We start from the raw sequence: 56,478 nt of genomic DNA, 5'->3' as shown, positions 1-56,478 counted from the left end.
GTCGATCCGGGCGCGACCCGCACGGCCATGCGGGCGCAGGCGGTCCCCGGCGAAGATCCGCAGACGCTGCCGCATCCCTCCGAGGTCGCCAAGGCCATCCTGCCGCTGCTAGGCCCCGGCGTGACAGAGACGGGCAAGCTGTACATCGTACGGGAAAACAAGCTCGCCGATTACCGCCTGCCGGAATAGGCCAAAGCGCGTTTCGATCCTCAGATTGCTCGTCGCGCTTCAGGTTTCGTTTTCGCGCGTGTCGCCGACGCAAAACCGTTGCACGCTTTTGCGCGACTTGGTCCCGCGCCTCAGTTTGCAGCAACGGCAGGGAACAGATCTGCGAAGCCTGTTTCCGTAGGGCATAGGACATTGAGGTCCACCGCTCCCCGAATGCCGTCCACGGCGCCGTTGTCGGCAAATTGCCAGATCGACCAACGACTGCAGCCTTCCTGCGCCGGTTCCTTGAACACGCTTCGCAGCCAAAGGTAATGCTCGGGGAACCGGGCCTCATTGCCCTTCAGATATTGATCGAAGAATTCCTGCGTGACGTAGAAGATCGGCTTTTCCGGAAAGGTGCCTTTCAGCTCTGTGACGAAGGCATTCACCTCCGTCGCCATTTCCTCGACCGTCGGGACCTTGTTGCAATTGCCGACAAATTCCAGATCGATTGCGATCGGCAGGGTTTGCGGCGCCTTCGGCACGGTCGCCAGAAAATTCTGCGCCTGATCCTTGCCCGGGCGGCAGAAAGTGAAGAAATGGTAGGCGCCCCTCACCACTCCTGCATCTCCGGCACGCTGCCAGTTCTCGGCGAACCTGGAATCCTTGTGGTCACCGCCTTCGGTCGCCTTCATGATCGCGAAGCGAACGCTCGGCTGCGCGGCCACCGTCTTCCAATCGATGTCGCCCTGGTGATGGCTGACATCGATGCCTTGGATCGGATAACGCGATAAGGACGGATTGTTGAAGCGAAGCATGCCGAAATCGTATGCGAAATATGCGGCGAATGCGACCACCAGAATTGCAGCCGCACCGAATCGTCCACCGACAACGCTCCCCACTCATTCCTCCCGTATTTTCAGCAGCATGCCAAGCACCTATACTCGATCTGCGCCACGAAAATGGCAGACGGGTCTCCGGGGACATACCGCACCGGATAGGTCGCTCCAGTTGCCGCCGATCCTTCCTCGCCCCTCTTGACCAAAAGCCATTCCCGCGCCATAAAACGCGGCATGAAAACGGTTATCTGCATTATCTGCGGAAAGATTATTCGCTAGCGCACGCGCTGGCCTGGCCGTTTTCGTCTCCCCAATAGTCAAGATGCGAAACGCCCCGGCCTGCCGGTCGCGATATTTCTGATCGTGCATTTGGGAGAGTGAAATGGGCCGCACGCCGGAACTGAAGCTGTACAACACGCTGACGCGGGAAAAGTCGGTCTTTGCGCCGATCGATCCCGATAATGTCCGCATGTATGTCTGCGGCCCCACCGTCTATGATTTCGCCCATATCGGCAATGCCCGGCCGGTCATCGTCTTCGACGTGCTGTTCCGGCTGCTGCGCCATGTTTATGGCGAAAATCACGTCACCTATGCCCGCAACATCACCGACGTCGACGACAAGATCAATGCGCGGGCGCTGAGAGATCATCCGCACCTGCCGCTTAACGAAGCGATCCGCGCCGTCACCGAAAAGACCGAGACGCAGTTTCACGCCGATGTCACCGAACTCGGTTGCCTGGAGCCGAATGTCGAGCCGCGCGCCACTGACAATATCGCAGAGATGATCGTGATCATCGAGAAGCTGATCGGCAACGGGCATGCCTATGTGGCGGAAGGCGAAGTGCTGTTCGACACCAAATCGATGGCCGATTACGGCCAGCTTTCGAAGCGGCCGCTCGATGAGCAGCAGGCCGGCGCCCGCGTCGCCGTCGACGCACACAAGAAGAGCCCGGGCGACTTTGTGCTCTGGAAGCTGTCGAGTCAAAACGAACCCGGCTGGGACAGCCCATGGGGCCGCGGCCGGCCCGGCTGGCATATCGAGTGCTCCGCGATGAGCAGGCGCTATCTCGGCGATGTCTTCGACATACACGGCGGCGGGCTGGACCTTATCTTCCCGCATCATGAAAACGAGATCGCCCAGTCGCGCTGCGCCCACGGAACCTCGGTGATGGCGAATGTCTGGATGCACAACGGCTTCGTGCAGGTCGAGGGCCGCAAGATGTCGAAGTCGGAGGGCAATTTCGTCACAATCCACGAGCTGCTGCATACGGAAACCTTCGGCGGCCGCAAATGGCCGGGCGAAGTGCTGCGCCTTGCCATGCTTATGACGCACTATCGGGAGCCGATCGATTTCTCGATCAAGCGGCTGGAAGAGGCCGAACGCCTGCTCGCCAAATGGCCGCCGACGGAGGCCGGCGATGCCGTGCCCGATGACAGCGTGCTGACCGCGCTGGCGGACGACCTCAATACAGTCGCCGCCGTGCAGGCGCTACATGCGCTGGCGCAATCCGGCAACGATGCCGTCTTCGCGGCAAGTGCGGCGCTTCTCGGGGTGCTGCCGAAGAAAATCGAAATCGACGAAGCGTTCGCAGCCGCGGTCGATGCGCTGGTCGCCATGCGTCTCGAAATGCTCAGGGCGAAGAATTTCACCGAGGCCGACAAGATGCGCGACGAGCTGACGGCAAAGGGCATCCAGCTGAAGGACGGCAAGGATGCGGCAACAGGCGAGCGCGTGACGACGTGGGAGGTCAAGCGGTAGGATGGGTTGGGCGGCGAGAAATATCCCCCTTTGCCCTGCCGGGCATCTCCCCCACAAGGGGGGAGCGCCCGCTCGCCCCATCGGAAAGGATCTGCCATGACCAAGACCTATACCGGCGGGTGCCAGTGCGGCGCGATCCGTTTTCGCGTCAGCGGCGAACTCAAGGATTCGTCGATCTGTCATTGCCGCATGTGCCAGAAGGCGTTCGGGGCTTATTATGCACCGTTGGTTTCGGTGCGTGGCGCCGATTTCCAATGGACCCGGGGGGAGCGCAAAAGGTTTCGCTCGTCGAATTTCGTCGAGCGTGGTTTCTGCGGCGATTGCGGCACGCCCCTGACCTATGAGGCTCCGGATGGGATGGCCATTGCTGCGGGCGCTTTCGACGATCCGTCGCAGCTGCCGCCGACCATTCAATGGGGTGTGGAAGGCAAGATCGGCTTCGTCGATCACCTGCACGAACTGCCCGGGGAACGGACCGAAGCGGATCTGACGGCAGGCTCTTTTCTGCACGAACTGATTTCCTATCAGCACCCCGACCACGATACACCGGTCTGGCCGCCGGAGGATCATGCCTGATGGAGACGACGAGACAGACCGGAGGATGCCAGTGCGGCGCGGTTCGCTATCTCGCACGCGGCGAACTCGGCTACCCCCATATCTGCCACTGCCGCATGTGCCAGAAGGCAGCCGGCAACTATTTCCTGCCGCTTGCAGCGGCCAAGCGCGATCATTTCGAGCTGACGCGCGGTGAGCCGAAGTGGTTCCACTCCTCCGATCTCGTTCGTCGCGGCTTTTGCGGCGATTGCGGCACGCCGCTGTTCTACGATATTCCGGAAGCGGACTTCATCAACATCGCCCTCGGCTCACTTGATGAGCCCGATGCGGTCCGGCCGCTGATGCAATCGAATACCGACCGGAAGATGTCTTGGTTTCACGCGCTCGATAGCCTGCCGGTGGAACCAGAGCCTGAAACACCCGACCGGGAAAACGCGATCGCTGCAACGAACCACCAGCATCCCGACAACGACACGAAAAGCTGGACACTCGGAGAGATCTAATGACGGATAGGATAAGAACAGGCGGATGCCAGTGCGGCGCCGTGCGTTTCCGGATATCGGGCGCGCTGGGGAGACCCTCGATCTGCCATTGCCGCATGTGCCAGAAACAGTTCGGCGGTTTCTTCTCCGCGCTGGTCACCGCCCCGGAAGAAGGGATGGAGTGGACACGCGGCGAGCCGAGCTACTTTCAATCCTCGATCAATATCGACCGCGGCTTCTGCAGCAATTGCGGCACGCCGATGACCTATCGCCATCCCGGCGGCCTGGAGCTTGCGATCGGCACCTTCGACGACCGCAGCGATCTCGCGCCGCAGATCCAGGTCAATTATGACGCCCGCCTGCCATGGGTCGAGACGATCTTCGATGCGCCCGTGCACAAGGACCCGGATTTCTACGCCCGCCAGGAGGCGATCATCTCCTTTCAGCATCCCGATCACGACACCCAAGTGTGGCCCGCGAAAGGCGTGAAAATATGACCGAGATCCTGCGCACGCTCTATCCCGAGATCGAAGCTTATGCCTCTGGCCATCTCGATGTCGGCGACGGCCACGTGATCTACTGGGAACGCTCGGGAACGCCCGGTGCCAAACCCGCCGTCTTCCTGCATGGCGGCCCGGGCGGCGGCATTTCACCTTCCCACCGCCGGCTTTTTGATCCCGCCCTCTACGACGTCATGCTGTTCGACCAACGCGGCTGCGGCAAGTCGACCCCGCATGCGGAACTGACTGCCAACACCACCTGGCACCTCGTCGCCGATATCGAGCGGCTGCGCGAAATGGCCGGCGTCGACAAATGGCAGGTGTTCGGCGGCTCCTGGGGCTCGACGCTGGCGCTCGCCTATGCCGAGAGCCATCCCGAACGCGTATCCGAGCTCATCCTGCGCGGCATCTACACGCTGACCAAGGCAGAGCTCGACTGGTACTACCAGTTCGGCGTGTCGGAAATGTTCCCGGACAAGTGGGAGCGTTTCGTCGCTCCTATTCCCCCGGAAGAGCGCCATGAAATGATGCATGCCTATCATCGCCGCCTGACGCACGATGACAGGAACGTGCGCCTCCAGGCCGCGCAAGCCTGGAGCATATGGGAAGGCGAAACGATCACGCTGCTGCCCGAACCTTCGACGAGCGGCAAATTCCAGGAGGCGGAATTCGCCTATGCATTCGCTCGCATCGAGAACCACTTCTTCGTCAATGCCGGCTGGATGGATGAAGGGCAGTTGATCCGCGACGCCGGCAGGCTCAGGGATATTCCGGGCGTGATCGTGCACGGTCGCTATGACATGCCCTGCCCGGCCAAATATGCCTGGCTGCTGCACAAGGCCTGGCCGAAGGCGGAGTTCCACCTGATCGAGGGCGCCGGCCATGCCTATTCGGAGCCGGGAATTCTCGATCGGCTGATCCGGGCGACGGATAAGTTCGCCGGGAAGCAAGACTGATTGTTGGTGTCGGGGCGGCCCCTCACCCTAGCCCTCTCCCCGCACGCGGGGAGACGGGACGTGCCCCGCGATACGGTGCGGCCTTCCCTTCTCCCGTCAGAACGGGGAGAAGGGTAGCGGCAGCCGGATGAGGGCCAGCATCCGCAGTACAACAACACCCGCCCGTCGGGAGGAAACCACATGAAAGAACGCATCTATCTCTTCGACACGACGCTCCGGGACGGGCAGCAGACGCCCGGCATCGACTTTTCCGTCGAGGACAAGATTGCGATCGCGGCGATGCTGGACGAGTTCGGCCTCGATTACGTCGAAGGCGGATATCCCGGAGCTAACCCGACGGACACCGCCTTCTTCAGTGAGAAGCGCACCAGCCGGGCCAGTTTCGTCGCCTTCGGCATGACGAAGCGGGCGGGCGTTTCGGTCTCCAACGATCCGGGCATCGCCGGATTGCTGCAGTCGAAAGGCGATGCCATCTGCTTCGTCGCCAAGAGCTGGGATTACCATGTCGCCGTGGCGCTCGGCTGCACCAACGAGGAAAATCTCGAATGCATCGCCGAAAGCGTCAAGGCGGCGGTCGGCGCGGGCAAGGAGGCGATCGTCGATTGCGAGCACTTCTTCGACGGATTCAAGGCCAATCCGGCCTATGCGATCGCCTGCGCGAAGATGGCTTATGAAAGCGGCGCCCGCTGGGTCGTGCTCTGCGACACGAATGGCGGCACGCAGCCGCCGGAGGTGCGCGCCATCGTCGAGGCGGTGATCGCCGCAGGCGTTCCCGGCCGCTGTCTGGGCATTCACGCCCATAACGATACCGGCCAGGCGGTCGCCAATTCACTTGCTGCGGTTGAGGCGGGCGTCCGGCAGATCCAGGGGACCTTGAATGGCATCGGCGAGCGCTGCGGCAACGCCAATCTTGTGACGCTGATCCCGACGCTGGCGCTGAAAAGCGCCTACAACACCCGTTTCGAAACGGCGATCGACGAGGAGAGGCTGCTCAACCTCACCCGGCTCTCGCACGCCTTCGATGAGCTGCTCAACCGCTCACCGGATCATCAGATGCCTTATGTCGGCGCGTCCGCCTTCGCCACCAAGGCTGGCATCCATGCTTCCGCTCTGCTGAAAGATCCGCGCACGTACGAACACGTGCCGCCGGAAAGCGTGGGTAATTTCCGCAAGGTCATGGTGTCGGACCAGGGCGGCAAGGCGAACTTCATCAATGCCCTCAAGCGTCGCGGCATTATCGTCGCCAAGGACGATCCGAAGCTCGATCTCCTGATCTCGATCGTCAAGGAGCGCGAGGCTTCCGGCTATGCCTATGAGGGCGCCGATGCGAGCTTCGAACTATTGGCGCACCGCACGCTGGGCACCATTCCCAATTTCTTTTCGATCGACGGCTTCCGGGTGATGATCGAACGGCGCTTCGATTCGCACGGCCGCATCAAGATCGTCTCCGAAGCCGTGGTGAAGATCACCATCGACGGGCAGACGCTGATGTCGGTTGCCGAGGCAGAGGGACCCGTCAACGCGCTCGACCTGGCGCTGCGCAAGGATTTTGGCAAGTACCAGCACGAGATCGACGATCTGGTGCTGGCCGATTTCAAGGTGCGCATCCTCAATGGCGGCACGGCGGCAATCACCCGCGTGCTGATCGAATCCACCGACAGCGACGGCATACGCTGGTGGACGGTCGGCGTCTCGGAAAACATTATCGATGCCTCATTCCAGGCGCTGATGGACTCGGTGATCTACAAGCTGATGAAGAACCGGCAGCTGGCCGGCAAGATCGCGGCGGAATAACTCTCCGCCGCCTGCATTCCATCGCTTGGCCTCCGCTTCAAATCCGCTCAGCCTTTATTCAACGAAATGAATTGGCCTATTCACGGCGCTTAAGCTAGGCCGGATCAGAAGAAGAACAAAGATGGAAACACCCGATGTCGACCGATGCATCCGTTCCACTGGCCAAGAACGAAGATAGTCCGCGCGGTTTCGCCTTTGCGCTGACAGCCTATCTGCTCTGGGGCTTCCTGCCCTTCTACATGAAGGCGGTGGCACATATTCCGCCGGCCGAAGTCATTGCCCACCGCATCGTCTGGTCGCTGCCGCTGGCCGGGATCGTGTTAGTCCTGCTTGGGCGCACAGCGGATATCCGCGCAGCGCTGCGCTCGCCGCGCATGCTGGCAATGGGGGCGCTGACGGCGTTGCTGATTACCGTCAACTGGGGCACCTATGTCTGGGCGATCGGCGCCGGCCATGCGCTTGATGCAGCACTTGGCTATTTTATCAATCCGCTGTTCAGCATTTTTCTCGGCGCGGTGCTGCTCAAGGAAAGGCTGCAGCCGCTGCAGATCGCGGCGATCGCGCTTGCGGCACTTGCCGTCGCCATTCTCGCATTCGATAACGGCGGCATTCCATGGGTGGCGCTGACGCTGGCAGTCAGCTGGGGGTTCTATGCCCTGCTGCGCAAGACGCTGCCGCTAGGGCCCAACCAGGGCTTCTTCCTCGAAGTTCTGATCCTCAGCGGACCGGCCCTCGTCTACATCCTCTATCTCGAATACGGCAGCGGCCTGAGCCATTTCTACCGTACCGGTCTTGCCGATACGACGCTGCTGCTCGGCTGCGGTGTCGTCACCGCAGTGCCGCTGATGATCTATGCCAACGGCGCCAAGCTCCTGAAGCTCTCGACGATCGGCATCATGCAGTATATCGCGCCGACGATGATCTTCCTGATCGCCGTCTTCGCCTTTCAAGAGCCGCTCGGCACGGCGCGCATGATCGCCTTCCCACTGATCTGGGCGGGGCTGTTCCTCTATAGCTGGTCGATGCTTAAAGGAAGCCGCGGGCGCTAGAGCCCGCCTACATCTTGGAGATCACCTCGTCCTCGCCGTCGCGATCGCCGGCGAGCTGGGCTGCCTGCGTCATGATCGCCGGGATGATGCCGGTTACGTCGTCGACCACGAGCGGCTGCACCCGGTGGGCGGTATGGAGGAAGCCTTCTTCGGTCATATGCCGTATCAGCTCCATCATCGGATCCCAGAAACCGTTGATATTGGCAAAAACCATCGGCTTTTCATGACGGCCAAGCTGGGCCCAGGTCATGATCTCGACGATCTCTTCCAGCGTGCCGATGCCGCCGGGCAGCGCGACGAAGGCATCGGAACGCTCGAACATCGTATGTTTGCGCGCATGCATGTCAGGGGTTACAATGAGTTCGTTGAGCTGACCGAGCGAATGGCGAGTCGCTTCCATATCGATCAGAAATTCCGGGATGATACCCGTCACCTGACCGCCGCCTGAAAGCACCCCGCTCGCAACCGCGCCCATGATGCCTTTGGTACCTCCGCCATAGACGAGGCGCAGGCCGTACTCGGCGATCTCTCTTCCGAGAGCACGCCCGGCCGCCATGTGGGAAGGATCGCGTCCCGGCCTTGAGCCGCAGTAAACGCAGATGGATCGAATCGATACAGATTGTTCGGTCATAGGGCAAAACAACTATTCCATTTCAATGCAGTCAAGAAAATTGACTGAAAAGACGCATGCCCGGCTTGCCGAATTGCTTTGAATGCTTGTGAAAAGCATCGGAAATCGCTAGCAATTTCGGTTACTACGGCAAATTGCCGCCTTGGGAGACATAATGATGAAGAACCGTGCCGGCTTGCTGGCCCTTGCAGTGCTCGTAATCGCAATCCTACTGATGGTATTCGTCGTCATGCCGCGCATCGGCGGCGATGCATCCAAGGTCGGCGACGCCATCAACCAGGCGGGCACGGAGCTCAAGAACACGGTTAACGAAGCGGCAAAGACATCACGCACTGCGGTTGCCGACTCGACTGCGGTCGCTGATCAGGTCAAGCGCCTCTCGGCCGATGCCGGCGCGGCGCTCGGCGAGCTCAAGGCGCTGTTTGCCGACGGCAAAAGCCCGGCCATCGATGTCTTCACCGCCGCCAAGACCAAGACCGTCAATGCACTCACGGCACTTGTCGGCATCACCGTTCCCGAGGGTATCGATCCCGCGACCCGGGCCGCGGCCACCAAAGTTAAGGAAGGCGGCGCCAAGGCGCTCGCCATCGTGCAGTCGCTGCCGGAAAACATGGCGGATGCGGCTGCTGCGCTTGCCAAGGCCGAGGCCGCGCTGAACGGCGCGCCCGAACCGGTCACCGCAAATGCCGGCCCAAAGCTTCCCGCCTTCGACGTCCTGCGCGTCGAGCCAGATGGATCCACCGTCATCGCCGGCTCCGCCGAGCCGAACGGCAAGCTCGAAGTGCTCGACGGCGAAAAGGTGGTGACGACGGCCGATATCGGTCCGAGCGGTGACTTCGCCGCCGTCCTCGACAATCCGCTTCCAGCCGGGGACCACCAACTCGTACTCAAGGTGACTGGAAAGGATGGCAAGGTCGCGCTTTCGGAAGAAGTCGCCACCGTTTCTGTGCCGAAGGACGGCAATGCCGCCAATCTGCTCGCCATGGTCTCCAAGCCCGGCGCGGCGAGCCGCATCATCACTGCGCCGACCGGCGGGACCGAAGTCGCGGACGCCTCCAGTCCGATGGCGCCGCCTGCGGACAAGCCGGCAACCGGAGAAACCGCGACCGCTCCGGCTGCAACGGCTGCACCGATCGGTGAGCTGGCGCTGCAGACGCCCGGCCTGCCCAATGCTGCCGCCGGCGACACAGATGCGGCGCCGGCCGTTCCCGGTGCTGCCGAGACCGATAAGCCCACTGCGCCCGATGTGATGGTCAACGCCGTCGAGATCGAGGGCAACAAGATCTTCATTGCCGGCACGGCGCGCGCCAACGCCAAGGTACTCGGTTATGCCGACGACAACCTTATCGGCCAGGACACTGCCGGCCCCGACGGTCATTTTGTCATCGATGGCGTAGCGGCACTCTCGGTCGGCGACCACAAGATCCGAGTCGACGTCGTCGATCCGACGGGCAAGGTGATCGTGCGGGCCGCCGTGAACTTCAACCGCCCAGCGGGCGACCAGGTGCGGGTCGCCGCTCAAGCCGGCCCGGCCGATGCAAGCGGCGCTTCCTCGATGGTGGCGCTCGACGAGGGTGAACTCGGCAAGCTCAAAGCTGAAGCCGGCAAGGCGTTCGGCCAGTTGAAGGGGTTGTTTGCCGACGGCAAGCTGCCCGGCGCCGAACAGCTTGCGGCGGCTCGCTCGGCAACGGAATTTGCTCTACGCTCGGTCGCCGATTTCCGCCCGGCGGCGGATGCGTCGGACAGCTTCAAGCAGGCCTCCGGCTCCTCGTCGCAGACCGCCGCCCGGGCGCTGAAAGTGCTGCAGGATCTGCCGAAAGATGCAAAATCGGTTGGCGCTGGGCTCGACGGGCTGGGTGCGATCATGGGCGAACTGACCAACGCGCCCGCAGCGCCCGCACCGGCTGCAAACAATGTCGCCGGCGATCAGCCGAAGACGATCGAACAGGCGCCGCTGACGGCAAACAATGCAGCAGTCATCATTCGCCGCGGCGACACGCTGTGGCAAATCTCGCGCCGGACTTATGGCCTCGGCGTGCGCTATACGACGATCTACATCGCCAACGAGGACAAGATCATCGACCCGGATCGAATACGCCCCGGCCAGATTTTCGGCCTGCCGAAGGACGCGCTGCCGAACGCCGAGGAATTGCACCGCAAGCGGCTCTCCAAGCAGCACCTCTAAAACGCTGCATTCAGCGCATCGGCCCGAAGATCGGAATCCATTTTCGGAAAGCATTATGCATGGATTGGAATGTTGCGGGTCCTTTGCGTTCCGATAAGACGCATGGCGCTGCCATGCGACACGACGAAGCCGGGCGGAAGAAGCGCCCGGCTTCGCTTTTCCTCAACTCCGCATGTGTTGTATTCGTCGGGCCCACACCCTATCTGGCGGTGGCGGTTCGGGGAGTTGGACAGGCGCTTCAGGCGCGGACCTGCTCCACGCCTTGTCGGACATCGAATTGAAGCATCCGGACTGGAGATACGGCATGGCAAACGGCAAGACAGTCTCGGAATCACATTTACTGCAGACGCTTTTCAACCTCTGGCCCTATATGTGGCCGGCCGGGCGAACCGACCTCAAGATGCGTGTCGTCTGGGCGTCGGTCTATCTGCTGATCTCCAAGTTCGTCCTGCTACTTGTTCCCTATTTCTTCAAGTGGTCAACCGATGCGTTGAACGGCAAGATCGACCTTGTCGGCGCGGTACCGCCGCTCCTTGCCGGGGCCATCGCTCTTGTCATCGCCTATAACGTCACCCGGCTGATCCAGCTCGGGCTCAATCAACTGCGCGACGCGCTCTTTGCCAGTGTCGGGCAACATGCGGTGCGCCAACTCGCCTACAAGACATTCGTGCATATGCACGAGTTGTCGCTGCGCTTCCATCTGGAGCGCAAGACCGGCGGGCTGTCGCGCATCATCGAGCGCGGCACCAAGGGCATCGAGACCATCGTGCGTTTCACGATCCTCAATTCCGTTCCGACCGTCATCGAATTCCTGTTGACGGCGGTGATCTTCTGGTGGGGCTACGGCTTCTCCTATCTTGCCATCACCGCCTTTACCGTCTGGGCCTACATCTGGTTCACGATCCGCGCATCCGACTGGCGCATCGCCATTCGCCGGTCGATGAACGACAGCGACACCGACGCCAACACCAAGGCGATCGACTCCCTCCTCAATTTCGAGACCGTCAAATATTTCGGCAACGAGGAGATGGAGGCCAAACGCTTCGACAAATCCATGGAGCGCTACGAGAAGGCGGCGACAGATGTCTGGACGTCGCTCGGCTGGCTGAACTTCGGCCAAGGCGTCATTTTTGGCATCGGCACGACCATCATGCTGGTACTGTCGGCGCTGGCGGTGCAACGCGGTGAGCAGACGATCGGTGACTTCGTCTTCGTCAATTCGATGCTGCTGCAGCTTTCCGTACCGCTCAACTTCATCGGTTTCGTCTACCGCGAAATCCGCCAGGGCTTGACCGACATCGAGCAGATGTTCGACCTGCTCGAGGTGAAGGCCGAGGTTAAGGACGCGCCCGATGCCACAGAGCTCAGTATCGGCAAAGGTGCGATCTCCTTCAAGGACGTGCACTTCGCCTACGACCAGGCCCGTCCGATCCTCAAAGGCATTTCCTTCGACGTGCCGGCCGGCAAGACGGTCGCCGTCGTCGGGCCGTCGGGTGCCGGCAAATCGACGCTGTCGCGGCTGCTCTACCGTTTCTACGATATCCAGAGCGGCACGATCACCATCGACGGCCTGGATATCCGCACGGTGACGCAGAAGAGCCTGCGCTCGGTGATCGGGATGGTGCCGCAGGATACGGTGCTGTTCAACGACACTGTGGCCTACAATATCCGCTACGGCCGCACATCGGCGAGCGATAGCGAGGTGTTTGCAGCGGCTGAGGTGGCGCAGATCGCCCATTTCATCGAGGCGCTGCCAGAAGGCTTCGATACCAAGGTCGGCGAGCGCGGGCTCAAGCTTTCCGGCGGCGAGAAGCAGCGTGTGGCGATCGCCCGCACCATCCTGAAGGCACCGCCGATCCTGATCCTCGACGAGGCGACATCAGCCCTCGACACGACCACGGAACGAGAAATCCAGACAGCCCTCGACGTGGTCTCGAAGAACCGGACGACCTTGGTTATCGCCCACCGGCTTTCTACCGTCATCGGCGCCGACGAGATCATCGTGCTCAAAAGCGGCGAGATCGCCGAGCGCGGCACGCATGCCGCCCTGCTTGAAAGGAACGGCCTCTACGCCTCGATGTGGAATCGTCAGCGCGAGGCGACACAGGCCGAGGAGCATTTGAAGCAGGTGCGCGAAAGCGACGAGATGGGCGTGGTCACGCGGCTTGCCCCGGCAGGCTGAAGCGGGAGGCGGTAGCGTTTCCCCTTGAAGCACGATGGCAACTATGCGCCAAAGCGCGGCCATAGGCCGCCCCCAATTCTGTGACATCGCAGAAATTGAGAAAGCAAGTGTCGCTTTAATCAAAATTTGCGGCAAGGCTTATAGGCTGATCGTGTCTTCCCGAACCTTCAGAATACGGTCTATAAGACCCCATTCAAGCGCTTCCTCCGCCGTCATAAAGCGGTCGCGATCCATTCCGCGCTCAAAATCTTCGTAGGAACGTCCGCAATGCTCCGCGTAGAGCCGCGTCATGCGCTGCTTGGTCTTTAAAATTTCCTCGGCATGAATCAGCATGTCGGAAGCCTGACCTTGAAAGCCGCCGGAGGGCTGGTGGATGAGGATGCTGGCATTGGGCAATGCGGCTCTTTCGCCGGGTTCGCCTGCCATCAGCAGGAACGATCCCATTGAACGGGCCGTCCCCATGCAAAGTGTATGAACCGGCGCATGGATGAAGCGCATGGTGTCGTACATGGCTAGGCCGCTGGTCACGACGCCGCCCGGCGAATTGATATAGAGGTTGATCGGCTTGTTGGGGTTCTCCGCTTCCAGAAACAGCAGTTGCGCGCAGACGAGCGCCGAAACGGTATCGTTGACCTCGCCATTGAGGAAGATAATCCGCTCGCGCAGAAGCCGGGAATAGATATCAAAGGATCGCTCCCCGCGGCTGGACTGTTCTATGACCATAGGGACGAGTTGCATCGCTTCGCGCATCGGCGACCTCCAGACTTTCAGAATTTAAGGGGAAGGCTTGCCGTGTCAGGCGGCGAGCATGAGGAGCGGGCTGTTGCTGTTGGCCGGCGCTCTTGCCATTCCATCGAATCTTGCGTCCGTCAGTTCGTGGACGATCCGAAGGCAGGTGCCGCCAGTGGCATTCGGGGTGATCGTGAACGTCACGGTGCTTTCAACGAAAGGCGGGTTTTCGTCACGCAGTTTGTAGCGAACTTCCTGGCCGGGGGTGACGGTGATCGCATCGGGATCAGCCAATGCTTCTTTCGGCAACCACCTTTCCCGAAGTTCGGGAATGGTGACGGCGCGCCAGACCTTTTGCGGTGGATCGCCCAAGTCAAACTCCAACTCGACGCCGCTATCCTGCTCCTTGGTCTTCCCTTCGTTCATTGATCCATGTCCTTCAGCAAGACTTTGAGTGCTGCGATACGCTCCGGCCAATAGGCGCGGTATTTTGCGAGCCACTGGGCGATGAGAGCCAACCCATCGGGGTTGACTTCGTAATTCACGAAACGACCCTGTCGTTGTTCCCTCACGAGCTTTGCACTTCGCAGAACTGCGAGGTGTTGCGACATCGCCGGCTGGCTAATCTCCATGCCCTCGCGCAGGGCACTAGCGTTCATGCTCCCTGCCGCCAGTTTCTCAAAGATCGCACGGCGGGTCGGGTCTGCCAAAGCTCGGAAAAAGTCATTCTCAACCATGCGGACACATAAGCACACACTTATGCGATTCGCAAGCTATTTCGAGGAAGCTTTCTGCTGCTGCGGAAATCCCGGGTTCAACGACTGACCTCAGCCATCAAAAAAATGAGAGGAATTCTTGTCGCAAAATCCGTGTGCGAGCGACCGAGTTCTGCAATCGTCTGATGTCCGCATCAGGCCCACGGCGGTTAAAAGGTCAAAGTGGGGTCAAAACGTTAGCGATTCCACATTTACGCTGGTGACTGGGTAGCGTCACCGGCTTTTGTTGTTCAGAACCGTGACGTCGGAACCAGGGCCAGAGCCGCGGCATTGCTCAAGAGCTGGTTTTTCGCTAACCAGCAAAAAACGAAAAGCAAGGAGACCGGCAGCCATGAGCCTGTTCAACACGGTTCGCAACACGATCGTGCCCGTGCACAAGGAGGGTTATCCCTTCGTCGCCGCCTTCTTCGTCGCGTCGCTGGTCCTTGGCTGGATCTTCGAGCCGCTCTTCTGGATCGGTATGATCTTTACGCTCTGGTGCGCCTATTTCTTCCGTGATCCCGAGCGGGTGACCCCGCAGGACGACGATCTCGTGATCTCTCCGGCCGACGGCAGGGTCTCGGCGATCCAGATGGTGACCCCGCCGGCGGAGCTCGACCTCGGCTCGGAGCCGATGCTGCGCATCTCGGTCTTCATGAACGTCTTCAACTGCCATGTGAACCGGGCGCCGATGCGCGGGCGCATCGTCAGCATAAACTACCGCTCCGGCAGCTTCGTCAACGCCGAGCTCGACAAGGCCAGCGAAGACAACGAGCGCAACGGACTGGTGATCGAAACCCGGCACGGCCAGATCGGTGTCGTACAGATTGCCGGCCTGGTGGCGCGGCGTATCCTCTGCTGGGCAAACACCAACGAGCCGCTGGACGCCGGCGAACGCTTCGGACTGATCCGTTTCGGCTCGCGACTCGACGTGTTCCTGCCCGCCGGCGCGGCACCACGCGTCTCGCTCGGCCAGACGGCGATTGCCGGGGAGACGGTCATCGCCGAATTCGCCTCGGCCAAGGGCCCCGTCATCAGCCGCCGCAGCTAAAGCATGGAACCACCGCGCCTTTGGCGAAGTTGCTCTAGGAACGATTGGAAGTGACATGGAAACACCCTTTCCGCCTTTCGAGCCAAACGGGCCGGATGATTCAGCCCGCGGTCCGCGCCTGCGCGAGATCCCCTTCCGCCTCGTCTTTCCAAACCTCATCACCATTCTGGCGATCTGCGCGGGGTTGACCGGCATCCGGCTCGCTTTCGAGAACCGTTACGAGCTCGCGGTCGCTATGGTGCTGCTCGCTGCATTCCTCGACGGGATTGACGGGCGCGTGGCGCGGCTGATGAAGGCGACCTCGAAATTCGGCGGGCAGATGGATTCGCTTGCCGATATCGTCAATTTCGGCGTCGCGCCCGCGCTCGTCGTATATGTTTTTGCTCTCGATCAGGCTCGTTCGCTCGGCTGGATCGCCGCCTTGATCTATGCGATCGCCGCGGGGCTTCGCCTTGCCCGCTTCAATGTGATGGCCGAACGCGAAAACAAGGCCAGCTGGCAATCGGAATATTTCGTCGGCGTGCCGGCGCCTGCCGGCGCCATGCTGGTGCTGCTGCCGGTCTATCTCGGCTTCCTCGGTCTGGCGACGGACCGCACCTTCGCCTACCTCTCTTCAATCTATACCGTCGCCATTGCCTTCCTGCTAATCAGCCGGCTACCGGTTTGGTCGGGCAAATCAGAAGGCAACAAGCTGCGGCGCGATCTTGTGCTGCCGATGATGCTCGGCGTCGTGCTCTATGTGGCTCTGCTGATGAGCTACACTTGGGAGGTCATGGTCTTTACCGTTGCCGCCTATCTCGTATCGCTTCCCTTCGGGGCGCGGAAGTGGCAGCGGAAATATGGAACCCTGACGATCGAGGAACCTGGCGTCGGCGACGACGATATCGGCCGGCACATCTGACATTCGCGCATTCCGGATCCTAACTGGCCGGAAATGCTTCTCTCTCCCTGCTCTCACCTGTAGCCGGATGAACGCTGCGCGTTTGCCCGGGCAAACCGCTCTGCGGTTTTTTCGGAACAGCTCCCTTCAGTAAGTATTAACCAACGTAGGCTTCAGTTAAGCCTCGCGAATTATGGTGGGCGTTCATAAATCCTGATAGGCGACGCCGCCGTTTTGTCGCTATTTCCGACCAAACAGCAAAAATTCACAATACCCAGGGAAGCAACACGCAAGGAGAGTATCGTGACTTCGAAGAAGAACAGTACGGGCGAACCGCAGACGGTCAAGCCAGACCTCGCCGCCAACTATCGCCCGGTCGGCTTGAAGGCCGTTGCCGCGGCATCGCTGATGGCAAAGAACAAGCCGGACAGTGTCAAGAAATCCGCTTGAGGCGCCGAACTTCGAACAGCAGTCGTCCGTGCTTCACGTTCCGGCTTTCGGCATCGCCGATGAGCCGACCAGGCCGCCGTGCCGGAAGTGGCCTATATCATTCAGAAAAAGCTCAGCTGGCCAATGTCCGGCCTTTGTTTTTCGGGCGCCGGAAGCGTTCTTTCGCTGACGACCGGCTCCTGCAGGTCCGGTCCCATATTGGCAACCTTGTTGACCTTGTCTGAAACCGGTATGGCCTCGAAGAAATCGCCCTGAGGAGACTGCATCAGGTCGTCCACCTCGCGCGGCTCCTGCGTCTTGCAATCGAGCCAGCGCGAGAAGTCCTCGGGCTTGATGACGACTGGCATGCGGTCGTGGATCGCGGAGATACCCGCACTGGCTGAGGTCGTCAGGATCGCACCGGTGTCGACCTCTGAGCCATCGGCCGAGGACCATGTCTCCATCAGCCCGGCGAAGGCGACGACACCGCCCCGGCGCGGCCTGATCCAATAGGCCTGCGGTTTCCCGCCGCTCTCCTTGGATGGGCGATGCCATTCATAAAAACCTGAGGCCGGAATGAGCACGCGGCGATGACGCATCGCCGCCCGAAACGAGGCCTTGCCGATCGCGGTCTCGGCGCGCGCATTGATAAGCAGCGGGAAATCCCTCGGATCCTTGACCCAGCCAGGCGTAAAGCCCCAGCGCACGAGCACGGCGCGGCGGTCGGGCAGGTTGCTGCCCCGCTCCCTGCCCTCGCCTGCGATGACGACGAGGATCGGCTGCGTCGGGGCAATGTTGTAGCGCGCCGGAAAATCGTCGAAATCGACACCGGAGAAGATGTTGCGCAGGTCGGCGCTGGAACTTGTCAGGGCGAAACGTCCACACATCGGCCTGTCTTTGCACCCGGCCTGAGTCCGGTCAAGGCGCACCACACGCTTTTGCGTCGCGTGTTCAGCCGCGCGGCGGAAAGAGGATGACGCTTGCCCCGGCAAGGCAGATCAATCCGCCACTGATATCATAACGATCGGGAACGCGGCCTTCGACCAGCCACAGCCAGGAGAGCGAAGCGATGATATAGATGCCGCCATAGGCTGCGAAGGTTCGGCCCGCGGCCTCGCTCGGCACCAGCGTCAGAAGCCACGCGAAAAGCGCGAGCGAGGTCATCCCGGGCACCAGCCACCAGATAGGCTTATCGAGCTTCAGCCAGGCCCAGAAGGCGAAGCAGCCGGCGATCTCGAAAACGGCGGCAAAGGCGTAAATGATATAGGTCACGCAAAGCCCTTTCGCATAAGCTGGCTCCTTGTTGCACAAATGTCGTTATCGCGGGAACCGCTGCGCAGCTTTTTCGGCTTGTCTCGGGAGCTATCCCACACGAAAATTGAGGCGGCCCACAGCCACGGCTGCGGTAATCAGCCCGCCGGATCCAATAGGCAGTCACAACAAGAGCAGCAGCGATATGAGCTCCACCGCCAAAGCCGCCTCCTCCGCCATTCTCGAACGTGACGGGCGATTCCTTCTCGTGTTGCGACGCAACCCGCCCTCCGCCGATATGTATGCCTTTCCCGGCGGGCGCGCCGAGCCGGGCGAAACGCCGGAGCAGACGGCACTGCGGGAGTTTCGCGAAGAAACCGGCATCTCGGCGCATAATCCGCGGCTGTTTTCGACCTATGACCTCAAGACGCATGGGCCGGATGGCAGTATCAAGAACCATTTCTTCCTGTCGGTCTTTCGCGTCGACGCCGACCGGGAAATGGTGGCGGAAGCCGCCGACGATGCCGCGGCGCTTGGCTGGTATACGGTAGAGGAAATCCGGCGGCTGCCTGTGCCGCAAAGCGTGCTTGAATGCGCGGAACAGCTGGCGGGCGGTGAATAGAAGTGGAAACTTTGACGCGCGCCTTGTTGCCGTCACGCTCAACGTATCAACTGAAAGCCATGATTCCCGTTCGACGCGTTGTCCTGTCCTTGCTCGTGCTTGCCGGCCCCACCATGGCTCAGGGCAAGAATACGCCGCCTCCGCAGGAGGAGATTGCGCCGCCGGTCGCGACCGTGCCCTATGACGACAAGCTGGCGCGGCTCGCCGAAGTGCTGGGTTCGGTGCATTATCTGAGAACGCTCTGCAAGGCACCGGGCGGTGATGAGTGGCGAGAAGGCATGAAGCAACTGCTCGATTCGGAGGCAGGCAACGAACCGCAGCGCAAGGAAAGGCTGACCGCCGCTTTCAATCGCGGCTATCGCGCCTTCGCCTCTGTCTATACGGATTGCACCCCTGCGGCCATCGTGGCAGAAGAGCGCTACCGTAACGAAGGTGCAACACTCGCCACAGAAATTACCTCGCGCTTTGGAAATTGACGTTTAATTAACCTGTTTTCGCATGCGGACGTGTCGTTTTGGGAAAAGGCTGTTAGTGTTATTAACGGTGCAGTAAGACATGAGAAGTTCTGAGGAAAAGACAATGGAAGCAAGCCTCAACGACATCGACGACATGATCGTCCACGAAAAGATGCAGGCGGCTCTGGAGTACCAGAACGAGGCTTGGGCCGACGGCATGGCCGACGGGATCGAGCCTGAGATCATCGCTGATGCCGCCATCGCGCATGCCCTGCGCGAAACCATCAGATTGCACGGGGAAAACAGCGCCGAAGCTCTGCTCGATTCGCTGCGCGACCGTATGCTTGCCGGCGAATTCTCCGCCAACCGCACCCTGCAGTAATTACTATCAGAGAGTTCGATGCGCATCGGTAAAGAGAAAGTTTCGCGAATTCGGCTCGCGCCGGTGCTGCTTGCGTTCAGCCTAGCGGCCGGCAGCGTTTTCCTCGTGCCCTCCGCCTACGCGCTTTCGGAACTCCACAAGATCCCCGGCCAAGCTGCCGGCGAGGCGCCCCCACAGGGAAACGCTCAGGGGCAGAACCAGCCCCAGGGCACGACTCCCGGCGTTCCCATGGCCGATCCGCTGGTCAATAGCCAGAACGGTCAGGGCGTCGACAAGACTCCGGGAGCCCAGGACGCATCCAAGCCGGTCGAGGTGATTTACGACATCAGCAAGGCGCCCGAGCCGGTACGCAAAATGCGCCAGCAGATCGTTGAGGCCGCCGCCTCCGGCGATCTCGAACGTTTGCGGCCCCTGATCGGCACCGGCTCAGACCAGACGCAGGTGACGGTGGGCGAGGCGACCGACGATCCTATCAGCACCCTGAAGGATCTTTCCGGCGATCCCGATGGGAACGAAATTCTCGCCATAATGCTCGACATCATGTCGACCGGTTTCGTCCATGTCGGCCAGGGCACAGCCGAAGACATGTATGTCTGGCCCTATTTTGCCGAGAAGGACCTGAAGTCGCTGACGCCGCCGGAGCGAGTCGAGCTGCTGCGCATCGTGACCGCCGGCGACCTTGCCGACATGCAGGAATTCGGTGGATATAATTTCTACCGCCTCGGCATTACACCAGACGGCAAATGGAAGTTCTTTACCGCGGGCGACTGACCGCCTCGCTGCACCTTCCGCATATCGCATGACGCTTGCGATCTACCTCACGAAGTCATACCTCTGAGCGACGACCAACGCGACAGGTTCCGCCATGCCAGCCGTATTCCTCAAAGACCGCTCCTTGCTCTCCGTCGGCGGTGCGGACGCCCAATCCTTCCTGCAGAACCTGATCACAACCGATATCATTTCGCTTGGCCCCGACGAGGCGCGCCCGGGAGCACTGCTGACGCCGCAGGGCAAGATCCTGTTCGACTTCATGGTCTGGCCGGACGGAGACGGCTACCTCATCGAAACCGACGCCGGTGAGCGAGACGGGTTGGCGAAGCGACTTGCGATGTACAAGCTGCGGGCCGCCGTCGTGCTTGCGCCCCTCGCTGAGAATGGCATTACCGTTTGCTGGGGCGAGGATGCCGACCGCATCGGGGGTGCCCGAGATAGCCGCTTCGCCAAGGCGGGCGTCACGCTGAGCCGCCGGTCAGGAAAGTACGGCGATGACGCGCCATCGCTCTACGATGCGCTGCGCATCCGCCATGGTATCGTCACGTCTGGATCGGACTTCGCCCTGCAGGACGCCTTCCCGCATGACGTGCTGATGGATCTGAACGGCGGCCTCTCCTTCAAGAAAGGCTGTTATGTCGGCCAGGAGGTCGTCTCGCGCATGCAGCACCGCGGCACCGCCCGCCGGCGCGTCGTCACGGTATCCGCCGCGACGGCCTTGCCTGACGCCGGCACGGAGATCACAGCCGCCGGAAAGGTTGTGGGGGCACTCGGCTCGGTTGAGGGTGACAGCGGGCTTGCAATCGTGCGAATCGACCGTGCCGGTGCTGCGATTGCGGAAGGCACGCCGCTGCTGGCCGGCCAAACGCCGGTTTCTCTTGCCCTTCCCGAATGGTCCGGCCTTGTCTTCCCCACCAGCGCGGACGAGGCCAGCGCGTGACGGCCAAAGCTCCGCGAGCCTGGCAACGCATGCTGTCCGGGCGCAGGCTCGACCTGCTCGACCCCTCGCCGCTCGATGTCGAACTCGTCGATATCGCCCATGGGCTCGCGCGTGTGGCCCGCTGGAACGGCCAGACATCAGGCGATCACGCTTTTTCGGTAGCGCAGCACAGCCTCGTCGTCGAAGATATTTTCCGCCGTTTTAACGATGCGCGGCCGGAGGAATGTCTGATGGCGCTGCTCCATGACGCGCCTGAATATGTGATCGGCGACATGATCTCGCCGTTCAAATCGGTGGTCGGCGGCGGCTATAAGGCCGTGGAAATGCGGCTGGAGGCCGCCGTGCACCTGCGCTTCGGCCTCCCGCCTCACCCATCGCGCGATCTCAAGGACCGGATCAAGAAGGCCGATACGATCGCCGCCTATTTCGAAGCGACGGTACTTGCCGGCTTCACGCCGGCCGAGGCGCAGAAATTCTTCGGCCAGCCGCGCGGCATCAGCAAGGAGATGCTGATGATCGAGCCTTTGCCGGCACTGGAAGCACAGCGGTTGTTCTGCGAGCGCTTTGCAGCGATCGAGGCCGAGCGAGGAATGGTGTTGTGAGTTTTATCGTCGTCTCGCCGCTCTCACGTATTGCCGAAATGGCTGTGCGCCACAAGGCGCGCGACATGATCAGCCTGATTGCCAAAGACCAGGCCTTTCACCGGCCAAGTGTGATCGCGCCCGACCGCCATCTGAAGCTTTCCATGAACGATATTGCATTCAAGGGCACAGGCAGTCTCCTGGCGCCCGACGAAACACATGTGCAGGCGATCATCGAATTTGCCGCATCATGGCGGAAGGAGACGCCGCTGCTCATCCATTGCTGGATGGGCGTATCGCGATCGCCGGCCGCCGCACTCATCGCCGCACTGTCGATCGCGCCGGATCAGGACGAGGAAGGGCTTGCCCGTCGGTTACGCGCCGCTTCACCTTTCGCAACGCCGAATGCCCGGCTGATCGAGATCGGCGACACATCGCTCGGCCGCGGCGGCCGATTGGTTGCGGCCGTACGGGCAATCGGCCGTGGCGCCGATGCCGACGGCAATGCGCCCTTCCTGCTTGCAATAGGGGACGCCGTCTGCGGTTGACGCTGCCGCCGACCGCTCCATCTTGGCCTCGACCACGCACAACCTGAAGGCCTGATCATGGAACAACAAGCAGCCGACGTCTTCCTCGCCACCCGCACGGCACTCAGCCAGGCAAGCGCGCTTGCAGTCCAATATTCCTTCTCCATCCTCGGGGCTTTGATCCTGCTCGTCATCGGCTGGACGCTGGCAGGCTTTATCAGCCGCTGGGCCTATGAGGGATTGTCGCGCATCCATGGCATTGACGAGACCCTGGCTCGCTTCTTCACCAATGTGGTGCGCTATGCACTGCTGATCCTGGTGTTCATCACTGTGCTCGGCCAGTTCGGCGTCCAGACCGCCTCGATCATCGCCGCTCTTGGTGCAGCCGGCTTGGCCATCGGGCTGGCGCTGCAAGGGACGCTGCAGAATATCGCGGCCGGCATCATGCTCTTGATCCTCAGGCCGTTCCGCGTCGGCGAGTATATCGAGACCAGCAGCGTAAGCGGCACGGTGCGCGAGATTGGGTTGTTTGCAACGGAACTCAGAACCGGTGACGGCCTCTACCGGCTGGCACCGAATTCGACGCTCTGGAACACGCCGATTACCAACTTCAGCCGCGAACCTACGCGGCAGAACGACCTGAAAATCAGCATTTCGCGTGAGGATGACCTCGATCTGGCGATGGAGACGTTGGTGGGCATTGCCAAAGGCAACCAGAGGGTGCTGTCATCACCCGCACCCAGCGTTTTCATCGAGAGCCTCGGTGACAGCACGATATCGCTAACGCTGCGCTATTGGGCAAAGACTGGTGATTGGTGGCAGGTCAGCCGCGACATGGTGAAGCGGGTAAAACTTGCTTTCGACGAAAAGAGCGACCCGGTCCCTATGCGGGACGCTTCAAATTCCGCGCCGGGAACAAGGTCCAACGGCACTGCGACGGCCGAAAAATCGACACGGCAGTGAAACATTGCAGCGTCTGGGGCGGTCCTCGACCTATTGGACCACGCCGCAGGCAAGTCTTTCCCCGGCGTCACCGGAAGGCTGGCTGCGATAATCATCCGAATTGGCGTGAACCATTAGGGCGCGGCCGCGAATGCCATCTTTCTTGCCGTCGAGCGTAACCATGCCGTCGAAGATCTGGGCTCTGAGCACGCCGTCTTGTCCGACATATTGATTGGGCATGTCTCCGGCATGCGGCCCCTTGGCGGCAAGGACGCCATGCTCTGTCGAGCCTGGGTTGAAATGGCCGCCTGCCGATTCGTGATGGGTCGCCGCATCGCAGCGGCCGGTTTCATGAACGTGAAAGGCCACCCATCTATTCGCCGGCAGCCCCGATATCTCCACTTCGATCAGGACGCCGCCACTGGCGGCGGCCGTCAATTGGGCGCGGCCATTTTCCTTGCCGTCCTCGCCGACGAAATTGGCGACCGCCGTCTGCTTGTCCTGAGCGCTAGCCGGCAAGGCAATCGCCAGCAGGCTCAGGGCGGCGATGATGCGCTTGGCTTTCATGGAGATCTCCTTCCGTCCGGTTGTCCTTCTGAACGTATCAGTCCGGAAGGTGTTCCTCTGCGGACCATCCAACGAAAAAAGCCGGCCAACCGCCGGCTTGCAGATCACGTGCATCGAGACGTCAGGCGGCTTCGAAATCAAACTGGCCGTAGGTGTTGCGGTATAGATCGTCGGATTGACTGCCGCTCGTGGGCGCAGCCTGCTGCAACGGATAGGGTACGGCGATACTGCTTGTCGTGCTGCTGTCGTGCGTATCCATCATCAGCGCAATCAGGCTGCCGGAAAATCTGGGCTGCGCCTCGCTGCCTACGTCTTCTTCCAGAAGTTCCTTGATGATGCCCGGTTTCTCATCGGCGGCACGTTCGCCGCGGCTCAGCACGCCATCGCCGTTTAAATCGAGCCGCGAAAGCGTCGCGAGATAGGCATATGAAGTGTCTGAAACGGATGTGGTGCGGGTCATACAAACCTCCATTCACCGCCTTTTGCCGGTGGTGTTTGTACGCAATACGAGGTGGGAAAGAACTGTTGACTCGGTGGTTAAACTGATTTGCGCGGTGCGTCAATAAGTTGTTAACTTCTCATTAACAATGGTTGACCGAAATTACCGCAGCGCACTCGGACCAGCTATCCATCGTTGCCCGGCCCGTTATCTCAGTCATTTTCAATATAGAAAACAACCGTCTGACGACGTGCACCTCTGCTGCACTGCAACCGAATATTAATCCGCCCGCTCCAAAATAGTGTCATCAGGCGTTGCCTCGTAAATATTGATCTCAATGGTTTTTCTCAGAAAGGTTTTCATGTCTGACATTTTGAGGCACGTCCCTCAGACGCGGGCGGCTTTTCCCATGGCGAGCCAAGATGTTTCCCATGAAGGCTGAAGCGCTCTTCTGGCGGCAATGCACAGAGGCTGTCATGGCCGATGGATCAATTGACGCGCAGCGTCTGATGGAGCTGGTGATCGCGACCTATCGCAGCCATGAAAGCGATAATGAGGCAATCGAGAGAAGCGCAGAAGCCCTTCTAAGGGAAAATCAGACACTGAGAGGGAACCTGTCGGCCCTCAGTCAGGCGTTCGACGGACAGAAGAAACTTTTCGAGATTGTTCTGAACAACCTGCCGCTCGGTCTCAGCGTCTTCGACGCCAGCCAGCGGCTGACGCTTTACAACGTCCGCTTCCCTCAACTCTTCGGCCTGACGCCGGAAGATATCGCTGCGGGCGCGACGATCGCCGAACTCATCGGCAAAATGCGCGGCAAGGAAAGCAATGCCTCCAGATCCGTCCGGCAGACAGCACGTCCTTCCCTAGCCAAGGCGGGAAGCAGCAGCATCCGCCGGCGCGAATGGCTGATGCATGATGGCCGCATCGTTCAAAGCGTCGTCACCATCCTCTCCGACGGCAGCAGCATCGCCATCCATGCCGATATCACCGAGGATCGAAAGGCGGCCGAGCGCATCACCTATCTCGCCCATCACGATCCCCTGACCGATCTTCCCAATCGAATGTATTTCCGCGAGCAGATCGATGCGGCGCTCGCCGAGCGCAAGCCGCACGAGCAGATAGCCCTCGTCCATCTCAATCTCGACCGGTTCAAATCGATCAACAACACGATCGGCGTTTCGGTCGGCGACAAGATCCTGCAACAGGTCGCGGACCGGATCCGGGTCTCGGCCGGCCCAGAAAACACGCTAGCGCGCCTTGGCTCGGACGAGTTCGCCATCCTGCAGACGGGTAGGCAGCAGCCGTGGAACGCGGCGGCGCTGGCCGAGCAGATCCGCCGCCAGCTTTCGGAGCCATTCCTGAACGGCGAAAAACAGGTGGAGCTCAGCGTCTCCATGGGTATTGCAATCGCTCCGGAGAACGGCGAGGAAACCGATATTCTTCTGAAAAATGCAGGCGTGGCGCTGTCGCATGCCAAGGCGGACGGGCGCAAGCGCGAGCGCTTCTTCACCGGCGAGATGGAAGCGCAGATGCAGTTGCGCCATGCGCTGGAGGCAGATCTTCGAGCCGCCGTCGAGAACGAGGAGTTCGAACTGCATTACCAGCCGCTCTACGATCTTGCCGAGCGGCGGATCTGCGGTTTCGAAGCATTGCTCCGCTGGAACCATCCGGTCCGAGGCCGCGTGCCGCCGATGGATTTCATTCCGCTTGCCGAGGAGGTCGGACTCGTCGTCGATATCGGGCGCTGGGTTTTGCGCCAGGCCTGCAGGGATGCTGCCCAGTGGCCGGAGAGCATCAAGGTCGCGGTCAACGTTTCGGCGATCCAGTTCCGCAGCAGCGATCTGACACAGGACGTCAGCCAAGCGCTTGCCGCCGCCGCGCTGTCGCCTTCGCGGCTCGAACTCGAAATCACCGAGAGCGTCTTGATGGAGAACCTCAACGAGGTGCTGCCGATCCTGCATGCGCTGAAGGAGCGCGGCATCCGCATCTCGATGGACGATTTCGGTACCGGATATTCCTCGCTGAGCTATCTCTCGAGCTTTCCCTTCGACAAGATCAAGATCGACAAATCCTTCGTCAACGACATCGTCGACAACAAGGAAGCGCATGCGATCATGCGCGCAATCATCCTGCTCGGCGACGCGCTCGGCATGCGCGTCACCGTCGAAGGCGTCGAGACGGCCGCCCAGCTGACGTTGCTCGAATGCGAGGAATGCGACGAGATCCAGGGATATCACATCAGCCCACCGCGTCCGGTCCGTGACGTGCCCCACCTTCTCTCCCTGCCGCCGAAGGGTAACGGCGCAACAGCGTTTCCGGCGTTCCAGCACTAAAGCGCTCGCGATCTTTCAGATGCGCTCGCCACGCTTTAGGCCTTTGATTTTTCGCATGCCGTCATCGCAAAACCGCTGCACACTTTTGCGCGACATGCTCCAACACCGCCTCGATTGCGACTCGCCCGCCAAGCCGTTACAACCGGCTTCGAGATCCGCAGATCCTCGCAGCCGCGTCGCTTTCCGAAAGCTGGCTTCGCTTTCGGCTGGTGCTCTATCGACAATTTTTTCCAACAAGAGGTGGCGCAATGTTCGAGGCCGAAGCCTTCTCCCCTCATGAAACGCTCGCAGCGGCGTTGATCGCACACGCGGCAGAGGGCGACGACGGTTCGCACGATCTTGCCCATATCCTGCGCGTCTTCAGGAACGCCATGCGGATCCACGCGGGAGAAGGCGGAGATGGGCGGGTCCTTGCCGCCGCCGTGCTGCTGCACGACTGCGTCGCCGTCGAAAAGAATTCCCCCTTGCGGGCAAAAGCGTCGGCCTTGGCGGCAGAAAAGGCATCGGCGATTCTAACCGAACTCGGCTGGAGCAACGCCGATATCGAGGCCGCGGCCCACGCCATCACCGCCCATAGTTTCTCCGCCGGAGTGGCGCCGCAGACGCTCGAGGCGAAGATCCTGCAGGACGCCGACCGGCTGGACGCGATCGGTATGATCGGGGTCGCACGCTGCTTTTATATCGGCGGACGAATGGGTTCAGGTCTCTACGACCCGCTCGACCCTGCCGCCAAGAACCGTTCGCTCGACGACAAGCGTTATGCCATTGACCACTTCCAGACAAAGCTGTTCAAGCTGGCGGAAGGATTCCAGACCGAGACCGGCCGCCGGATTGCGGCCGCGCGCGACAAGAGCCTGCGCGATTTCCTCTCGGCCTTCATGGACGAGATCTAGAGCATGTCGCGCAAAAGTGTGCAGCGGATTTGCGATAACGACATGCGTAACAACAAGGGCTTAAAGCGCGCCAAGCGAATCTGAAAGATCGCGATGCGCTTCAGGAAACGATATCCGGGAGAACGGCATGCATATCAGCGACCTCTTCATCTACCCGCTCAAGAGCGCCCGCGGCATTGCTTTGCCTGCCGCCGAGATCGACGCCTATGGGCTTGCCGGCGACCGGCGGGCGATGATCACCGACCCGCAGGGTTACTTCATCACCCAGCGCGAACTGCCGGATCTCGCGCGCATCGAGATCCGACCGGAAACCGGCACCTTTCGTCTGCTGATGGAAGGAAAGCCCGAACTGTCGGTGCCCCCGCCTCGGCCAGAGAGCCGTATGGATGTGACCGTATGGAAATCGACCGTCTGTGCTGCCGTCGCCGACCCCCACAGCAACGGGCAGCTTTCCGAATGGCTTGGCCGCGAGGTGCGGCTGGTCTTCTTCGACGGGCAGGCACGGCGGACGGCGAATGCCGAATGGGCCGGCGAAGGCACGCCGGTCACCTTTACCGACGGCTACCAGATCCTGGTAACGACGACGGGTTCGTTGAAGGCGCTGAATGCCGATCTCACCGCGCATGGCGAAGGTAGCGTCGGCATGGAAAGATTCCGTCCGAACATCGTCATCGACACCGAAGAGGCCTGGCCGGAGGACCACTGGGCGGCGATCGAAATCGCCGGCGTCCGTTTTGATCTCGTTAAACCCTGCTCCCGCTGCATCATGACGACGCAGGACCAGCTCACCGGTTCCCGCGAGGGGCCGAACCCAATGCCGGCCATGGGCCGCATCCGCATGTCTGCCGATCGGCGTGTGCCCGGGCCGCTCTTCGGCTGGAACGTCACGCCGCGCGGCAGCGGACGGATCACAATAGGTGACACCGTCAAGATTCTTGAAGAGCGGCCGGAAGGCTGGGCACTGAAGGTTCGCGCGCGGGCCTGACCGGCGGCGCCGCGCGGGCAATGAGGGATGCATCCCCCCTTATTCGCGAGCAAGTGCGGCATCGATCGCGGCCATGACTTCGGCCGGCAATGGTCCCTTATCAAGCGCGCCGGCATTTTCCTCGACCTGGGCGACTGTGCGGAAGCCCGGAATGGGGAAGGTGCGCGGCGACCGCGCCAGGAGCCACGCAAGCGCCCCCTGCGTCAGCGTGCGGCCGCCCGACGTCAGGAGACCGCGGACCGCATCGAGCCTTGCGGCAAATTCCGGAGCCATTCGCCCGTCTTTGAAATAGACCATCCAGTCGAGCGCCGCGCCGCGGACATCCTTGGCGCCCACTGCCTTGTCGGCGCTGAACTTGCCAGTGAGCAGCCCCATGGCCAGGGGACCGCGATTGATCGATATCAAGCGATTTTGCTCGATGACCGCGATCATTTCCGGCACCGGCTCGAAGACGTTCATCGTATGCTGGACCGAGACAAAGCCGTTGCGGCCGGCGTGCCGGGCGGCCCGATCGGGGAAATCGGTGCTCCAGCCGAATGCGTCGATCTTGCCTTCGGCGCGTAGCGCCTCCAGCGTATCGAAGACGGCATCCGACTGTTCCAGCGGAAAATCATTGAGGTGAAACTGCAGGAGATCAAGGCGATCGCGCTTGAGACGGCGCAGCGACGTCTCGACCGAGCGGCGAATAAAAGCCTCATCGGCGAAGGCGCCGGTTGCCTGTTTCGTCGCCGGGTCGGTCGCGAAGCCGAATTTGGTGGCGACGATGATGTCGTCACGATTGCCCACCGCCCGGCCGAGAACCTCCTCCGAATGGCCGGCGCCGTAATTCGAGGCAGTGTCGAAGAAGCGGATGCCGAGTGCGATGGCGCGATGGATCGCCTCGACGGATTCATTGTCGTCGACTTCGCCCCAGCCGAGCGGCGTGTCACCGGCGAAGAAAGGGCCGCCGATTGCCCAACATCCCATGCCGAGGCGCGGAATTTCGCGGCCGTTCCAGAGCGTGATCATCGCCGGTGATGCGGTCCTGGTCAGCATGAGCTCCTCCTTGATTGGCATTTTTCAAGAAATAGGTGCGGCTCATCGGCGGGTAAACCGCCAAATCCGGAGGATGTTTTGCAGCCGTAAAAAACGGGGTCAGGCGGAGACGCCGTTTGGACCGGAAAGCGTCCGCAAAGCTGGATCAAGCGCCCTGAGTGCAGCCTGGACAAAGCCGTCACGCGCTGCTGCAGCCTCCATGCCGCGCGGTTCGTAAACGTGGCGATGCAGGAAGAATTCCGTCAGACGGAACGCGGCTGCAAGGCTGTCGAAGTCCGCCGCCTGGTTGCCTTCGAAACCAAGGAAGGGCGGCAGGATCAGCATCTTGTCGGCCCACGGTGCACCGGCGCTGCGGCTCACGGCGCGGCCGGATTTCGGCGAGACATAGGCGAGATCCGAGCGAGCGCCGGTCGCCGCGCATTCGGCAAGATCGAGACCGAAGCCGAGATCGTTCAGCACCGCCAGCTCGAAGCGTACGAAAAGCTCGCCGGCATCGGCCGGATTATGCAGGTGATCGAGGATCACCTCCAGCGCGTCGAAGAGGTGCGGATGCGGGTCGCGCTCCGGCAGCAGCCGCAGCAGAGCGCCCATCGCCTGCACGCCGTAGACGGCGGTCGCGGTTTCCATCAGGCGGGCGGCGCGCAGCGTCACCGGCTCGACGCGGAATTCGCCGAGATGTTCGTCAAGCCGGGCGCGCCAGACGACTTCAACGGCATTGCCCGGCTGCAGCACCGGCTGCATGCCGCGCGAACGGCCGGACCGCACCAAGCCAAGGTGACGGCCGCGATCACGCGTCATCACCTCGGCAATGACGCTCGTCTCTCCGTGGCGTTTGACGCCCAGAATGATTGCATGGTCCTGCCACTGCATAGAAAGTCCCTTCGGCCGCTTGGCCCATCCTAACGCATAAGTCGGATAACCGGAATCGACTTCCCGAAGGATTTCCGCAGTTTCAAAGCGATAAGGTCTTTGCGCGCAGGACTACGCTCTCAAGCAGATCCAGCTTCAATCAGGGGGGAGTCATGCCGCAGCAGGCAGAAGCCTCTGCAGGAAGTCGCGCATCGCCTTTTCATCGAATGGCTTAACCAACAGCGGTATGTGCTGAAGGTCGCACGGGAAGTCCCGTATATCGGAATAGCCGCTGACAAAACCGAAGGGGATGCCGGCATCGAGAAGATGGCGGGCAAACCCGAAGCTCATGCCCTCGCCGAGATTGATGTCGAGAAGGGCGAAATCATATCTTTCCGCAGCAATGGCGGCTCTTGCCTGATCGAGACTGCCAACAATATCGATACTGTCAACACCCGCGAGGCGCAGGATATCCTCCGCCTCCATCGCTATGATCAGACTGTCCTCGAGAACCAAAACACGGAGTGCGTTCATGATTCCCTGCCCCTCGTCGCGCGCTTGTCGCAGCGCCTCGGCCGTATCGCCAACATCATTGCCCTCCGGTGCCCCGCATGGCACGCTATCGGTGAATTCCGCCACCAGTTCTGAATAAACCATTTTTCTGCCCGGTCGATAAGAATCAAAATCGGAGGAAAGATGACGACCGACCTTATTTTTCCGGATGCTAAACTGCATTTAAAAAAGACATAGACCGATTGGCTAAATGAAAGGACGCTTGCCCTCTCCAAGCCCTTCCCAGCCGGCGATTGCCATTAACTCCTCACCGTTTTGAACTTCGCAGCCGCGCTCCTGCCAGCGGATCAGACCGCGTTCTCCGAGTTTTCTCAGTGTCTTATTGGTGTGAACGATGGAAAGACCGAGAGTGTCGGCGATGTGCTGTTGAGTGATGGGGATGAATTTGCGGCCGTTGAAGAGATCAAGCTTCCTGCCGCGCTCATACAGGAAAGCGATCAGATAAGCGGCTCTTTCCAATGCGGTGCGGCGGCCGACGCTCAGGAGATGCTCATCCAGTATCCGCTCTTCCCGGGCGGCGATCCAGGTGATGTCGAAGGCGAGCGAAGCATGTTTGTTGTAGAGCGTCATCAATCGGTCACGCTCGAAAACGCAAAGGGAAACGGGTGAAAGCGCTTCGATCGAATGCTGCATCTCGCCGGCGATCGTTCCCTGCAGGCCGATCAGGTCACCCGGCATGATGTAATTGAGAATCTGGCGGCGCCCGTCCTCGAGCATTTTGTAGCGGAAGCCCCAACCCGAAAGCACGGTGAAAAGATGAGCGCTGTGGGCGCCTTCGACAAGAATGGTGGAGCCGGCGTCGACGGCAAGTTCGCCTCGCTTGAAACGCGAAACGAATTCCAGTTCGTCACGGCTGAACTCCCTGAAATGCGGCAGAGGCCGCAAGGGACATAGCTCGCAAGGGGTCTTGAAAGAATAGATGCGTTTCGACGTAGCCATGCCTGCCCTGCGGTCGCGCAAACGACGGCCCGTCTGACGCGTCGCCGACCAGGGAATGCGCAGAGCCCGGATTTCGTTCCGCAACGAAACGGATTTTTTCCTACGAAACAAAGGGCTGGACGCTGCCCGATAAAATCGTTGCCATCCCTATTTAGGGAATTCGAGGCCCATTTCTCGGAAACGCTCGGGATCATCGCCCCAGTTTTCTCGAACCTTTACGAAGAGGAAGAGATGAACCGGCTGCTCCAAAATCTCCGACAATTCCTTGCGGGCGGCCGTCGAGATCGCCTTGATGGTTTCACCGCCTTTGCCGAGGGCGATCTTCTTCTGGCTGTCACGCTCGACATAGATCACCTGCTCGATACGAACCGAGCCGTCCTTGCGCTCCTCCCACTTTTCCGTTTCGACATGCGAGGAATAGGGAAGCTCCTGGTGCAGGCGCAGAAACAGCTTTTCGCGGGTAATCTCGGCGGCAAGCTGGCGCATAGGGAGATCGGAGATCTGATCTTCCGGATAGTACCACGGCCCCTCCGGCAAGGTGCTGGCCAGATAGTCCATGACGTCGTCGCAGCCGGAACCGTTTTCGGCTGAGATCATGAAGGTGCGTTCGAAAGCAATCTTTTCATTGGCGGCGGCGGCCAGCGCCAGCAGATCCTCCCGGTTCACGCGGTCGATCTTGTTGAGCACCAGGATTTTCGGCTGCTGGACTTCCTTGAGGCCCTCAAGGATAGCTTCAGCATCACCGCGCAAGCCGCGCTCGCTGTCGATCAGGAGCATGATCAGATCGGCGTCCTTGGCGCCGCCCCACGCCGAGGTCACCATGGCGCGGTCGAGCCGGCGGCGCGGCTTGAAGATGCCGGGAGTGTCCATGAATACGATCTGGGCGTTGTCATGGATGGCAATACCGCGGACGATCGCGCGCGTCGTCTGCACCTTGTGGCTCACGATCGAGACCTTGGCGCCGACAAGGCGATTGACCAGCGTCGATTTGCCGGCATTGGTCGGCCCAATAAGCGCGACGAAGCCCGAATGCGTCGGACCATGGGTTTCTGCAGCAGCTTCGGCCGCGATATCTTCTTCTTGTGTCATTGTCCCGTCAATTTCCGGCAGGCGACTGCTGCCAAATGCCTTCGCGCTCGAGCATCTTGGTCGCCGCGACCTGTTCGGCGGCACGCTTCGACCGCTCTACGCCGGTTTCCGGCTTTATGCCAGCGACTTCCACCGTCACTTTGAAACGGGGATCATGATCCGGTCCGCTGCGTTCATCAACCCGATAGATCGGCGTGACGCCGAATTTTGCGTGTGACCATTCCTGCAACTCGGTCTTGGCGTCTCGCTTGGCGCCGTCCGCCCGCACCGCCCTGCCCTGCCAATAACGCAGGATGAACCTACGGGCGACTTCGAGACCGCCATCGAGATAGATCGCGGCGATCAGGCTCTCGACGACATCGGCGCGCACATTCATCATGCGCTTGCCGGTCAACTTCTTCACATCGGCGCCGGTGCGGATATAAAGGTGGAGATTGAGTTCGTCGGCGACCGCGGCACAGGTTTCGGCGCTGACAAGCTGGTTGAGGCGAACGGAGAGCTCACCCTCCCCCGCCGTGCCGAAGGTGCGGAATAGAAGCTCGGCGATGCAGAGCCCGAGGACCCTGTCGCCGAGAAACTCCAGCCGTTCGTAATTGCCGCCTTTTTCCGTGCGGGCGCTGGCGTGGGTCAGCGCGCGGTCCAGGCGTGCCTTTTCGGCGAAGTCATGGCCGATCAGGCTTTCAAGCTTTGCGCGGTCCGCCGCAGAAAGCGTCTGCGCCTTGCTCATTCAACAACCTTGAAGAGGCGATCCCAGCGCATGTTCGTCGGCCACTTCCAGATTTCGCGGAAAGACGTGTCGTTTCCGAGCGAGAAGAAGATGACGCTGGCGCGGCCGACAAGATTTTCAGCCGGCACGAAGCCGACGTCGAAGCGGCTGTCGAGCGAGTTGTCGCGGTTGTCGCCCATCATGAAATAATGGCCTTCCGGCACGATGAATTCGCGGGTGTTATCGCCGCGCGAAACCGGAGACTGGTCGAGCGTGTCGTAGGTCTTGCCGCTATCCAGCGTTTCTCGGAACACCGGCACGTCCTTGCCCGGATCGAGCTTGTAATCCGAAGTGAAGCTGCCATCCGCCACCTTCGGAACCGGCTTGCCGTTGACATAAAGGACGCCGTCCGTGACCTGGATACGGTCGCCGGGCAGGCCGATGCAGCGCTTGATGTAATCAACATCAGGATTTGGCGGGAAACGGAAGACCACGATATCGCCGCGCTTCGGCTCGGAGCTGAAGATGCGGCCGCTGAAGATATCAGGCGAGAAGGGCAGCGAATATTTCGAATAGCCGTAGGCGAACTTATTGACGAAGATATAATCGCCGACGAGCAGCGTCGGCATCATCGAGCCCGACGGAATGGTAAAGGGCTGGAACAGCACGGTTCGAATCACCATCGCCAAAATCAGCGCCTGAATGATGACCTTGATATTTTCCCAAAGGGCGTTCGGCTTGGTTTCGACTTTTTCGGACACGCAGTCTTATTCCTTTAAGACGCCGTAAAGGCGCAATTCTTTCTACCGTTCTCTCTAGCGGCTTCGGCTGGTTGCGGCAATGGCGACAACATCAAAAGCGACGAGAGGTCGCGATCAGGGGTTCTCGGGCAACGCCTCGATGATAACGAATGCCTGCGCCAAGGGATAATCATCGGTTATTGTCAAATGAATGGCGGCTCTATGGCCCGCGGGCAGCATCGATTCGAGGAGCACGGCGGCGGAACCGGTCAGCTGCATGGTCGGCTTGCCGCTCGGCAGATTGACGACGCCCATGTCCTTCCAGAAGACACCCTGGGCCATGCCGGTGCCGAGCGCCTTGGAACAGGCCTCCTTGGCGGCGAAACGCTTGGCATAGGATGCAGCGCGGTTTGCCCGGCGGTCTGAACGGGCACGCTCGGTCTCGGTGAAGCAGCGATGGGTGAAGCGCTCGCCGAAGCGCTCGATCGATTTCTCGACGCGACGAATGTCGATCAGATCGCTGCCAATGCCGATGATCATGCCGAAACCTTCCGTCGCTTAAGAATTCTGCACCGGCTCATGCGCTCGCCATGTCGCTCGCCGGGCTTGCCGGGCGCAGGCGCGCCCGCTCCATCAGCCGCGTGCGCCGGCGCGTCTGAAAACTTTTGACGGTGTAGAACGTCAACGCATAGAGCGCAACGGAGGTCACGATCGCCGGCGGAATGGCGCCGATCAGCATCGGCTCCAGCACCGGCCTCCATAATTCCGTGAAGTTCAGCTTATGAAAGAGCGCGGCGAGATCCACAGCCTGACCGGCCAAATGATCCTCACGGCTCAACAACAGATGGCCGATCTCCCAGGTGACACCCCAGATGAAAGGATAGGTCAGCGGATTCCCGAAGGCGGCGCAGCCGAGAGCCGCGGCCACCATGTTGCCGGAGAGGAAATAGGTGATGACGAAAGCCATGACGAAATGCACGCCGACGAACGGCGTCCACGAGACGAAGACGCCCGCGGCGACGCCGGCCGCAACCGCATGCGGCGAAGCGCTCAGGCGCAGGATGCGCATTGTCAGGTAACGAATGGGGCGAAGGAAACCTTTTCGGGGCCATAGAAGCTCCCGCATCTTTTCCCTGAAGCCCGCGGGCTTGCGACGGCGAAACAACATGGCCGCTATTTAGTGCAGCGCACAGGACCATGACAAGAGCGGCAAATTATACCGCCCGAAACAGCTCGCTGGCCAATCTCGCAAAGGAGCACTTCATACCGAGGGGCGCTCGTTACACGTAACGTCCCTCACTCGACCAAGTAAAAAGGCAGTATCAGCGATTGCGGAACAGGCCGCGATCGACCTGGCGCTGACGAAACTCGAGATCGATACGATCGAGCGAGCCGTTCAGATAGGCCATTTCACGTTCCTGTGTGGTCGGAGCGCGAAAGGCGCGAGCGATTTTCCTGATTGGATCAAACATTACCTTGTCTCATCTTCTGTTTACGTTTTTGATGACCAGAAGATAGTCCTGCCAAGAGTTAATTACCACCGCCGCAACATGGACACAGCTATGCGCGCAATGCATTCCTTGCCTTATTGCTGCGCCCCACGATGATAAAACGCTCATAAAATGTGCATTTGCCGATCGGGCCAGGACCATGGCAGGCTTAACAAATGCCTACTCGTAGAGCCGCCGGACCGTGGCGATGCAGTCCAGTTCCTTCATCTGGGCGAGCAACTGGTTGAGTTGCCGCAGGTCCCATACCTCGACGTCAAGCATCATCTCGGTGAAATCGGCTGCCACCCGCACGGTGTTCAGCAAGCGGATATTGACGTCGAGCCCCGCAACAGTCTGGGCGACCTTGGCAAGCGTGCCGGGCTCATTCAAGGCATTCACCATGATGCGGGCCATGAAACGCGACTTGTTGGCCTCGTCGAGATCCCAGCGCACGTCGATCCAGCGGTCGGGCTGGTCGTCGAACCGCTGCAGGCTCGGCGACTGGATCGGATAGATGGTGATGCCCTTGCTCTGATCCATAATGCCCACGATGCGGTCGCCGGGCACGGCGCCGGTCGAGGCAAACTTGACATCGACGTTGCCGGACAGACCGCGGATCGGGCCGACATCGACATCGGCGTCGATTTCCGAATGACCGCCCTCGGTTCCGACCTTGGTCTTGCCCGGGATCTTGAAGATCATGCCTGCGGCGCTGCGGACGTTGAACCAGCCGTCGTCGCCGGAGGGCTTGACGGTGACGCGCTCGTCCTGGTGGTCGGGATAGACGGCGCGCAACACGTCAAGCGAGGACATCTCGCCGCGGCCGACTGCCGCGATCGCATCCTCGACATCCTTCTGGCCCAGACGATGCAGCGCCGGCTTCATCGCCTCGCGCGAGAAAATCTTGCCTGCCCTATTGAAGGTACGCTCGAGAATGCGGTGACCGAGACCGGCATATTGCTTACGGATCGCCATGCGGGTGGCGCGGCGGATGGCGGCGCGCGCCTTGCCGGTGACGACGATTTCCTCCCAGGCGGCGGGCGGAACCTGCACGCCGGAGCGGATGATCTCGACCTCGTCGCCATTTGCCAGGCGCGTCACCAGCGGCATGATGCGGCCGTTGATCTTGGCGCCAACCGTGGTGTCGCCGATATTGGTGTGGACCGCATAGGCGAAATCGATCGGCGTGGCGCCGCGCGGCAGGGCAATCAGCTTGCCCTTTGGCGTGAAGCAGAAGACCTGATCCTGGAAGAGCTCGAGCTTGGTGTGCTCAAGGAATTCCTCCGGACTGTCGCCTTCGGCGAGCGCCTCGATCGTGTGGCGCAGCCAGGAGTACGCATTGGATTCGCGCGAAAGAATGTCGCCGTCGGCATTGCTGGCACCGTCCTTGTAGAGCGTATGGGCGGCGATGCCGAATTCGGCGATTTCGTGCATGCGCTTCGTGCGGATCTGCAGTTCGATGCGCTGGCTGGAGGGGCCGACGATAGTGGTGTGGAGCGAGCGGTAGTCGTTCTGCTTCGGCGTCGAGATATAGTCCTTGAAGCGGCCGGGCACGACGCGCCAGCGCGTATGGACAATACCGAGCGCGCGATAACAGGATGGGATATCCTCGACGATCAAACGGAAGCCGTAGACATCGGAAAGCTGCTCGAAGGAGAGCGACTTCGACTGCATCTTGCGGAAGACGGAATAGGGCTTCTTCTGCCGGCCCTTGACATAGGCGCTCGTCAAGCCGCTTGCGACCAGCAGGTCGCGCAGCTCGGCCTCGATCTTCTTGACAATGCCCTCGTTGCGCTTGGAGAGCTCTTCCAGCCTTTTCGTGACAGTCTCGTAGGCCTCCGGGTTCATGTGCCGGAAAGAAAGCTCCTCGAGTTCCTCGCGCATGTCCTGCATGCCCATGCGGCCGGCGAGCGGCGCATAGATTTCCATCGTCTCCTCGGAGATGCGGGCACGCTTATCGGCCGACATGTGATCGAGGGTGCGCATATTGTGCAGGCGATCGGCAAGCTTGACGAGCAGCACACGCACATCGTCTGATATGGCGAGCAGCAACTTCCGCAGGTTCTCCGCCTGCTTGGCTTTCTTGGTGACGAGATCGAGCTTCTTGATCTTCGTCAGCCCTTCTACAAGACGGCCGATATCCTCGCCGAAGAGCTCGTCGATCTCGGCGCGCGTCGCCGTCGTATCCTCGATCGTGTCATGCAGAAGGGCAACGGCGATCGTCGATTCATCGAGATGCATATCGGTCAGGATGGCAGCGACCTCGAGCGGATGGGAAATATAGGGATCGCCGCTCGCGCGCTTCTGCTGGCCATGTTTCTGCATGGCGTAAACATAGGCCTTGTTCAGCAGTGCTTCATTGGCATCCGGCTTGTATTGCTGAACCCGCTCCACGAGCTCGTACTGCCGCATCATTCCAAAGCCACTCCAACAAAATAAAAGCGCGCCAATCAACGATTGGCGCACACATGGGCAATAATATGCCTAAGCATTAAAGGCGCAAGATTGACGATTGGTAATCGCCGCTCTTTTCCGGATCAGATCCGGTCGAAGCGCTTAATAATCGTCGCTCTTTTCCGGCGGCACGAGGCCCTCGATACCGGCAAGCAGCTCTTCTTCCGACATCTGGTCGAAAGTGATCGTCTCCGGCAGATCGTCCTGCTCCTCGCTATCGGCGGCAGCGGCGGCGCCGGCGGCGATCATGCTGGCCGGATCGGGCTCGGGCTCATCTACTTCGACATGCTTCTGCAGCGAATGGATCAGATCTTCCTTGAGATCATCGGGCGAAAGCGTCTCGTCGGCGATTTCGCGCAGCGCCACGACAGGATTCTTGTCGTTGTCGCGATCGATGGTGATCGATGCACCCTGGGAAATCAGCCGGGCGCGGTGGCTGGCGAGCAGAACCAGTTCGAAGCGGTTCTCCACCTTGTCAATGCAATCTTCAACTGTGACACGGGCCATTGCCTGTCCTTTACGGTCGTCATTTCGGGATTAGCACGCCCGATACAATTAAAACCGGGCAAATACAAGTTTTTCGTTCCGGCCTCTCGTCTTTATCCGCGACCGAGCTAAATTTCCATGGAGAATGTGACAATTCCACCAAAGGTTGCTTGGAATATGCGGAATCGTGCCCTAAATCTCTCTTATATGAACACTTAGTAAAGTAAGCATCAAATCAAAGGTCACAATAAGCCATTGTATTTATTGGAATTTGATGCCGTGCGAATTTCGATTTCTCTCATTGGAATTAGTAAGCGATGTTTGACCCACGCGAAAAAATTGCACTCTTCATCGACGGCGCCAACCTCTACGCTGCATCCAAGAGCCTCGGTTTCGACATAGATTACCGCAAGCTCTTGAAAGCATTTCAGAAACGCGGCTACCTCCTGCGCGCCTACTATTATACGGCATTGATCGAGGATCAGGAGTATTCATCGATCCGCCCTCTGATCGACTGGCTCGACTATAATGGCTACAAAGTCGTCACCAAGCCCGCCAAGGAATTCACCGATTCCATGGGCCGGCGGAAAATCAAGGGCAACATGGACATCGAGCTTGCGATCGACGCCATGGAGCAATCGGAAACCGTCGACCATCTCGTCATCTTCTCCGGCGACGGCGACTTTACGAACCTCGTCGAGGCGCTGCAGCGCAGGGGCCGCAAGGTCTCGGTGATCTCGACCATGGCGACGCAGCCGCCGATGATCGCCGACGACCTACGGCGGCAGGCCGATCATTTCATCGACCTCCTGTCTCTGAAGGCTGAGATCGGTCGCGATCCCTCGGAGCGGGCGCCGCGTCCGGCCGAAGTTGCTCCGGCCAGCGATTTCGAAGACTGATCGAAGCGCACCGCAATCCGATCATCTGCGACGTGGCGAGTCAGCCATTATCCTTCAACAAGCGGCTCTTCTGCCGGTTCCAATCGCGTTCCTTCTCGGATTCGCGCTTATCGTGCAATTTCTTGCCCTTGGCGAGCGCCAGCTCCATCTTTGCCCGACCGCGATCGTTAAAATAGATCTTCAGCGGGACCAGCGTCATGCCTTCGCGGTTGACGGCGGAGCGCAGACGATTGATTTCACGGCCCGAGAGCAAGAGCTTGCGGCGCCGGCGCGGCTCGTGGTTGAAGCGGTTCGCCTGCAGATACTCCGGCAGATAAGAATTGATCAGCCAGATCTCGCCGTCCTCATCCGATGCATAGGATTCGGCGATATTGGCCTTGCCTTCGCGCAGCGACTTGACCTCCGTGCCCTTCAGCACGAGACCCGCCTCGTAAGTATCGATGATCTCGTAGTTGAAGCGGGCCTTGCGGTTTTCGGCCACGATCTTGTTCACCACGCGCTGGCTGCCTTTGGGGGCCATGACGATATTCCCTTCGAGGCGCGCGAAAAAGCCGCGCCCTCATTGCTTGCCCTTTATGTAAGGGAACGACCCGGCCTTGTGAAGACGACCGGCCTCCTCAGTTCAGCAGCCCTGCGTGGCGCATGGCGGCGTCGATCGCCGCTTCGGTTGCCGGCTCCAGCGTCGAAAGCAGCGGTGAGCGGACGTTGCGGCTCATCCGGCCGAGCTTGGAGAGACCGTATTTTGCGCCGCAGAGGCCGGGCTCAAGGAAGATCGCCTTATGCAGCGGCATCAGCCTATCCTGATATTCCAGCGCGCGGGCGTATTCGCCGGCCAGGGTCGCGGCCTGAAAATCGGCGCACAGGCGCGGGGCGACATTGGCCGTAACCGAAATGCAGCCGACGCCGCCATGGGCGTTGAATCCAAGCGCCGTCGCGTCCTCGCCCGACAATTGCCTGAAGTCCTTGCCGCAGGTGATGCGCTGCTCGGAGACACGCTCGATCTTACCCGTCGCGTCCTTGACGCCGACGATATTCCTGTGCGCCTTGGCAAGCGCGCCCATCGTTTCCGGTGTCATATCGATCACCGAACGGCCGGGGATATTGTAGATATAGATCGGCAGGGTGACGGCCTCTGCAATCGCGGAAAAATGCGCGATCAGACCCTTCTGCGTCGGCTTGTTGTAGTAGGGTGTAACCACGAGCACCGCGTCGGCGCCGACCCTTTCGGCATGCTGGGCAAGCTCGATCGCCTCACGCGTGTTGTTCGAACCGGCGCCGGCCATGACGGGAACGCGTTTTGCGGCCACTTCAATGCAGAGTTCCACGACCCGCTTGTGCTCGGCATGCGAAAGCGTCGGCGACTCGCCTGTCGTGCCGACCGGAACGAGACCAGCGCTGCCTTCTTTGATCTGCCAGTCGACATGGGCAGCGAAGCTGTCCTCGTCGATCAGTCCGGCATCGGTGAAGGGGGTGACGAGGGCGGGAATGGACCCATTGAACATGCAAAGCTCCTCACGACCAAATCCTTGCTTCGGCCGCATTCCATGAATAAGAGTTGCGCACCATAGAGCGCCGAAATCGTCGCGACAAGCGCGCAGAGTTCGGTTTAGGGCAAATTCCGATAGCAGATGTGAATGAATTTTACCTGGTACGGTAAGGTTTCGTTAAGATGCCTCTAGCCAAATTGGCAGGGCGTGTTTTCGTTGCGAGATCCCGGATGAAGAAAGCTGTCCTGATTCTGACCGCCTTCGGCTTCGTTGCCGCCGCGTGGGGCAGCCTCGCGTCGCCGCTTCCCGGCGAAAGCATTCCCACGCCCGGCATCAAGCCGATCGGCTTCGTTCCCGAGACATCGATCCCGGAAGCGCTGACAACCGGTGCCATCCCGCGCAATCCGGCCGTCGCGCCCATCGCCAATGATCTGAAAACCGGGCTCGACGCCCTTTCCGCCAAGAATCCGCAACTGGCTCTCTCGATCCGCGACAGCATGCGCGAGGGTACGCTCGACCACCATATTCTCACCTGGGCGATCGCCGTGTCCGGATTGAAGGGCGTCCCCTCCTATGAAATCGCCAGCGCTGCGCAGGAGCTCAAGGGATGGCCTGGCCTTTCCCGGCTGCGCGCCTATTCCGAACGTGCGCTTTACGACGAAAACCCCGCCCCGTCGGCCGTGCTCGCGGCCTTCGGCGATACCGCGCCGGAAACGATGCAGGGCGCCGTCATTCTGGGGCGGGCGCTGATCGCGTCGGGCAAGCAGGCGCAGGCGGCAAAATATATCCGCAAGGTCTGGCGCACCGAGGCTCTCGACAAAGCGAGCGAAGACAAGATTCTTCTCGAGTTTTCCGCCCTGCTGACGCCGGCCGACCACAAAGGGCGGATGGACTATCTGATGTATCGTGGCCGGGTGGCGCAGGCCAAGCGCTTCGGCGACATGGGCGAGGCGCAGTCCCTCTACAAGGCCTGGGCCGCGGTCGACGCCAAAGCCGCCAACGCCGGCGCGCTGCTCAATAGCGTCGAGGCGAAATGGCGAGGCGATGCCGGCCTGCTGTTCGCGCGCATCGAATATCTGCGCAAGCAGGACAAATATGCCGAAGCGGCAGTGCTTCTGGAGAAGATGCCGCGTGAGGCGGGCGAACTCGTCAATTCCGGAGAATGGTGGAACGAGCAGCGGATCGTCAGCCGCGGTCTCGTCGATCAGGGGCAATTCAGACCTGCCTATCGCCTCGTCGCAAACTCCGCGGCAACCAGCCCAACAGATATTGTCGAGGCGGAGTTCCATGCCGGATGGTATGCGCTGCGCGGTCTGCAGGACCCGACAACGGCGGAAAGGCATTTCCGCAAGATTCTGGCGACGTCGAACGGGCCCATCTCGGTGTCGCGCGCCTGGTATTGGCTCGGGCGGGCAGCCGAAGCCGGCGGCCCTGGCAATTCCGCCGAATTCTACGGCAAGGCCGCGAATTTTCCCGGCACCTTTTATGGGCAGCTCGCGGCCGAAAGGCTCGGGCGGAAGACGCTCAACGTCACCTATCCCACGCCGAGCGCAGCCGACCGCCAGCGCTTCCAGGCGCGCGAAGCCGTGCAGGCTGTCGCCCGGCTCGAGGCAGCGGGCCATGGATGGCGCGCCGGCATTCTCTATCTCGCGCTCGCCGATCAGCTGCAGAGCCCCGGTGAACTGGCGATCCTTGCAGCGCAGGCCGAGCAATCGGGCGATCATCACCTGTCGCTGCAGATCGGCAAGGTCGCCTATGGCCGCGGCATCGATGTCGCCGCACTCGCCTTTCCGATCGGCGTGATCCCGGCGAATGCCAACATCTCTGGCTCCGGCAAGGCGCTCGCCTATGCCATCGCCCGCCAGGAAAGTGCCTTCAACCCGGCCGCCGTTTCGGCGGCAAATGCGCGCGGCCTGCTGCAGCTTCTGCCCGGCACGGCCCAGGCGGTGGCCAAGCGCCACAACATCACTTTTTCCAAGGACAAGCTGACGGCCGATGCCGGTTATAACGCGACGCTCGGCTCGCATTATCTCGGCGAGCAGATCGAGGCCTTCGGCGGCTCCTATATCCTCACCTTCATCGCCTATAATGCCGGGCCGAAGCGGGTGCCGGAATGGATCGGGCGCTACGGCGATCCACGCGGCAGGCCGATCGACGAGATCGTCGACTGGATCGAGCGTATCCCCTTCCCCGAGACGCGCAACTACGTGCAGCGGGTGATGGAAAATTATGAGGTCTACAAGGCTCGCCTCGGCCAGCCGACGGATATCGAACGCGATCTGATCGGTGGACGCAGCGCCTCCTGAAGCCGTTTGACGCGGTTTGAAAAGCAGGCTGGTCTTTGTTTTTCCGCATGTCTTTATCGCAGAACCGCTGCGCATTCTTGCGAGACATGCTCTAGATCTTCGCGATCAGACAGGTCTTGAGGGATGCGAATGCCGGATATGGATGCGGGCGGTTTCCAGGAACGATTTTACTCTTCCTCCGATGGGCTGAGGCTTTATGCACGCGACTACCGGCCCGAGCAGCCGATAGCCGCCGGACGGCTGCCGGTGATATGCCTGCCCGGCCTGAGCCGCAATGCCAGGGACTTTCATCCGCTTGCGCTGCTTCTCAGCGGGGACAGAACGGACCCGCGCAGGGTGATCGCGCTCGATGCGCGCGGCCGTGGCAATTCCGCGTGGGATGAGAACAAGGCAAATTACAATCTCGCCGTCGAGACCGGCGATGTCATTGCCGCCTGCGCGGCATTCGGCATCGAGCGAGCGGTTTTCATCGGCACGTCGCGGGGCGGGCTGATCCTGCATTTGCTCGCGGCGACACGGCCGGATCTCCTCGAAGCTGTGGTCCTGAACGATATCGGACCTGCGATCGAAGCGAGAGGCCTGGCGCTTATACGCGATTACCTCAACAGCGGCAGAAAGCCGGATGACTGGGAAGAGGCCGCCGAAATATTGCAGGCGGATCACAGCGCTTCGTTTACCGCGCTGACAGCCGAGGACTGGCGCCAGATGGCGCTTGCCATTTATCGCGACGTCGGCGGACGGCCGGTCGCGGACTTCGATCCGGCGATCGCCGAGGTGCTGAGATCGGTCGACTTCAATCAGCCGCTGCCCGATCTCTGGGCACAATTCGAAAGCCTGAGCCGCATTCCGCTGATGTTGATCCGCGGCGAAAATTCACTGCTGCTTTCGAAGGAGATCGCGATCGAAATGGCCCGGCTGCATTCCGGATTGGTCCTTCATACCGCCGAGGGGCAAGGCCATGCGCCGCTCCTCCATCTCGGCGATATCCCTGCAGCAATTCGCGCCTTTCTCGCCACTTGCCGGTAAGGCGGATATCGGATCGAATGCGGCTCCCGCTGATACGCAACCAGTTTCGGGCGGCGGCCTGGAATCCTTGCGCCACCCGGCGCCCCCAAGCGAGCTTAGGCGCCCACACCTCGTCTGCGGCTCCCTCAGTTCGGTTCCCGGATGGCATCATCAAGGCCACGCAGCAGCGGGTAAAGGAAATAGGAGATCACGGTCCTGTTGCCCACCTTGATCTCTGTGGAGACGGTCATGCCCGGCAGCAGTCTGACCGGCACATCCGAGGTGTTCAGCCTCGTATCTGCAAGCAGGATGCGAGCCTTGAAGAAGGGCGCGGCCGGCTGGCTCGGGATGGCAGCCTGTTCCTGCTGCTGGCCGGTCATAAACGTGTCCTGGCTGATGGTGCGTACTTCGCCCGACGCGGTGCCGTATTTCTGGAAAGGATAGGCGTCCAGCTTGATGCGAGCCTCCTTACCCACGGCGATGCGGCCGATGTCGCGGGTGTTGATCGACACCTCCGCTTCGAGCGGCACGTTGATCGGCACCAGCGTGACGATCGGTTCGGCTTCGCGCACGACGGAGCCGATAGAGCGCTGGGCGAGATCGAGCACGACGGCATCGGCAGGTGCTGTGAGCGACACCATGTTGCGGCGCAACTCCATCTTCTTCAGCTCTTCATCCGCCATGTCGCGCTGGCCGCGCAGCTCCACCAGCTGCTCCATCGCTGCCCGGCGGAAATCCTCGATGAAGGCCTGCCGGTCGGCTTTCAGCTTGGCATAGGCATGCGCAGCCTCGTCGGCCTTGCCGCGAGCGGCCGTCAGATCAGACTCGACATCGAGGCGGGCGTCGCGCGAGCCGAGCATGGTGATCAGCGAGCCGCTCTGCTTGTCGTAGAGCCGCGTGCGCGCGCCTTCGATCTGCGAGAGCGTGTCGCGGCGATCGATGAGCACCGCCTCCTGGTTCTTGGCCGCGACAAGCGCTGCCGACTGTCCGGCGATCTGCTGCTCGAAATTCTGCAGCTGCGCCGTGTAGAAGGCCCGCCGCTGGCCGAAAAGCTGCACCTGCAGCATCTCGTCGGGCGTCGTTCCCGCCATCATCGTGTAGTCGTCGCCGGCTAATTCCGCCTCGATGCGCTTGACCTGGGCGTCGAGTGCCGAGAACTTCGCCTGCTGCTGGTCGACATCGGCCTGACTGAAGGTGGCGTCGAGGGTTGCGAGCGTCTGGCCGGCATGCACCACCTCGCCGGCCTTCACATCGATCGTGCGGATAATCGAGGTTTCGAGCGGCTGGACGACGATGGTCGGCTGGGTGGTGACGAGCTTGCCGGGCGCGATCACCACCTCGTCGATATCGGAGACGGAGGCCCAGATGATGGTCGCAGCAATCAGCGCCGTCACGCAATAGAGCGTCATGCGCGCAACGCGCGGCGGAGCACGTTCCTCGAGTTCGACGGCGTCGGACTGGAATTCCGCGATTGCCGGCGGCAGCGGCAGGCGGGCGGTGAGCTGCCCGCCCCTGCCTGGCGGCCCCTTGCCTGATGGGCTATGGTCCGAGGCTACGGGCAGGTTTTCGCCGGATTTTCTGACGCGCGCGTTCATGCGACCTGCCTCATTTGCTGTGCCCACAGGTGGCGATAGGTCATGCAGCGCGACACCAGCTGGTCATGCCGGCCGATATCGGCGACCTTGCCGCGATCGATGACGAGAATGGCATCGGCATCCACAAGCGTCGAAAGCCGGTGCGAGACGATGACGACGGTGCGCCCGGCCGCGATCCGGCTCAGATTCTCGCGGATGATCGCCTCGCTGTCGGGGTCGAGCGCGCTTGTCGCCTCGTCGAAGATCAGAAGCTTCGGATCGGTGATCAGTGCGCGCGCGATTGCCAACCGCTGCTTCTGGCCGCCGGAGAGATTGGCGGCATTTTCTTCCAGCATCGTGTCGAAGCCGCGCGGCAGCCGCTCGATGAACTCTTCCGCACCGGCGACGCGGGCCACCTGCATGATTTCCTCGATGCTGGCATCGGGTTTTGCGGCGGCGATATTGTCGCGCACCGTGCCGCGAAACAGGAAATTGTCCTGCAGCACGACTCCGATGCTGGTTCTCAGGTGCACGAGGTCGATCTCGCGGCTGTCGTAACCATCCATGCGCACCAGCCCCTCCTGGCTCTGGTAAAGCCCCTGGATCAGCCGGGTGATCGTCGTCTTGCCGGAGCCGCTCTTGCCGACCACGCCGAAGACCGAGCCTGCCGGAATGGCGAAGGAGACATTGTCGAGCGCGGGCGCCGTATCGGGAGCATAGCGGAAGGTGACCCGGTCGAATTCGATGCGGCCATGCAGATGCGGCCGCACACCGCGCCCGCGTCCGGCCTGCTCCGGCCGCTGGTTCATGATCTCGCCGAGCATGCGTACGGACAGAGCCACTTCCTGATATTCGTGCACCATGGTGACGATCTGCACCAGCGGTCCCGAGACACGGCCAGCGAGCATGTTGAAGGCAACCAGCGCGCCGATCGTCATAGCGCCGGAGAACACGTCGAGTGCGCCAAGCCCGATGATTGCAACGCTCATCAGCTTCTCCAGAAGCCCTGTCATCGCCTGTGCGATCGTCGATATCTTCTCGACCCGGAAGCGCACCGAGATCGATTGCGCCGAATAGTCGTCCCACACCTTGCGCTGGCGCGGCTCCAGGGCCAGCGATTTGACGGTGCGCATGCCGTGCACGGTTTCCACCAGCAGTGCCTGCCGGTCGCCTTCCGCCTGGTAGAGCGCCTGGAGACGGCGCTGGAACGGTCCGACGAGCATCATCACGACGAGCCCGACGAGTGCTGCGAAGCCGAGCACCACGAGCGTCAGCTTGACGCTGTAGAGAAGCAGGATCGGCACGAAGACGAAGAGCGATACGCCGTCGAGAAGCGTCAGGAACAACCGGCCGGTCAGGAATTCGCGGATGCGCCCCGTCTGCTGCATGTGCTTGACAAGTACACCGGCCGAGGCGTGCTCGAAGAGCGCGATCGGCAGGTTGAGCAAATGCCCGAATGTGCGTGTCGCAACCCTGATGTCGATCCTGTTGGTCGCGTAGAGCAGGAGATACCGGCGCAGGAAAGTGAATGTAGCGTCGAAGACGAGCGCAACCGCGATACCTACGGTCAGAACCGTCAGCGTCGCATAGCTCTGATGCACGAGCACCTTGTCGATGACGAGCTGAAAGAACATCGGCGTCGTCAGCCCGAGGCCGTAAAGAACGAAGGCCGCGAGCGCCACGTCGCGGAAGAAGCTTCGCTGCTTGATGATTTCCGGTATGAACCAACGGAACCCGAACGGCCGATCCTCGTCCGACATGCGATAGTTGCGCTTGAGGAGAACCACCGATCCGGACCAGGCCTTGGCGAATTGCTCCTCGCTCAGGAGAATGACCTCGGGGCGCGTGGCAAGCGGGTCGAGAACTTGTATTCTTTCGTCCTCCCCGCTCCCCCCCGCCCCGGCGACGACCACCCAATTGCCGTTGGTAAGTTCAGCAAGCACGGGAAATGCTTCGCCCAGGCGGAACAGTGACTGCCAGTCGAGGCTGAGGTGCCTCGCCCGAAGGCCGGCATCCCTCGCCATCCGCAACAACCGCCGCACGGCGACGGGATCGTTGCCGACCGCGTAATCGTGCTGCAATCGCTCAGGGGATAGGTCGACGCCATGATGACGCGCGACGAACGCAAGACAGTGCAGATTGGTATGCAGAAAATCACTCATGGCCCACCCGAAACGATACGAGACCGAGGCTTAGCTTCAAAAGGTTGGAGCGCGTGCGAACCGACGCGCTGCGCTCTAGACCCGTTTGTCAGTTGAAGTTCGGCGAAGCGTTCGACGCGCTGCCCTGCACCGCCTGGATATCAGCTGCTGCTGCGGCCGACATGTCACCGATGCGACGAACCGCACCCGCCTCCACCAACCCGCCAAGCGCCTTCTGCATGAGATCGACCGCATTGGCGAAGGCATCGATAGGCATGATGATGCGCTGGCGGAAAACCGGCTTCGGATTGTTGTTGGCGTCACGCTCGGTGGCCGAGAGTGACATCAGGTCGATGCGCACGATCGTTCCCGTGACGGTGATTTCGCCGATACCGTCCGCATAAAGTTCGCTGCTCATTGTTCTCTCCTCTGGTTGATAATCAAAACCTGTTCACCTTTGAGTCGACGCATCGGACCGAAAGCCGCTTCACACTTTCCGGTCCGATGCGTGCGTATCGTGCCGCCATGGCGGAAACGGATCGCGAAGGCCGACGGCTGTCTGGGGATCAAAACCCGTCTCCTCTCCGATCAGGCAATCGTCGAGCGCGGTGCGGATGGCTTCCTCGTCGACGCCGGAGCCAATGAAGACCAGCTCCTGGCGGCGGTCGCCCCAGACATCGTCCCAATGGCGATCGAGCAACTGACGGAATTGCGGATGACGCGGCCAATGCGCCCGCGGCACCGAGGCCCACCAGAACCCCCTGGTGTCAATGCGGCATTGCGTGCCGGCAATCGACAGGAGGCCGATCTCGTCCGGCCGGGTGGCCAGCCAGAAATGGCCTTTCGCCCTGATGAGACCGGGCAATGGCCGCTCGAGGATGCGGCTCAGCCGCGCGGGATCGAATGGCCGGCGCCTGCGATAGACGAAGCTTGTTATGCCGTACTCCTCGGTCTCCGGCACATGATCGCCCCAGCCGTAAAGCTCCTTGTGCCAGAGCGGGTGGCGGGCGGCCTTGGCTTCACTGAAGAGGGCGGTATCCATAATCGCGCCAAGCGGCACCTGACCGAACACCGCCTCGATGACACGCGCATCCGGATTGAGTGCCGCGACGATCCGGCGGACCTCGGCAAGAATCGCGCACGGCACATCACCTGCCTTGTTGATGATGACGACATCGGAAAATTCAATCTGCTCGACGAGCAGTTCCACAAGCTTGCGCTTGTCGTCTCCATCCCGGCTTTCGCCGCGATCCGCGAGGAACTCGGCGCTGGCATAATCGGCGAGAAGATTGACCGCATCGATGACGGAAACCATGGTATCGAGCCGCGCGACATCGCAGAGCGCCGCTCCGCTCTCGTCCCGGAAGGAGAAGGTCGCCGCTATCGGCAGCGGCTCGGCAATCCCCGTGCCCTCGATCAAAAGGTAGTCGAAACGACCCGTGGCGGCGAGACGCCGGATTTCGATCAGGAGATCGTCACGCAAGGTGCAGCAGATGCATCCATTGGTAAGCTCGACGAGGGTTTCATCCGTTCTCGAGAGGTTGGCTCCGTCGTCACGGACGAGATCGGCATCGATGTTGATCTCGCTCATGTCGTTGACGATCACGGCGATCCGGTATCCCTCACAATTGTGCAGAACATGATTGAGCACCGTCGTCTTGCCGGCGCCGAGAAACCCCGCCAGGACCGTCACCGGAAGTCGATTGTCTGCACCTGTCATCGATACCCCCGCTCGCCTTTACGCCGCGAGCTGCGGTTTGAACGCCACGTCCACATAATAGTTTGTGCTGTTGTAACTGCTGGTCGGGAACAACCCGCTCGATCCGTAGGCATAAAGGCCATTGTCGCCGCTGAGCGCCCTGAGGTCGCCGCTCGTCTTCCCGGTGCTGAAGTAATTGCCGGTCGCCGAGTAATTGCCGTTCGTGCTGTAGGAAACGACGTAGGTCGTATCCGCTTCGACCGCGATCTGCTGGGCGAGAGTGGCGGTCTGCCAGCCGCTTGCCGTTTCGTTGCTGAAGGTGACGCTTGCAAGCAACGTGCCCGAGGCGGTCCAGAGATAGCCGTTATGCGGGCCTGTATTTTCGGCGCCCTTGTAGAAGCGGATGCCCGTTATCCAGCCTGCCGTGTCGGCCTGAAATTTCATGCCCAGGTTGACCTGCTGGTTATCGTTCACCGAGACAATTGCAGGCGTTTCATTGGCGCTGAAGAGGTTCTGCTCGCTTCCCTGGGCGTTGACGGTAAGCGAAACCTGGGCGGATGCCGTGCCGCCCTGACCGTCGGCGATGGAATAGCTGAAGCTCGCCGGCCCAGAATATCCTGCCGTTGGCGTGAAGGTGACGGTCTGCGCCTGGCTGTCGTAGGACACCGAACCGTTGACCGCGCCGCCTGCGCCGGTGATGACAAGCAGGTCGCCATCCGCGTCGCTGTCGTTTGCAAGCAGGTTCGCAGCGGCGATCGACAGAGCCGTATTGGTGTAGGTCGTATAGCCGTTGTCATTGGCAGCCACCGGCACCGTATTGCCCGTCGACTGATTGTAGACGACATCGACCCAGTAATTCGTCGACTGGTAACTTGAGGTCGGGAAGGTCGAGCCCGATCCGACCGCGTAGACGCCATTGCTGCCTGCAAGCGCCGTCAGCGAGCCGTTGGTATGCGCCGTGTTGAAATAGCCTGTCGTCGCGACATAGGTGCCGGTCGTGTGGTAGGAGGCGACATAGATCGCGCCCGCCGTGATCTGTAGCGGTGTCGAGAAGGTCGCGGTTTGCCAACCGGAGAGCGACTCGCTGGTGAAAGTGACCGTCGCAAGGAGTGTGCCGTCGGCCTTCCAAAGGGAGCCGGTATGCACACTGGTATCGCCGGCAGCCTTGTAGTAGCGAATGCCGGAGATCGCACCGTTTGCGGAAGCGACGAACTTCATTCCGAGTTCCATCGCCGTATTGTCGTTGAAGCTGCCGCCCGTCGGTCCTTCGCTGCCGGTAAACAGGGTCTCGCCGGCGGGAGCGGCCTGAACGGTCAGGCTGACACTGCCCTGGTCCGCGCCGCCGCGCCCGTCCGACAGCGTGTAAGTGAAGCTTGCCGGGCCTGAATAATTGTTGGCCGGCGTGAAGGTGATGGTTCCGGCCTGCTTGTTGAGAGCGACCGTGCCGTTGAGGGCATTGCCGACGGCGGTGATGGTCAGCGCATCGCCGTTGGCGTCGACATCATTTGCCACGAGTGCAGCAATCGAGATGACAAGCGTTCCGTTGTGGCCGATGACCAGCCCGCTGTCGTCGGTTGCCACCGGCTGGCTGTTCGGGCCGGCGTCGAAGACCACGTCCACCCAATAGTTGGAGCCGCCGGGGCTCTGGCCGGGGAATGTGCCGGCATTGGTGCTGTAGGCGAAGACGCCGCCGCCATCGACGGCCTTCAGTGCGCCGCTGGCATAGGACCCGTTGAAATAGTTCTCGGTGAGGGAGAAAAATCCTTTGCTGTGATAGGACGCTACATAGGTCGTACCGGCCGCGATCTGGATCGGGCTGGAGAACATCACGGTCTGCCAGCCGGAAAGCGGTTCGCCCACCGACACGCCGGTCGCCAGCAGCGTTCCGTCACCGGTCCACAGGCTGACGACGTGTTCGCCGGTATTGTAGAAGCCCTTGTAGAAGCGGATGCCCTGCACCGAACCTGCCGTCGTCGCCTGGAAACGCAGGCCGAGCTCGACCGGATCGCGATCGATCGCCGTTTCGACCGCAGGCTTTTCGGCAAGCGTCCACAGGCTGGTCGTCGTTCCCGGCAGAGTGACCGTGACCTGCTTGCCGGCCGACGGCGCCTCCAGATTGACGCTGTCGTCAACGGCGCGCGACAGGATCGTATAAGTACCGCTTGCCTGGACGACCCAGTTATAGCTCCAGCTCTCGCGGCCTGACGCCTTGAACCAGTGCTGGCCCCCGTCGGTGGAGACCTCGACGCCGGCGATGATGCCTCCGCCAAAGTCTTGCGCCGTGCCCGTGATCGTCACGCGCTGTCCTTCGACGAAGCTTGCGCCCACGATGGGCGATCTGATCGACGAAGTCGGCTTTAGAGTGTCGGTCGACTGGGTCGCCAGGATCAGGCTTGCATCGAGCGTGGTCGGCTGGATGCCCATGTCCGCGAACATGTTGACCATCGCCTGCTGCACGTTGCGATCGGTCGATGTTGCCGGGCCCTGGTGGTTGTCGCTCAGGCCCCAGGACCAGAAAACGGTGCCGGCGCCGAAGACCAGCGCGCCGCTCTCGGCCCGATACATGGTGAGGCTGTGGGTCGCCACCGCGTCGCCAACCGTAGTGCCGTAGTCGCGCAGATAGGTGCTGACCGCGATGGAGGAGAGCGACAGGTTGATGAGACCGTCCGGCCGGAAGCCGTTCTCGACATCGGAATCCCACTCGTAGCCAAGCAGGTTCTGCACCAGATTGTAGGTGTCGCCTTCATTCAGCTGGGAGACATCGGTATTGCGCCAGAAGCGCAGGTTCGAATAGTCGTAGGGGATCGAGATCGTATCCTGGCGGTAGCTGTCCACCTGGAACATGGTGCCGGTCAGCGAATTCTCCGGCTCCTGCCCCGGATCGGCATAACGCGGGTCGCGCCAGGTGCCGGTGCCGACATTGCTCGGGTCCGTGCTCGTGCCCCAGGTCTCCTTATAGCAGACCATGGTGCGGTAAGCTTGGCCGCTGCCGTCGATGCTGCTTTCCCAGCGGACCTTCCAGTAGCATTCGTTGCCGCTCCAGAAGGCGAGGTTCACACCGGCGTCGCGAGCCGCCTCGACATTGGCGCGTTGCTCGGCCGACCAGTATTCGTCATGGCCGACGGAGAGATAGGCATCATGGTTGAGCAGCAGCGCGCCGCTGCGCGTGGCATCGACGCCCGAGATATAGGACACGTCGTAGCCGTTCTGCTCCAGCCAGGAGATTGCAGAGGATTCGACGCCGAAGATATAATCGTGCGAGCCGCCGATCGGGCTCGTATTGGTGATGATCGGCCTGTTGTAGCTCACCGCCGACGCCCGGCCGATCGCCGTCAGGCCGCAACTGCAGTTCGGCGGCAGGTAGCCGATCATGTCCGCCGGGTCGACGGGCACTTCGCCGTAATAGAGACTGGCGCCGCCCCAGGCATTGTAGGCCTGCCAGGTCGTATCCGACGTCTGGAAGACGATATCGCTGGTCGAGGCATCGTCGCGCACGACGAAGGGAATGATGCTCGCATCCTCGGTGCCGTCCTCTCGCACCAGCTTGGCGAAATAGACGCCGGAGACGGCGTCGGCAGGGATCTGCCAGCTCGCCGAAACCGACCAGTTGCCGCAATCGATGAGGCCGAGCGACATGTCGACGATCGGATGCGGCTGGATCTGCGCCGTGGTCAGCTGCTGTTCGATAGAATCGACCTTGCGCGCGCCGGCACCGCCGTAGTAGCCCATGCGGTAGATATCGATGCGGTACTGGGTAGAATCCGTGGCGATTTTGAAATCGACCGTCTGGCCGATATTCGTGCTGATTTCGGTGGCGAAACCCTGGATGGTGCCCTTGCCATCGCCCTCCAGCCCCCATTCGCTGATCGGGTTGCCCTGCTTCAGGTTTTCGAGCGCGATCTTGTTGAGCGTCGGCACGGCCGGAGCGGCCGCCACCGGTGCCGGCGAAGCCGCGGTCGTCTCAGTAGAAACCTCCTCACTCGGCTCCACCGAGAGGGATGCTATCGAGGCCTGAAGACGCAGGGAGGTCGTGCCGAGGGTGCTGTCGGAACTGACAGGCGCAGCCGTCTCGGCGCTTCCAGTGTCGGCATCGCTGGTAACACCCGTGAGCATAGGAGCGGCAGGCAGTGTCGCAGCCTCCTCGTACGGATCCGGGCCAAGCACGGTGCGCTCCGATATCGAGGTAGGCGTCTGGAACACCGTTGCAACCGTCGCCGTCTGGATCAAACTGTCTTGCGCGCCGCCATCTCCCCCGGGCGCCGGCATCGCCGTCGGCGACAGGGACGCTTGCATTTCGCCGGAAAATATCAGGGGCGTTTCGGTCATGCCGGTGAAGGAGGATTGGACGGTTGCACTGCCCTGGTTGGCGAGGCCGAATGGAGCCTGAGTGCTCGAAGACACTACGGCCGGTGTTCCAAGCAGTGCAGTCCAGGCCGAGGTTGCGTGACTGATGCACGGCGTGCCGCCGGCCATAGTGAGATATTTGCGATTCCTGACATGAAATCTCAGCAAGAGCGGCGTCCCCGTTTCCCGTCGACCAGCATTGAATGACTTCATCCTGCCAGCTTTCGAAACGGAACGTACGACAGCAATCTTGGGTATGTGGGTGGTACCTCCATACGCCCATATGATGATCTCGCCGCGCCTCCGATCGACAGGCCTCAAGCTGCCTGATGCTCCCGCTAAGCCGCGGGCGCTGGGTGAAAAGGAAGCTCGTCGGTCTTGTTTTGCCGGTTCGGCCAGTCGAGCCTGTAGTCTCCCGCGCTGCGCCGCGCTACCAGGCCGGAAATGGATCTTCGAGAGCCGACCAGTCCCGCGGATCCGCGCTGGCCAGGCAGTCGTCCAACGCGGTCCGGACGCCTGTCTCGTCCATATCAACACCGATGAAAACGAGCTCCTGCCGACGGTCGCCCCAGGCGCTGTCCCACCGGCGCTCGATCTGCTGACGAAACTGCTGATGGCTTGGCCAGTCCTGTCGGGGAACGGCCGCCCACCAAAGTCCCATGGGTTCGCAGCGCCGTTGCGCCCCGGCAGCCGACATCAGACCCACGTGACGCGGTCGCGTCGCAAGCCAGAAATGGCCTTTGGCACGGATGACCCCCGGCCAGGGCTCGTCCAGGAATGCTCGAAACCGCGTGGGATCGAAGGGGCGCCTCGTGCGATAGACAAAGCTCGATACCCCGTATTCCTCCGTCTCCGGAACATGGTCGCCCGGGCTGTACAGTTCCTTGTGCCACAACGGGTGAGCGGCGGCTTTCGCTTCGTCGAAGAGGCCCGTATCGAGGATGGACGCGAGAGAAACCTTGCCGAAGTCCGTCTCCACCTGGCGCGCATCCGGGTTGAGTGCAGCCACGGTCTTGCGGACTTCCGCGCGGATCTCCTCGGTGGCGTCCGAGATCTTGTTGATCACGACAACATCGGCAAACTCGATCTGGTCCACCAACAGATCGATGAGTGTTCGCCGGTCCTCGCCGTCCCGCTGCAGGCCGCGATCGCGAAGCAGGTCGGCGCTGCTGTAGTCGGCCAGGAGGCTTGCAGCATCGACAACGGTCACCATGGTATCAAGTTTCGCAAGATCGGAGAGCGAAACACCATTCTCGTCGCGGAATGAAAAGGTTGCCGCGATCGGACATGGCTCGGCAATGCCGGTCCCTTCTATCAGCAGATAGTCATATCGCCCCTCTTCGGCCAGTCGCCGCACTTCCGTCAGGAGGTCGTCGCGCAGGGTACAGCATATGCAGCCATTGCTGAGTTCGACCAATGTCTCCGTCGTATGCGACAGGTTGCAGCCACCGTCTCGAATGAGACTCGCGTCTATGTTCACCTCGCTCATATCATTGACGATGACGGCGACCCTGAGGCCCTGACGGTTGGTCAACACGTGGCGGAGAAGCGTCGTCTTGCCGGCGCCGAGAAAACCGGCAAGCACTGTCACCGGGAGCCGGCCCTTCCTGTTCATCACCCTGTTCATCAGCATCCCTTGAAAGTGGGCATTCGGAGCGACCGTCGCAGCGGGGAGCATTTCACCCTCATTCAGCCCGTACCTGGTCTTACCCGATGCATCACGAAGCAAGCTGCGGTCGGAAGACCACATCGGCATAATAATTTGCCGAATCGTAGGTGCTGGTCGGGAAGAGGCCCGTTGTTGCGGATCCGCCATAGGCGTAGACGCCATTGCCGCCGGCAGCCGCACTCGACGGAGCCGTCAACGGGCCGTTCGAGACACCATTCGTGAAGAATCTGTTGGTCGCCACGTAGGCGCCTGTTGTGTGGTAGGAGGCGACATAGGTTGTGTTGGCGGCGATGGTGACGGGTGTTGCAAAGTTCACCGTCTGCCAGCCGCTCGCCGTGGTGTTGCTGAAGGTGGCGGTGGCGAGCCTGGTGCCGGTGGA

General features: G+C 61.1%; 57 protein-coding genes (1 of these 57 only partly in view). 27 read left to right on the top strand and 30 right to left on the bottom strand.

Features of this window, described 5'->3' with window-relative positions; all coding sequences use genetic code 11:
- Window positions 1-189, top strand: partial view of an SDR family NAD(P)-dependent oxidoreductase gene (locus FFR93_RS24000; protein ID WP_138395035.1) — the final stretch only. Its footprint begins 552 nt before the window's first position; only the last 189 of its 741 coding nucleotides appear in the window; its start codon lies off the left edge, out of view; its stop codon occupies window positions 187-189.
- Between the two features lie 110 nt (window positions 190-299).
- On the opposite strand, the gene FFR93_RS23995 is transcribed toward FFR93_RS24000, so the two are convergent.
- Complete coding sequence (locus FFR93_RS23995; RefSeq protein ID WP_138395034.1) at window positions 300-1,049, bottom strand: GH25 family lysozyme; 750 nt, start codon at window positions 1,047-1,049, stop codon at window positions 300-302.
- Window positions 1,050-1,368: 319 nt separating this feature from the next.
- Here FFR93_RS23995 and cysS point away from each other — a divergent pair, with 319 nt between their 5' ends.
- From cysS to rarD, 7 genes are all read left to right on the top strand, one after another.
- A complete protein-coding gene (gene cysS / locus FFR93_RS23990) occupies window positions 1,369-2,745 on the top strand; it encodes a cysteine--tRNA ligase (protein WP_138395033.1) in 1,377 nt (458 codons plus the stop codon).
- A 96-nt stretch (window positions 2,746-2,841) separates the two neighbouring features.
- Entirely contained in the window at window positions 2,842-3,321 is a 480-nt protein-coding gene (locus FFR93_RS23985; protein WP_064706788.1) for a GFA family protein, read from the top strand.
- Entirely contained in the window at window positions 3,321-3,803 is a 483-nt protein-coding gene (locus tag FFR93_RS23980) for a GFA family protein (RefSeq protein ID WP_138395032.1), read from the top strand. Before FFR93_RS23985 ends, FFR93_RS23980 begins: the two co-directional genes overlap by 1 nt.
- Window positions 3,803-4,279 carry a GFA family protein gene (locus FFR93_RS23975; RefSeq protein ID WP_138395031.1) on the top strand — a complete coding sequence of 159 codons (477 nt, stop codon included), beginning with the start codon at window positions 3,803-3,805 and terminating at the stop codon, window positions 4,277-4,279. Before FFR93_RS23980 ends, FFR93_RS23975 begins: the two co-directional genes overlap by 1 nt.
- Window positions 4,276-5,238, top strand: coding sequence for a prolyl aminopeptidase (pip, locus tag FFR93_RS23970; protein WP_138395030.1), 963 nt, complete (start codon window positions 4,276-4,278; stop codon window positions 5,236-5,238). Before FFR93_RS23975 ends, pip begins: the two co-directional genes overlap by 4 nt.
- 180 nt (window positions 5,239-5,418) lie before the next feature.
- Window positions 5,419-7,032 carry a citramalate synthase gene (gene cimA, locus FFR93_RS23965; RefSeq protein WP_138395029.1) on the top strand — a complete coding sequence of 538 codons (1,614 nt, stop codon included), beginning with the start codon at window positions 5,419-5,421 and terminating at the stop codon, window positions 7,030-7,032.
- A 134-nt stretch (window positions 7,033-7,166) separates the two neighbouring features.
- Entirely contained in the window at window positions 7,167-8,081 is a 915-nt protein-coding gene (gene rarD / locus FFR93_RS23960; RefSeq protein WP_138395028.1) for an EamA family transporter RarD, read from the top strand.
- Between the two features lie 7 nt (window positions 8,082-8,088).
- On the opposite strand, the gene FFR93_RS23955 is transcribed toward rarD, so the two are convergent.
- Window positions 8,089-8,712, bottom strand: coding sequence for a TIGR00730 family Rossman fold protein (locus FFR93_RS23955; protein WP_082928028.1), 624 nt, complete (start codon window positions 8,710-8,712; stop codon window positions 8,089-8,091).
- A gap of 154 nt (window positions 8,713-8,866) precedes the next feature.
- Between FFR93_RS23955 and FFR93_RS23950 the strand changes: the two genes are divergently transcribed.
- Window positions 8,867-10,897 (top strand): LysM peptidoglycan-binding domain-containing protein, encoded by a 2,031-nt coding sequence (locus tag FFR93_RS23950; protein WP_138395027.1) that lies wholly within the window; start codon window positions 8,867-8,869, stop codon window positions 10,895-10,897.
- 304 nt (window positions 10,898-11,201) lie between these two features.
- Window positions 11,202-13,079 (top strand): ABC transporter ATP-binding protein/permease, encoded by a 1,878-nt coding sequence (locus FFR93_RS23945; RefSeq protein WP_138395026.1) that lies wholly within the window; start codon window positions 11,202-11,204, stop codon window positions 13,077-13,079.
- A gap of 138 nt (window positions 13,080-13,217) precedes the next feature.
- On the opposite strand, the gene FFR93_RS23940 is transcribed toward FFR93_RS23945, so the two are convergent.
- From FFR93_RS23940 to FFR93_RS23930, 3 genes are read right to left on the bottom strand one after another with little or no spacing between them, the layout of a single operon-like run.
- The gene (locus tag FFR93_RS23940) at window positions 13,218-13,829 is read right to left on the bottom strand and encodes an ATP-dependent Clp protease proteolytic subunit (RefSeq protein ID WP_064711140.1); all 612 of its coding nucleotides are present in this window, start codon (window positions 13,827-13,829) and stop codon (window positions 13,218-13,220) included.
- Between the two features lie 45 nt (window positions 13,830-13,874).
- Window positions 13,875-14,234 (bottom strand): SRPBCC domain-containing protein, encoded by a 360-nt coding sequence (locus FFR93_RS23935; RefSeq protein ID WP_138395025.1) that lies wholly within the window; start codon window positions 14,232-14,234, stop codon window positions 13,875-13,877.
- Window positions 14,231-14,545 carry a metalloregulator ArsR/SmtB family transcription factor gene (locus FFR93_RS23930; RefSeq protein ID WP_064706777.1) on the bottom strand — a complete coding sequence of 105 codons (315 nt, stop codon included), beginning with the start codon at window positions 14,543-14,545 and terminating at the stop codon, window positions 14,231-14,233. The genes FFR93_RS23935 and FFR93_RS23930 overlap by 4 nt, the downstream gene beginning before the upstream one ends.
- A gap of 277 nt (window positions 14,546-14,822) precedes the next feature.
- On the opposite strand from FFR93_RS23930, the gene FFR93_RS23925 reads away from it, so the two are divergent.
- The 3 genes from FFR93_RS23925 (at window position 14,823) to FFR93_RS41005 (ending at window position 16,944) form a co-directional block, all read left to right on the top strand.
- Entirely contained in the window at window positions 14,823-15,614 is a 792-nt protein-coding gene (locus FFR93_RS23925; RefSeq protein ID WP_280950617.1) for a phosphatidylserine decarboxylase, read from the top strand.
- Between the two features lie 55 nt (window positions 15,615-15,669).
- Entirely contained in the window at window positions 15,670-16,515 is an 846-nt protein-coding gene (gene pssA, locus FFR93_RS23920) for a CDP-diacylglycerol--serine O-phosphatidyltransferase (RefSeq protein ID WP_138395024.1), read from the top strand.
- Window positions 16,516-16,797: 282 nt separating this feature from the next.
- Window positions 16,798-16,944: a hypothetical protein gene (locus tag FFR93_RS41005; RefSeq protein WP_167358955.1), complete on the top strand. Its 147-nt coding sequence runs from the start codon at window positions 16,798-16,800 to the stop codon at window positions 16,942-16,944.
- Between the two features lie 101 nt (window positions 16,945-17,045).
- On the opposite strand, the gene FFR93_RS23915 is transcribed toward FFR93_RS41005, so the two are convergent.
- Complete coding sequence (locus tag FFR93_RS23915) at window positions 17,046-17,810, bottom strand: SOS response-associated peptidase (protein WP_138395023.1); 765 nt, start codon at window positions 17,808-17,810, stop codon at window positions 17,046-17,048.
- A gap of 64 nt (window positions 17,811-17,874) precedes the next feature.
- Window positions 17,875-18,195 carry a YnfA family protein gene (locus FFR93_RS23910; RefSeq protein WP_064707061.1) on the bottom strand — a complete coding sequence of 107 codons (321 nt, stop codon included), beginning with the start codon at window positions 18,193-18,195 and terminating at the stop codon, window positions 17,875-17,877.
- A gap of 184 nt (window positions 18,196-18,379) precedes the next feature.
- Between FFR93_RS23910 and FFR93_RS23905 the strand changes: the two genes are divergently transcribed.
- From FFR93_RS23905 to FFR93_RS23870, 8 genes are all read left to right on the top strand, one after another.
- Window positions 18,380-18,796: an NUDIX domain-containing protein gene (locus FFR93_RS23905; protein ID WP_064711138.1), complete on the top strand. Its 417-nt coding sequence runs from the start codon at window positions 18,380-18,382 to the stop codon at window positions 18,794-18,796.
- A gap of 59 nt (window positions 18,797-18,855) precedes the next feature.
- Complete coding sequence (locus FFR93_RS23900) at window positions 18,856-19,272, top strand: TIGR02301 family protein (protein ID WP_138395165.1); 417 nt, start codon at window positions 18,856-18,858, stop codon at window positions 19,270-19,272.
- Between the two features lie 103 nt (window positions 19,273-19,375).
- Window positions 19,376-19,633, top strand: a complete 258-nt coding sequence (locus FFR93_RS23895; protein WP_020920882.1) for a hypothetical protein — start codon at window positions 19,376-19,378, stop codon at window positions 19,631-19,633.
- Window positions 19,634-19,651: 18 nt separating this feature from the next.
- The gene (locus FFR93_RS23890) at window positions 19,652-20,404 is read left to right on the top strand and encodes a hypothetical protein (protein WP_138395022.1); all 753 of its coding nucleotides are present in this window, start codon (window positions 19,652-19,654) and stop codon (window positions 20,402-20,404) included.
- Between the two features lie 94 nt (window positions 20,405-20,498).
- Window positions 20,499-21,344, top strand: coding sequence for a folate-binding protein YgfZ (locus tag FFR93_RS23885; RefSeq protein WP_064706770.1), 846 nt, complete (start codon window positions 20,499-20,501; stop codon window positions 21,342-21,344).
- A 29-nt stretch (window positions 21,345-21,373) separates the two neighbouring features.
- On the top strand, window positions 21,374-21,946 hold the full coding sequence (locus tag FFR93_RS23880) for an HD family hydrolase (protein WP_138395164.1): 573 nt from the start codon (window positions 21,374-21,376) through the stop codon (window positions 21,944-21,946).
- Window positions 21,943-22,473, top strand: a complete 531-nt coding sequence (locus tag FFR93_RS23875) for a tyrosine phosphatase family protein (protein WP_138395021.1) — start codon at window positions 21,943-21,945, stop codon at window positions 22,471-22,473. Before FFR93_RS23880 ends, FFR93_RS23875 begins: the two co-directional genes overlap by 4 nt.
- A 57-nt stretch (window positions 22,474-22,530) precedes the next feature.
- The gene (locus FFR93_RS23870) at window positions 22,531-23,415 is read left to right on the top strand and encodes a mechanosensitive ion channel domain-containing protein (protein ID WP_138395020.1); all 885 of its coding nucleotides are present in this window, start codon (window positions 22,531-22,533) and stop codon (window positions 23,413-23,415) included.
- 30 nt (window positions 23,416-23,445) lie between these two features.
- Here FFR93_RS23870 and FFR93_RS23865 read toward each other — a convergent pair whose 3' ends face one another.
- Window positions 23,446-23,961 (bottom strand): superoxide dismutase family protein, encoded by a 516-nt coding sequence (locus tag FFR93_RS23865; protein ID WP_064711135.1) that lies wholly within the window; start codon window positions 23,959-23,961, stop codon window positions 23,446-23,448.
- Between the two features lie 121 nt (window positions 23,962-24,082).
- On the bottom strand, window positions 24,083-24,421 hold the full coding sequence (locus FFR93_RS23855) for a hypothetical protein (RefSeq protein WP_064706766.1): 339 nt from the start codon (window positions 24,419-24,421) through the stop codon (window positions 24,083-24,085).
- Window positions 24,422-24,831: 410 nt separating this feature from the next.
- Here FFR93_RS23855 and FFR93_RS23850 point away from each other — a divergent pair, with 410 nt between their 5' ends.
- The 3 genes from FFR93_RS23850 to FFR93_RS23835 all read left to right on the top strand — a co-directional run bounded on the left by FFR93_RS23850 (window position 24,832) and on the right by FFR93_RS23835 (window position 28,614).
- The gene (locus FFR93_RS23850; RefSeq protein ID WP_138395018.1) at window positions 24,832-26,736 is read left to right on the top strand and encodes an EAL domain-containing protein; all 1,905 of its coding nucleotides are present in this window, start codon (window positions 24,832-24,834) and stop codon (window positions 26,734-26,736) included.
- A gap of 248 nt (window positions 26,737-26,984) precedes the next feature.
- Complete coding sequence (locus FFR93_RS23840) at window positions 26,985-27,629, top strand: HD domain-containing protein (protein WP_138395016.1); 645 nt, start codon at window positions 26,985-26,987, stop codon at window positions 27,627-27,629.
- A gap of 127 nt (window positions 27,630-27,756) precedes the next feature.
- Window positions 27,757-28,614 carry an MOSC domain-containing protein gene (locus FFR93_RS23835; RefSeq protein ID WP_138395015.1) on the top strand — a complete coding sequence of 286 codons (858 nt, stop codon included), beginning with the start codon at window positions 27,757-27,759 and terminating at the stop codon, window positions 28,612-28,614.
- Between the two features lie 39 nt (window positions 28,615-28,653).
- Here FFR93_RS23835 and FFR93_RS23830 read toward each other — a convergent pair whose 3' ends face one another.
- The 12 genes from FFR93_RS23830 to rpoZ all read right to left on the bottom strand — a co-directional run bounded on the left by FFR93_RS23830 (window position 28,654) and on the right by rpoZ (window position 38,996).
- Complete coding sequence (locus FFR93_RS23830) at window positions 28,654-29,649, bottom strand: aldo/keto reductase (protein WP_138395014.1); 996 nt, start codon at window positions 29,647-29,649, stop codon at window positions 28,654-28,656.
- Between the two features lie 99 nt (window positions 29,650-29,748).
- Entirely contained in the window at window positions 29,749-30,519 is a 771-nt protein-coding gene (gene recO, locus FFR93_RS23825) for a DNA repair protein RecO (protein ID WP_138395013.1), read from the bottom strand.
- A 150-nt stretch (window positions 30,520-30,669) separates the two neighbouring features.
- On the bottom strand, window positions 30,670-31,155 hold the full coding sequence (locus FFR93_RS23820; protein WP_138395012.1) for a response regulator: 486 nt from the start codon (window positions 31,153-31,155) through the stop codon (window positions 30,670-30,672).
- 102 nt (window positions 31,156-31,257) lie between these two features.
- Window positions 31,258-32,010: a Crp/Fnr family transcriptional regulator gene (locus FFR93_RS23815; protein WP_064707057.1), complete on the bottom strand. Its 753-nt coding sequence runs from the start codon at window positions 32,008-32,010 to the stop codon at window positions 31,258-31,260.
- Window positions 32,011-32,157: 147 nt separating this feature from the next.
- The gene (era, locus tag FFR93_RS23810) at window positions 32,158-33,099 is read right to left on the bottom strand and encodes a GTPase Era (protein ID WP_064706761.1); all 942 of its coding nucleotides are present in this window, start codon (window positions 33,097-33,099) and stop codon (window positions 32,158-32,160) included.
- A gap of 7 nt (window positions 33,100-33,106) precedes the next feature.
- Window positions 33,107-33,826 carry a ribonuclease III gene (rnc, locus tag FFR93_RS23805; protein WP_064706760.1) on the bottom strand — a complete coding sequence of 240 codons (720 nt, stop codon included), beginning with the start codon at window positions 33,824-33,826 and terminating at the stop codon, window positions 33,107-33,109.
- Window positions 33,823-34,566 (bottom strand): signal peptidase I, encoded by a 744-nt coding sequence (lepB, locus tag FFR93_RS23800; protein ID WP_064706759.1) that lies wholly within the window; start codon window positions 34,564-34,566, stop codon window positions 33,823-33,825. Before lepB ends, rnc begins: the two co-directional genes overlap by 4 nt.
- 114 nt (window positions 34,567-34,680) lie before the next feature.
- Entirely contained in the window at window positions 34,681-35,085 is a 405-nt protein-coding gene (gene acpS / locus FFR93_RS23795; RefSeq protein ID WP_064711132.1) for a holo-ACP synthase, read from the bottom strand.
- Between the two features lie 37 nt (window positions 35,086-35,122).
- Window positions 35,123-35,713, bottom strand: a complete 591-nt coding sequence (locus tag FFR93_RS23790; RefSeq protein ID WP_138395011.1) for a DUF2062 domain-containing protein — start codon at window positions 35,711-35,713, stop codon at window positions 35,123-35,125.
- 154 nt (window positions 35,714-35,867) lie between these two features.
- Window positions 35,868-36,017: a DUF3563 family protein gene (locus FFR93_RS23785; RefSeq protein WP_064706756.1), complete on the bottom strand. Its 150-nt coding sequence runs from the start codon at window positions 36,015-36,017 to the stop codon at window positions 35,868-35,870.
- A 198-nt stretch (window positions 36,018-36,215) separates the two neighbouring features.
- Window positions 36,216-38,450: a bifunctional (p)ppGpp synthetase/guanosine-3',5'-bis(diphosphate) 3'-pyrophosphohydrolase gene (locus tag FFR93_RS23780; RefSeq protein WP_064706755.1), complete on the bottom strand. Its 2,235-nt coding sequence runs from the start codon at window positions 38,448-38,450 to the stop codon at window positions 36,216-36,218.
- A gap of 141 nt (window positions 38,451-38,591) precedes the next feature.
- Window positions 38,592-38,996 carry a DNA-directed RNA polymerase subunit omega gene (rpoZ, locus tag FFR93_RS23775; protein ID WP_064706754.1) on the bottom strand — a complete coding sequence of 135 codons (405 nt, stop codon included), beginning with the start codon at window positions 38,994-38,996 and terminating at the stop codon, window positions 38,592-38,594.
- A gap of 296 nt (window positions 38,997-39,292) precedes the next feature.
- On the opposite strand from rpoZ, the gene FFR93_RS23770 reads away from it, so the two are divergent.
- Window positions 39,293-39,874 carry an NYN domain-containing protein gene (locus tag FFR93_RS23770; RefSeq protein ID WP_003546927.1) on the top strand — a complete coding sequence of 194 codons (582 nt, stop codon included), beginning with the start codon at window positions 39,293-39,295 and terminating at the stop codon, window positions 39,872-39,874.
- Window positions 39,875-39,914: 40 nt separating this feature from the next.
- Here FFR93_RS23770 and smpB read toward each other — a convergent pair whose 3' ends face one another.
- Window positions 39,915-40,394, bottom strand: coding sequence for an SsrA-binding protein SmpB (gene smpB, locus FFR93_RS23765; RefSeq protein ID WP_064706753.1), 480 nt, complete (start codon window positions 40,392-40,394; stop codon window positions 39,915-39,917).
- 97 nt (window positions 40,395-40,491) lie between these two features.
- Window positions 40,492-41,376, bottom strand: coding sequence for a 4-hydroxy-tetrahydrodipicolinate synthase (gene dapA / locus FFR93_RS23760; RefSeq protein ID WP_138395010.1), 885 nt, complete (start codon window positions 41,374-41,376; stop codon window positions 40,492-40,494).
- Window positions 41,377-41,591: 215 nt separating this feature from the next.
- Here dapA and FFR93_RS23755 point away from each other — a divergent pair, with 215 nt between their 5' ends.
- Window positions 41,592-43,667 carry a lytic transglycosylase domain-containing protein gene (locus FFR93_RS23755; protein WP_138395009.1) on the top strand — a complete coding sequence of 692 codons (2,076 nt, stop codon included), beginning with the start codon at window positions 41,592-41,594 and terminating at the stop codon, window positions 43,665-43,667.
- Between the two features lie 129 nt (window positions 43,668-43,796).
- Entirely contained in the window at window positions 43,797-44,693 is an 897-nt protein-coding gene (locus FFR93_RS23750; protein WP_138395008.1) for an alpha/beta hydrolase, read from the top strand.
- Between the two features lie 125 nt (window positions 44,694-44,818).
- Here the strand turns inward: FFR93_RS23750 and FFR93_RS23745 are convergent, their stop codons facing one another.
- The 7 genes from FFR93_RS23745 to FFR93_RS23715 form a co-directional block, all read right to left on the bottom strand.
- Window positions 44,819-46,267, bottom strand: a complete 1,449-nt coding sequence (locus FFR93_RS23745) for an HlyD family type I secretion periplasmic adaptor subunit (RefSeq protein WP_138395007.1) — start codon at window positions 46,265-46,267, stop codon at window positions 44,819-44,821.
- The gene (locus FFR93_RS23740; protein ID WP_064706748.1) at window positions 46,264-48,408 is read right to left on the bottom strand and encodes a peptidase domain-containing ABC transporter; all 2,145 of its coding nucleotides are present in this window, start codon (window positions 48,406-48,408) and stop codon (window positions 46,264-46,266) included. The genes FFR93_RS23745 and FFR93_RS23740 overlap by 4 nt, the downstream gene beginning before the upstream one ends.
- Window positions 48,409-48,496: 88 nt before the next feature.
- Window positions 48,497-48,805, bottom strand: coding sequence for a hypothetical protein (locus FFR93_RS23735; RefSeq protein ID WP_064706747.1), 309 nt, complete (start codon window positions 48,803-48,805; stop codon window positions 48,497-48,499).
- A gap of 69 nt (window positions 48,806-48,874) precedes the next feature.
- Window positions 48,875-50,107: a GTP-binding protein gene (locus FFR93_RS23730; RefSeq protein WP_138395006.1), complete on the bottom strand. Its 1,233-nt coding sequence runs from the start codon at window positions 50,105-50,107 to the stop codon at window positions 48,875-48,877.
- 18 nt (window positions 50,108-50,125) lie between these two features.
- Window positions 50,126-54,643 carry a DUF4082 domain-containing protein gene (locus tag FFR93_RS23725; protein WP_138395005.1) on the bottom strand — a complete coding sequence of 1,506 codons (4,518 nt, stop codon included), beginning with the start codon at window positions 54,641-54,643 and terminating at the stop codon, window positions 50,126-50,128.
- 217 nt (window positions 54,644-54,860) lie between these two features.
- Window positions 54,861-56,045, bottom strand: a complete 1,185-nt coding sequence (locus tag FFR93_RS23720; protein ID WP_138395163.1) for a GTP-binding protein — start codon at window positions 56,043-56,045, stop codon at window positions 54,861-54,863.
- Window positions 56,046-56,148: 103 nt separating this feature from the next.
- A partial coding sequence (locus FFR93_RS23715) for a DUF4082 domain-containing protein (RefSeq protein WP_138395004.1) occupies window positions 56,149-56,478 on the bottom strand: 330 nt, incomplete at its 5' end.

This window comes from Rhizobium sp. MHM7A (assembly GCF_005862215.1).
GTDB lineage: Bacteria > Pseudomonadota > Alphaproteobacteria > Rhizobiales > Rhizobiaceae > Rhizobium > Rhizobium bangladeshense.
The sequence above is the reverse complement of the archived record's forward strand: the minus strand, read 5'-3'. Positions and strand labels throughout refer to the sequence as shown.

Bases quoted from the DNA above. Each gene is read 5' to 3' on its own strand.
- rnc (WP_064706760.1), bottom strand. From the start codon at position 33,826: ATGAGCAAGGCGCAGACGCTTTCTGCGGCGGACCGCGCAAAGCTTGAA.
- rarD (WP_138395028.1), top strand. From the start codon at position 7,167: ATGTCGACCGATGCATCCGTTCCACTGGCCAAGAACGAAGATAGTCCG.
- FFR93_RS23870 (WP_138395020.1), top strand. From the start codon at position 22,531: ATGGAACAACAAGCAGCCGACGTCTTCCTCGCCACCCGCACGGCACTC.
- FFR93_RS23885 (WP_064706770.1), top strand. From the start codon at position 20,499: ATGCCAGCCGTATTCCTCAAAGACCGCTCCTTGCTCTCCGTCGGCGGT.
- FFR93_RS23975 (WP_138395031.1), top strand. From the start codon at position 3,803: ATGACGGATAGGATAAGAACAGGCGGATGCCAGTGCGGCGCCGTGCGT.
- FFR93_RS23745 (WP_138395007.1), bottom strand. From the start codon at position 46,267: ATGAACGCGCGCGTCAGAAAATCCGGCGAAAACCTGCCCGTAGCCTCG.
- FFR93_RS23740 (WP_064706748.1), bottom strand. From the start codon at position 48,408: ATGAGTGATTTTCTGCATACCAATCTGCACTGTCTTGCGTTCGTCGCG.
- smpB (WP_064706753.1), bottom strand. From the start codon at position 40,394: ATGGCCCCCAAAGGCAGCCAGCGCGTGGTGAACAAGATCGTGGCCGAA.
- FFR93_RS23895 (WP_020920882.1), top strand. From the start codon at position 19,376: ATGGAAGCAAGCCTCAACGACATCGACGACATGATCGTCCACGAAAAG.
- FFR93_RS23840 (WP_138395016.1), top strand. From the start codon at position 26,985: ATGTTCGAGGCCGAAGCCTTCTCCCCTCATGAAACGCTCGCAGCGGCG.
- FFR93_RS23950 (WP_138395027.1), top strand. From the start codon at position 8,867: ATGATGAAGAACCGTGCCGGCTTGCTGGCCCTTGCAGTGCTCGTAATC.
- FFR93_RS23890 (WP_138395022.1), top strand. From the start codon at position 19,652: ATGCGCATCGGTAAAGAGAAAGTTTCGCGAATTCGGCTCGCGCCGGTG.
- dapA (WP_138395010.1), bottom strand. From the start codon at position 41,376: ATGTTCAATGGGTCCATTCCCGCCCTCGTCACCCCCTTCACCGATGCC.
- rpoZ (WP_064706754.1), bottom strand. From the start codon at position 38,996: ATGGCCCGTGTCACAGTTGAAGATTGCATTGACAAGGTGGAGAACCGC.
- FFR93_RS23935 (WP_138395025.1), bottom strand. From the start codon at position 14,234: ATGAACGAAGGGAAGACCAAGGAGCAGGATAGCGGCGTCGAGTTGGAG.
- recO (WP_138395013.1), bottom strand. From the start codon at position 30,519: ATGCAGTGGCAGGACCATGCAATCATTCTGGGCGTCAAACGCCACGGA.
- FFR93_RS23725 (WP_138395005.1), bottom strand. From the start codon at position 54,643: ATGAAGTCATTCAATGCTGGTCGACGGGAAACGGGGACGCCGCTCTTG.
- FFR93_RS23790 (WP_138395011.1), bottom strand. From the start codon at position 35,713: ATGTTGTTTCGCCGTCGCAAGCCCGCGGGCTTCAGGGAAAAGATGCGG.
- FFR93_RS23945 (WP_138395026.1), top strand. From the start codon at position 11,202: ATGGCAAACGGCAAGACAGTCTCGGAATCACATTTACTGCAGACGCTT.
- FFR93_RS23750 (WP_138395008.1), top strand. From the start codon at position 43,797: ATGCCGGATATGGATGCGGGCGGTTTCCAGGAACGATTTTACTCTTCC.
- FFR93_RS23830 (WP_138395014.1), bottom strand. From the start codon at position 29,649: ATGCTGACCAGGACCGCATCACCGGCGATGATCACGCTCTGGAACGGC.
- FFR93_RS23770 (WP_003546927.1), top strand. From the start codon at position 39,293: ATGTTTGACCCACGCGAAAAAATTGCACTCTTCATCGACGGCGCCAAC.
- FFR93_RS23720 (WP_138395163.1), bottom strand. From the start codon at position 56,045: ATGAACAGGAAGGGCCGGCTCCCGGTGACAGTGCTTGCCGGTTTTCTC.
- FFR93_RS23980 (WP_138395032.1), top strand. From the start codon at position 3,321: ATGGAGACGACGAGACAGACCGGAGGATGCCAGTGCGGCGCGGTTCGC.
- cimA (WP_138395029.1), top strand. From the start codon at position 5,419: ATGAAAGAACGCATCTATCTCTTCGACACGACGCTCCGGGACGGGCAG.
- FFR93_RS23730 (WP_138395006.1), bottom strand. From the start codon at position 50,107: ATGACAGGTGCAGACAATCGACTTCCGGTGACGGTCCTGGCGGGGTTT.
- FFR93_RS23865 (WP_064711135.1), bottom strand. From the start codon at position 23,961: ATGAAAGCCAAGCGCATCATCGCCGCCCTGAGCCTGCTGGCGATTGCC.
- FFR93_RS23955 (WP_082928028.1), bottom strand. From the start codon at position 8,712: ATGACCGAACAATCTGTATCGATTCGATCCATCTGCGTTTACTGCGGC.
- pssA (WP_138395024.1), top strand. From the start codon at position 15,670: ATGGAAACACCCTTTCCGCCTTTCGAGCCAAACGGGCCGGATGATTCA.
- acpS (WP_064711132.1), bottom strand. From the start codon at position 35,085: ATGATCATCGGCATTGGCAGCGATCTGATCGACATTCGTCGCGTCGAG.
- FFR93_RS23985 (WP_064706788.1), top strand. From the start codon at position 2,842: ATGACCAAGACCTATACCGGCGGGTGCCAGTGCGGCGCGATCCGTTTT.
- FFR93_RS23915 (WP_138395023.1), bottom strand. From the start codon at position 17,810: ATGTGTGGACGTTTCGCCCTGACAAGTTCCAGCGCCGACCTGCGCAAC.
- FFR93_RS23940 (WP_064711140.1), bottom strand. From the start codon at position 13,829: ATGCGCGAAGCGATGCAACTCGTCCCTATGGTCATAGAACAGTCCAGC.
- FFR93_RS23905 (WP_064711138.1), top strand. From the start codon at position 18,380: ATGAGCTCCACCGCCAAAGCCGCCTCCTCCGCCATTCTCGAACGTGAC.
- FFR93_RS23850 (WP_138395018.1), top strand. From the start codon at position 24,832: ATGAAGGCTGAAGCGCTCTTCTGGCGGCAATGCACAGAGGCTGTCATG.
- FFR93_RS23880 (WP_138395164.1), top strand. From the start codon at position 21,374: ATGCTGTCCGGGCGCAGGCTCGACCTGCTCGACCCCTCGCCGCTCGAT.
- FFR93_RS23855 (WP_064706766.1), bottom strand. From the start codon at position 24,421: ATGACCCGCACCACATCCGTTTCAGACACTTCATATGCCTATCTCGCG.
- FFR93_RS23815 (WP_064707057.1), bottom strand. From the start codon at position 32,010: ATGGCTACGTCGAAACGCATCTATTCTTTCAAGACCCCTTGCGAGCTA.
- FFR93_RS23820 (WP_138395012.1), bottom strand. From the start codon at position 31,155: ATGGTTTATTCAGAACTGGTGGCGGAATTCACCGATAGCGTGCCATGC.
- FFR93_RS23930 (WP_064706777.1), bottom strand. From the start codon at position 14,545: ATGGTTGAGAATGACTTTTTCCGAGCTTTGGCAGACCCGACCCGCCGT.
- FFR93_RS23785 (WP_064706756.1), bottom strand. From the start codon at position 36,017: ATGTTTGATCCAATCAGGAAAATCGCTCGCGCCTTTCGCGCTCCGACC.
- pip (WP_138395030.1), top strand. From the start codon at position 4,276: ATGACCGAGATCCTGCGCACGCTCTATCCCGAGATCGAAGCTTATGCC.
- FFR93_RS23735 (WP_064706747.1), bottom strand. From the start codon at position 48,805: ATGAGCAGCGAACTTTATGCGGACGGTATCGGCGAAATCACCGTCACG.
- FFR93_RS23755 (WP_138395009.1), top strand. From the start codon at position 41,592: ATGAAGAAAGCTGTCCTGATTCTGACCGCCTTCGGCTTCGTTGCCGCC.
- FFR93_RS23900 (WP_138395165.1), top strand. From the start codon at position 18,856: ATGATTCCCGTTCGACGCGTTGTCCTGTCCTTGCTCGTGCTTGCCGGC.
- era (WP_064706761.1), bottom strand. From the start codon at position 33,099: ATGACACAAGAAGAAGATATCGCGGCCGAAGCTGCTGCAGAAACCCAT.
- cysS (WP_138395033.1), top strand. From the start codon at position 1,369: ATGGGCCGCACGCCGGAACTGAAGCTGTACAACACGCTGACGCGGGAA.
- FFR93_RS23780 (WP_064706755.1), bottom strand. From the start codon at position 38,450: ATGATGCGGCAGTACGAGCTCGTGGAGCGGGTTCAGCAATACAAGCCG.
- FFR93_RS23835 (WP_138395015.1), top strand. From the start codon at position 27,757: ATGCATATCAGCGACCTCTTCATCTACCCGCTCAAGAGCGCCCGCGGC.